The following is a 57,671-nucleotide window of genomic DNA, read 5'->3' on the forward strand; positions in this document are numbered from 1 at the left end:
TTTTATAGTTTCGAGAATGGAACCCATAATTTAAAAAGTAGTCGTTTTGCCTTGAAAAAAATTAAAATAAAGATATTTATTGAGAAACGAAATGTGATTCACATTATAAAAGAACTTCTATGGCTTTATCAACAACAGATGTATCCAATTCCTTCAAATAGGCCTGGGTTATGGCCATATTTTGATGGCCCAATGATTCGCTGATCACATCTGTCGCAACACCTTTTTGCTTAAGGCAATTGGCAAAGCTGTGACGTGCCACATAACTTGTCACCGATTTTTCGATTTCAGCTAATTGGGCGATGGTTCTCAAGTCTATGTTATAATTTTTTAGCACTTTGGTCTTGCGGTTTTCTATCTGGTTTGGGGTAAGCTCATTATGGAGCAAAATCGGAAAGACATATTTCGTGCCCAATGAATTTTTACGATAATGATCCAAGATTTTCTGAACCGGGGGCAGGATTTTAATAGTAAAGTTTCCCTTGGTCTTGGACCGGGTATAGTAAATGTTTCCCCCTATGATATCCTTCCATTTCAATTTCATCATATCGGCAAAGTTCATTCCTCGGGTGTAGAAGCTGAAAACAAAATAGTTCTTGCTGTTCAAAAGCTCAGGATTTTCAGAAAGGTCAACGTTGATAATTTGCTTTACCTCTTCAAAGGTAAGTGCCCTTTTGGCTCCCCTTCCTTTTAATCTGGACACTTTGTATGTCCGAAAGGGATATAGGGATTCTTTTACGATATTCCTTCTGATGGCCTGGTTGTAGAGAGCCCTTATGGATCGCATCCTTACACCAATACCTCCATCTGTTCCACCACGTGAGCGCAGATAGGCCTCATACTTTTCAAGAAAGGCAGGGGTAATGTCCGTAAAGGAAAGGTCTTTGTCAAATTTTAAATATCTCTGGACGGATTTACTGGTATCGTTGTGAAAACGGGCATTGCCCATTCTGCCAGCGAGCTTCAATTCCTCAATTATTTCATCCCAAAAGTCAAAAACGTTTCTTCTGATCGGATTGAAAGCTAGTCTAAAATTATGTTCGAATTCCCTCAAAGAGAAATCGTCTTTCTCCATTTCCAACTCTGCAATCACTTTTAAAGCCCTGTCCCTAAACTTTAATAACAACCGGTTGTCCTGAATAAAATTGCTATGGTTTTTATTAAAGGAGCCAGTACGTTCATCCCACTCCTTTGGAAATGCATTGTAAATGGTCTTGAAGTATTTAGATCGCCTATCTTTGGTTACACGAAGGCACACCGGATAACTTCCATCGGAAAGCTGTTTTTTTCTTAAAACCGTTCGTACATTGATCATTTTCAGCGGTGTTTTGGGTACAACATAGGTACAACAAATGGTCATTTAAAGGTAGTATTGATGCTTCTAAATGAAAAATAAAATTTCATAAAACATTGATAATCAACACAAAAGAAGCCAAATGAAAATTTATGACAACTAAAAAAAGCTGCTCATAATCAGGTGGTCCCTGGTTCGAGCCCAGGTGGGACCACAGAAAACCCTTTCAAGTCACAAATTTGGAAGGGTTTTGAATTTTAACATAAAACATTATAAGTGTTGGAACAACCCTTATATCCCTTCAAATCCCTACTCCCAACAAGGCTTTCATAAATTCTTTTCACCCCTCCCCATTTAATTTTTACGGATAAAGGTTTGTTATTCAGCGAAACATCGCTCAAGCATTAATTATTTATTGGTAAATTGAGCCAACTAAGAATATACTAAATGAGCAAATTTTATTTCAACGAGGAACAGGAATCCTATGATGCTATCGTGGTGGGCACGGGCATCAGTGGCGGTTGGGCAGCCAAGGAACTCTGCGAGAAAGGTCTCAAGACCTTGGTCTTGGAACGTGGCCCTATGAAAAAACACCGCGAGGATTACCCAACAGCCAATTTGGATCCTTGGGACCTTCCACATCGCGGACAATTGACCAGGGAACAAAAAGCCAGACAAGAAAAACAATTACGAACTGGCTATTTGGGCAACTCAGCCCATAACTTCTGGTTCGTGGACGATGTGGACCACCCCTACAACGAAACCAAGCGTTTCGATTGGCAGCGGGGTTATCACGTAGGAGGCCGTTCCATCATGTGGGGCCGCCAAAGCTATCGCTGGAGCGACATCGATTTCAGTGCCAACAAAAATGATGGGATTGCAGTGGACTGGCCCGTGCGTTATAAAGATATTGCCCCTTGGTATGATAAGGTGGAAAGCTATATCGGCGTTTCCGGTGAAGCCTTGGGACTTCCCCAGTTGCCGGATGGTATTTTTGAGCCCATGATGGAGCTCAATTGCGTGGAGCAACATTTCCGCGAAAAAGTGGCCGAAAATTTTGATGGCCGTGTGGTCACCGCAGGACGTACGGCACACATCAACAGTGATAAAAAATTTGAGGGTGATGGCCGTGTGCGTTGCCAATATAGGAACCGTTGTATCCGAGGGTGTCCTTTCGGGGCCTACTTTAGCAGTTTGTCATCTACCTTGCCCGCAGCGGAGAAAACAGGAAACCTTACCCTAAGACCGGACAGTATCGTACACGAGGTCATCTACGACCCCAACACCCAAAAGGCAACGGGTGTAAAGGTGATCGACAGGGAAACCAAAGAGGAGTTCGAGTTCAAGGCCAAGGTCATCTTCCTTTGTGCCTCGGCGATAGCTTCGACCTCCATCTTGATGCAGTCCAGATCCGATAGGTTCCCCAACGGTCTTGGAAACGATTCGGACCAATTGGGAAGAAACATCATGGACCATCACCTTGGTGTTGGGGCCAGTGGCAAGTTCGACGGCTACGAGGACAAATACTACAAGGGAAGAAAGCCCAATGGTATTTATATCCCAAGGTTCAGGAATTTGGGCGATGGTTCCAATTCCGACAAGTTCATCCGTGGTTATGGATACCAAGGAGGTGCCGGAAGAGGCAACTGGGAACAGACTGTAGCGGAACTTTCACATGGAAAGGAATATAAGGACGCCATGCTGAATGCTGGTGGTTGGACTTTTGGAATGGGAGGTTTTGGCGAGGTTCTTCCTTATGAGGACAACCGAATGACCCTTGATTATGACAAAAAAGACCAATGGGGACTTCCCACCGTCACTTTCGATGCCGAATTCAGGGACAACGAATGGAAGATGAGGGAAGATATGAAGGAACAGGCCGTTCAAATGCTTACCAAAGCAGGGTTGAGGGATGTTCAGCCGTTTGACAATCCAGGGGCACTCGGCTTGGGGATCCACGAGATGGGTACGGCGCGGATGGGCCTAGACCCGAAAACCTCCGTGGTCAACGGAAACAACCAAGTTCACACCTGCAAGAACGTGTATGTGACCGATGGCGCCTTTATGGCCTCAGCCAGTTGTGTAAACCCCTCGCTCACCTACATGGCATTCACCGCAAGGGCTGCCGACCATGCTGCCCAAGAACTTAAAAAAGGAAACATATAATGGAAAGAAGATCAGCACTCAAGAACATGGGGATGGCCTTCGGCTATGCCGTGGCGACCCCTACACTGTTAAGTCTGCTCCAAAGCTGTAAGGACAAGCCATCCTATGCCGAATGGGTCCCCAGCTTTCTTAGCAAGGAACAAGGTCAGGCCTTGGCCCTGACCTTGGACGTAATCCTTCCCAAGACCGATACACCATCGGCTACAGAGGTAAACGTGCACACCTTTATCGATTCCTACATGGATGAGGTGATGCCCTTGGAACAAAGGGAATTCACCATGATGAAGATGGAGAAGTTCTACGACAAGATACTGGAGAGCTCTGGCAAGGAGAACCTAGCAGACCTGGAAGTGGAGGACATCGACCCCGTACTGACGACGTATCTTAGGAAGCGCACCGACGAAGAAGAGGATGCGCACAGGGAAGCCGTGATGAACTATTTTCAGACCATACAGCAAGGTGGCGAGGCCACTCTGGATTCGGAAGTGGCTTGCTATACTTTTGCCAACGAACTTAGGGATTTGGCCATATGGGCCTACAAGTCATCCGAGATGGTCGGTGAAGAAGTGCTGGCCTATCTGCCCATCCCCGGGGAATTTGTTCCCTGTGGTGATCTGCAGGAACTCACAGGCGGAAAGGCTTGGTCCGAATAGACCTGGCCAGATAACAATAAAAGGGCCTCCTGTTCGGGAGGCTCTTTGCATTTAACCCATCAAAAAAAGCGAGGGTATGGGGAATTCAAACTACAATCGTTCAATTTCCTCCCTACAAATCCTTAATTTTCAACAAAATTCAAACTAATTCAAAAAATGATATCAAAAAGCAAGATGCCAAAAGCACTGTTGGCCGCAGTACTTTTTCTAGCCTGCGCTTCTTTGGCCATGGCGCAGAAAGTCCCATCCCCCAAAGATGTGTATGGATTTAGGGTGGGAGACGATTACAAACTGGCGGATTATGCCCAGATAGAAGATTACCTGACCCAATTGGACAATACCTCCAACCGTGTCAAAAAAATCGAAATAGGGGAAACTGTTCTGGGGCGAAAAATGTACCTGTTGTTCATTTCCTCCGAGAAAAACCTTGCCCAATTGGACAAGTGGAAGGACATCAGCACCAAATTGGCCAGGGCATCGGTGAGCGACCAAGAGGCCGCAAGACTCTCGCAAGAAGGAAAAGCCATTGTTTGGATCGATGGAGGAATGCACTCCACCGAACTCGCACATGGACAGATGACCTCCGAACTGGCCTATACTTTGGCCACTTCAGAAACTGCGGAAATGAAGAACATCCGTGAAAATGTGATCACATTACTTATGCCCGTGATGAATCCCGATGGTTTGGACATTGTGGTGGACTGGTACCGAAAGAACATGGGCACACCCTATGAAACCTCCCGCCCCCCGGTACTGTACCATTACTATATGGGGCACGACAACAATAGGGACTGGTTCATGAACAATATGCCGGAAACCTACAATGTCACCAAAATCCTCTACAACGAATGGTACCCACAGATTGTGTACAACCATCACCAATCTTCCCCAGCTTGGACGAAGATTTCCCTTCCGCCCTATGCAGACCCGGTAAACCCCAAGATACACCCGGCGGTCACTGCTGCAGTAAGCGAGGTGGGTTCGGCGATGACCAAGCGTTTTTCATTGGAAAACATGCCAGGGGCCATTGCGGACAATGTGTACACCATGTTCTGGAATGGGGGTGGACGCACCGTTCCCTATTACCACAACATGATCGGAATCCTCACCGAAACCGGACACACCACTCCCACACCAAGGTTTTACGACCCAGAAAAATTGCCCAAGACCGTTGCCGGAGGCACCCCCACGGACGGTACGGACATTATGTACCCAGACCCATGGAAGGGCGGTGAGTCGCACTTCAGGGATGCCGTGGACTATATGTTGACAGCCACTTGGGCCACGTTGGACCTGGCTGCGGACCGAAAAGAGAATTACCTGCACAACATCTATAAAATGGGCAAATCCGCTATTGAGAAAAGCAAGACGGAGGGCCCCTTTGCCTATATCATCGACAAGAACCAATGGGACTCCTTTGAGGCCGTAAATTTGGTGAACGTGTTGTTGCGTGGGGGTATCGAAATCGAAAAGGCCACCAAAGATTTCACGGTAAATGGCAAAAAATATGAAAAAGGCACCTATGTGATCTATGCAGGCCAAGCCTTCAGACCTTATCTTTTGGATCTGATGGAAAAGCAGGACTACCCAACACGCTTCCAATATCCTGGAGGGCCTCCGGACACCCCTTATGATTTGGCCGGATGGACCTTGCCCATGCAGATGGGGGTCGATGTGGACAAGATCAAGGAAGCCTTCGAGGCCCCGACAGAAAAGATTTCTACCCCACAAGTCGACCACTATGAAGGAAGTATTTCAAAGAGCGGCTCCTTCGGATATGCCCTTAGCGTGAACACCAACGCCTCAGTGGCCGCTACCAATAAAATACTGAAAGCAGGGGGAACGGCCTTCAAGGCCATGACCGAGTTCAAGGCTGGGAAATTGACATTCCCGGCAGGGTCTTTTGTCGTTTCTGGGGATGATGTGCTAGTGGAGTCCCTTGCCAAAGAATATGGTCTGGAGTTTACCGGATTGGCTGCCAGACCAGAGGTCCAGTTGACCAAGATCCATCTGCCCAAAGTAGGGCTCTACAAATCTTGGGTGTCCAATATGGATGAAGGGTGGACCCGCTTTGTCATGGATGAATACGCCTTTGACATGGACACCTTGCATGATGTTGATATCAAGACCGTAGATCTGTCCAAATATGACGCCATCATTTTACCGTCCCAACGACCTAAATCCATGCTCCATGGGAACAGTGTTTTGGACATGCCCGAAAAATTTACGGGAGGAATGGGCTTGGATGGCTCCATGGCCCTGAGCAATTATGTGAAGGACGGGGGCACCCTGATCGCTTTTGACGAGGCCAGTGATTTTGTCATCGAGCAGTTTGGACTGCCCTTGCGGGATGCCACGGAAGGTGCAGATAGCAAGGATTTCTTTATTCCGGGATCGCTCATCAAAACGGGGATAGACACGTCGCATCCCATTGCTTTTGGCATGAAGGACACTGTTGCCGTTTCTTTTAATAGGAGTAGGGCATTTACCATAGACAAGCAAAGCAAGACCGGTGAAGGAGGAAAAGAGGACATCAAGGATGCCCCGGCCCCCGAAGTCGAGGTGATCGCCACCTATGCCGCCAAGGACCTGCTCATGAGCGGATGGGCCTTGGGAGAACAAAGGTACATTGCGAAAAAGCCAGCCTTGGTGAAGACCAAATATGGCAAGGGCTCTTGTGTGCTGTTTGCCTTCAGGCCGCAGTTTAGGGCACAACCCCGTGGTACGTACAAGCTCATTTTCAATGCGATTTACGAAGCTGCTTCGGAATAAGGAAAAGAAACCCAAAAGGTAAAGGCTGTCCAAAAAGTGATCGAATTGTCATTTTGAGCTGTTACCCTGAGCGAAGTCGAAGGGCCAGTCGAAAATCTTAATTGATGAATGTCGAATAGCTAAAAGATTCTTCATTACATTCAGAATGACATTTTGGACAGCCTTTTTTATAATTGAAGATTACCTAAAAAGAATTGCTATGGCACCAATTGCCGTCACCACCAAAATAAATCGCTTGTAATTTTTTTCGTTGATTTTTTTCACCAGGAAAACACCTAGAAAAAGCCCAACAAAAATGGCGGGGAGCAATTTTAGGTTGATCAATAGGCTTTCCGCGGAAATGGTGTTCCAGACGAAAATGTGAAAGGGCAGCTTAAATAGGTTGGTGATGAAAAACAGCCAGGCCGCAGTGCCCACAAATTCGTTCTTGGGCAGGCGCATTGCCAAAAAGAAAATATTGGTAAAGGCCCCTGCGAGATTTCCGATCATGGTGCAAATACCCGCCATAACCCCCATGGAGCCTGCAAACACCCAGTGGGAAGGTACGCTTTCAGACTTTCGCCTGTCCCACCACAACAACAGGCCCAAACTGAGGAAAATGACCACCACCATGCCCCATTTGAATTCCCTTTCGGGCAAATCCTTTCCGATAAGCACCCCGATGAGGATGCCCGCGATCATCCAGGGAATGAATTTAAGGATGTATTTCCATTGCGTGTGCCGGTTGTAATAGACCACGGCAAACATATCGCCCACAATGAGCAAAGGAATAAAAAGACCTGTAGATGCCCTAGATCCAAAAGCAAGGGCCATTAGTGTCACATTGAAGATGGACATGCCCTTGAGCCCTGCTTTGGAAATACCCATCAGGAAAACGGCTGTGGCGGCCATGACCCAAGCGGCCACGGAAATTTCGGTGAAAGCGGAAAGAAACATGCAGATTTTTTGATCGTTCACAAAAGTAACCCAAAAAAACAAGTCGTGATTCCATCTACATTTTGAAGACTTCTTGGGTCAAAACCGTCAGTTCGAGTGAAATTCCAGACAGTCGGCCGAGGGAATGATAGGTGATGGGATTGGGAAAAGAGCCCCGATCAATTTCGAAGTTCCAGAAGCCTCGCCACATATTTGCCCACCACATCAAACTCCAGGTTCACGGTGGTACCTACTTTATAGGTATGGAACCGGGTGTGTTCATATGTATAAGGAATGATGGCCACACTGAAATGGTCTTTCTCGGAATCCACCACGGTAAGGCTCACGCCATCCACGGTTATGGATCCTTTTTCAATGGTGACGTTGTTCAATTTGGGGTCATATTGAAAGGTGAATACCCAGCTGCCGTCCTTCTGATCGATAGAAGTGCACACAGCGGTCTGGTCCACATGGCCCTGGACGATATGGCCGTCCAAACGGGCGCCGAGCACCATGGCGCGTTCCAAGTTCACCTCATTTTCCAAGGTAAGTTCCTCAAGATTGGTCTTGTTCAGGGTCTCCTCTATGGCCGTCACCGTATATTGGTCGTTGTTAAGGGAAACCACGGTCAAGCACACCCCGTTATGGGACACGCTCTGGTCTATTTTCAGTTCCGATGTAATATCCGAAGAAATGGTGAGGTGCAAATTGCCCCCTTCTTTTTCAAGCTTTTCAACTTTCCCCAAAGTCTCTATGATCCCTGTGAACATGTGTCTTATTAATTGACTAGTTTTGTAATGCAAAAATAGCCATAACGGCAATGATTTTATGGAAGAAAGTCAAAAAATAAGATTGGGGATCTCCATTGGGGACATCAACGGAATTGGATGCGAAGTGGTGTTGAAAACCTTTGAGGATGCAAGGATGTTGGATTTTTGCACCCCGATCATATTCGCGTCGAACAAGACCATAACCCAGCAAAAGAACGATTTGGGGATAGACCTTACCTTCAACGGGGTAAGGGATGCCTCGCAGGCCGTAGAGGGAAAGATCAACATTGTGAACGTGTGGAAGGAAATCCCCCAGATCGAATATGGCCAGGCCACCAAAGAAGGGGGCGCCTACGCCATACAATCGCTGAGGGCCGCTGTGCAGGCGCTGAAAGAGGACGCCATAGATGTTTTGGTGACGGCCCCTATCAACAAGAACAACATCCAGGCCGAGGACTTCAAGTTTCCCGGCCATACCGATTTTTTGGCCCAAGAGCTCAAAGGCGAGAGTCTGATGTTCATGGTGGCCGATTCGCTGCGCGTAGGATTGTTGACGGACCATATAGCAGTGAAGGATGTGGCGCAGGCCATAACCCCAAAATTGATCCGCAATAAAGTGGTGACCATGGAAAAATCCCTAAAGATGGATTTTGGCATCCGAAGACCCAAGATTGCACTATTGGGCATCAACCCACATAGTGGCGACAATGGCACCATTGGGGAAGAGGACGACAAGATCCTGAAACCGGCCATCCAAGAACTGTTCAACAAGGGTACGCTGGTCTATGGGCCCTATTCCGCGGACAGTTTCTTTGGCTCCAACACCCATAGGAACTTTGATGCGATCTTGGCCGCGTACCACGATCAAGGGTTGATCCCGTTCAAGACCCTTTCCTTTGGAAAAGGGGTCAATTACACGGCAGGACTTGACAAGGTACGCACATCGCCCGACCACGGGACCGCCTATGAAATTGCAGGAAAGGGACAGGCCGACGAGAGTTCGTTCAAGGAAGCCGTGTTCACCGCGATACAGGTATTCAGGAACAGGACCGAATATCTGGAATTGACCAAAAACCCATTGCAAAAGCAAAAGACAAGACGGGCAAGCTAAAAAGTTGGCCCTGAAGTGATATTTGTTTGCTATGGAATTGCAGTTTTGCAAATAAGTAGTATCTTTGCACCCGCCTTTAGAGGCTGGTACACAAACCTTAAGTGTAGAAATGATGAAGCTGAAAGAGTTTAATATCCCTTTTTCAGGTCTGAAGCTGGGAAAACATGAATTTGTGTACGAGATTGAAAATGCGTTCTTTGAATCTTTTGACTACCAAGAGTTTAACGGAGCTTCAATCCAGGTAAAAGCCATCTTGGAAAAGATGAGCACCATGATGGAGCTCAAGATCAAGGCCAAGGGAACGGTGAATGTGGATTGCGACCTGACGGGAGAGCCCTATGACCAGCCCATCAGCTCAGATTTGCACCTCGTTGTCAAGTTTGGGGAAGAATATAATGATGAGGACGATGAAATCCTGATCATACCCCATGGAGAATACCAGATCAATGTTGCACAGTATATCTATGAAATGTTGGTTTTGGCCGTTCCACAGAAACGGGTACATCCCGGTATTGTGGATGGAACGTTGAAGTCTGACATCTTGGAAAAGCTCGAAGAGCTGCAGCCAAAAGAGAAAAAAGAACCAACGGACAAAACAGATCCCAGATGGGACGATTTAAAAAAGTTACTAACGGACAAATAGGTTTATAATGGCACATCCTAAAAGAAAAACATCGAAGACCAGAAGGGACAAGAGAAGAACCCACTACAAAGCAGTGGCACCGACCATCGCCAAAGATTCTGTAACAGGTGAAATGCACTTGTACCACAGAGCCCACTGGCATGAGGGCAAATTGTACTACAGAGGTCAGGTATTGATTGACAAAACGGAGGAAGAAACTGCGGCCTAATCGCAAACTCCACCAAATAAACCAACTCCCGTTTCAAGACAGCGGGAGTTTTTTTATGGTCCATTATTAACACCAAAAACGGGGCATTTTTGACGGGAAAGTCATATAAAATGACTAATTTTCACCGCTTTTGGGTCAAATACCATTGTTTTTGACAAAAAAAGAGAGGCTACAATGAAAAAAACAACAGCAGCAATTACAGCTGTAGGAGGATATGTTCCAGAATTCGTTCTTTCCAATAAAGTGTTGGAAACCATGGTAGATACCAACGATGAATGGATCACTACGAGAACAGGGATCAAAGAGAGGAGAATCTTAAAAGAGGAGAATGCAGGCACATCGTACATGGCCATCAAGGCCGCGGAAGATCTGCTCCAAAAAAGGGGGATAGATGCGTCCGAGATTGATTTTGTACTGGTGGCAACGGCAACTCCCGATCTTCCGGTCGCGTCCACGGCAGCATATGTGGCCTCGGAGATAGGAGCGGTAAACGCTTTCGCCTACGACCTGCAAGCGGCCTGCTCCAGTTTTTTGTACGGAATGTCAACAGCGGCCAGTTATATCGAGTCCGGCAGGTATAAAAAAGTATTGGTGATAGGGGCGGACAAAATGTCCTCCATTATTGATTATACGGACCGTACCACCTGTATCATTTTTGGGGACGGTGCGGGCGCAGCACTTTTTGAACCCAATGAAGAAGGTTTGGGCCTTCAGGACGAATACCTTCGTTCGGACGGGATAGGACGACAGTTTTTGAAGATAGATGCAGGCGGTTCCATATTGCCAGCTTCCGAAGAGACCGTGAAGAACAAACAACATTATGTGTACCAGGACGGAAAGTCCGTTTTCAAGTTTGCCGTTTCCAACATGGCCGATGTTTCCGCATTGATCATGGAGCGCAACAACTTAACCCACGAAGATGTGCAATGGTTGGTGCCGCACCAGGCCAATAAGAGGATCATAGATGCCACGGCCAATAGGATGGGTGTTGAGCCCAAAAAGGTCATGATCAACATTGACCGTTATGGAAACACGACATCGGCCACCCTGCCCTTGTTGCTGTATGATTACGAAAAGCAATTAAAAAAAGGGGACAACCTTATATTTGCCGCCTTTGGAGGAGGATTCACTTGGGGATCCATTTATTTGAAATGGGCCTATAATTCATAAATCACGCAACTAACAAATTCATATTCGATGGACATTAAGGAAATTCAGAATTTAATCAAGTTTGTGGCCAAATCGGGTGCCAGTGAGGTAAAGTTGGAAATGGAAGATTTTAAGATCACCATCCGCACCGGAGGAGACTCAAATTATCCCGAAACCACCATTGTACAGCAAATTCCAATGGCACAGGCCCCAGCAGCAGCTCCAATGGCCGCAGCCCCTGCGGCAAGTACTCCAGCCCCCGCTTCGGAAGCCGCACCCAAGTCAGATGATTCAAAATACATTACCATAAAATCCCCCATCATAGGGACCTTCTATAGAAAACCATCCCCTGATAAACCTGCTTTCGTTGAGGTAGGTACATCCATTAAAAAGGGAGATGTGCTTTGTGTCATCGAGGCCATGAAACTCTTCAATGATATTGAATCCGAGGTTTCAGGTAAGATTGTCAAAATATTGGTTGATGATTCTTCCCCAGTGGAGTTTGACCAACCATTGTTCCTAGTGGACCCATCATAGATAATTTTAAATGCTAAATTTTAAGTGACTAATTGTTAGTTATTTAAAACCATTTAAAATTTAGAATCCAGAATTTAAAATTGTATTCTATGTTCAAGAAAATATTGATTGCAAACAGGGGGGAAATAGCACTACGGATCATACGTACCTGCAAGGAAATGGGCATCAAGACCGTGGCGGTATATTCCAAGGCCGATGAGGAGAGCCTTCATGTGCGCTTTGCGGATGAGGCCGTATGCATCGGTCCCGCGCCAAGTAGCGAGTCCTATTTGAAGATCCCCAACATTATAGCTGCAGCGGAAATCACCAATGCCGATGCCATCCACCCGGGATATGGCTTCCTTTCCGAAAACTCCAAGTTCTCCAAGATCTGTGCCGAGCACGATATCAAGTTCATCGGGGCATCTGGAGAGCAGATAGACAAAATGGGCGACAAGGCCACGGCCAAGGAAACCATGAAAAAAGCCGGTGTACCCACCGTACCAGGCTCCCAAGGACTGCTGAAAGATGTGGACCATGCCAAGAAAGAGGCCAAAAAAATGGGATACCCCGTAATGATCAAGGCCACTGCCGGCGGTGGAGGAAAAGGAATGCGTGCCATTTGGTCTGAGGACGAAATGGAGAAAAACTTCGAGAGTGCCGTAAAAGAAGCCACTGCTGCCTTTGGCAATGGGGGCATGTACATGGAAAAACTCATCGAAGAACCCAGACACATCGAGATTCAAGTGGTGGGAGACCAGTACGGAAAAGCATGTCATTTGTCCGAAAGGGACTGTTCCGTACAGCGTAGGCACCAAAAATTGACCGAGGAGACCCCTTCACCCTTTATGACCGATTCCCTAAGGGAAGAAATGGGAAAAGCAGCAGTAAAGGCCGCGGAATACATCAAATATGAAGGTGCGGGAACCATTGAGTTCTTGGTGGACAAACATCGGAACTTCTACTTTATGGAGATGAACACCCGTATCCAAGTAGAGCACCCGATCACAGAGCAAGTTGTGGACTATGATTTGATCCGGGAGCAGATCTTGGTAGCGGGAGGTGTGCCGATTTCAGGAAAAAATTACTATCCAAAATTGCATTCCATCGAGTGTAGGATCAATGCGGAGGATCCCTATAACGACTTTAGGCCATCCCCGGGAAAAATCACGACCCTACACACTCCAGGTGGGCATGGGGTACGTTTGGACACCCACGTATATAGCGGTTATATGATTCCGCCCAACTACGATTCCATGATCGCCAAGTTGATTACCACGGCCCAAACTAGGGAAGAGGCCATCAACAAGATGCGCAGGGCCCTGGACGAGTTTGTGATAGAAGGGATAAAGACCACGATTCCGTTCCATCGCCAGTTGATGGACCACCCGGATTATTTGGCGGGTAATTACACCACCAAATTCATGGAAGGGTTCAAGATGGATCCAAAATATCAAGACAATCATTAATAATACAAGCCCCGATCTGATCGGGGTTTTTACTTTATGGAACTGAGCTATTGGGAATATAAGACCTGGTTCTCCAATGTGGATTTCACCATCATTGGTAGTGGCATCGTCGGCCTGAGCTGTGCCCTTCAACTCAAGGAAAAATACCCCAAGAGCAAGATTTTGGTGTTGGAAAAGGGCAGTTTGCCCCAAGGGGCAAGTACCAAAAATGCAGGGTTTGCCTGTTTCGGGAGCATTTCCGAAGTATTGTCCGACCTGAGGTCACATTCCAAGGAAGAGGTGGTGAACCTCGTACAGAAACGCTGGGAGGGCATTCATAACCTTCGGCAACTTTTGGGAGATAAGACCATCGGTTTCGAGCAAAGGGGAGGGCATGAACTTTTTGCGGAAAACAATCCTGAACTCTACGAAAACTGTTTGGAACAAATGGAGCATTTGAACCGACTGCTCCAACCCGTTTTTGGGAAAAACCCGTTTGTGGTCACTGGGAATATCTTTGGATTTGGGCATATTCGCGAAAAATATATCACCCATCAGTTTGAGGGACAATTGGATACGGGCAAGATGATGCATGCACTCATCCAAAAGTGCCTTTCCAAAGGGATTCCCATTTTAAATGGGATACAAGTGGAGGAGTTGTTGGAACAGGGCAATGGAGCCACTCTTGTAACCCCCGATTTTCAGTTCACGACCAGAAAGGTTTTTGTGGCCACCAATGGTTTTGCTTCCAAATTGTTGAAGACCGAAACCGTAAGGCCGGCACGTGCCCAAGTTTTGATCACGGAACCGATCAAAGATCTAAAGATCAAGGGTACGTTCCATTTTGACGAAGGGTACTACTACTTTAGGAACATTGATGACCGGGTTCTCTTTGGTGGGGGCCGCAACCTCGATTTCAAAACGGAAGAAACCATGGAATTTGGACAGACCCAGACCATTCAGGCCAAACTGGAGGAACTGCTCCACAACATGATTTTGCCCCATCAGCCGGTAAAAATAGACCGCAGATGGAGCGGCATCATGGGAGTTGGGGGCCACAAGACCCCAATAGTCAAGCAAATTTCCAATTCCGTTTTCTGCGGGGTGCGTCTTGGCGGCATGGGAGTGGCCCTGGGTAGCCTTGTGGGCAAGGAACTGGCTGATTTGGCTCGGTAAGTTCAAGTCCAAAAATCAATGCCCTTTTTTGAACTTGAACTTTTTTAATCAAATCATCCTTCCATCCAAAAGATTGATGACCCTGCTGCCATATTCCGCATTTTTCTCCGAGTGGGTCACTTGGATTATGGTCACCCCGTCATCGTTCAATTGCTTGAAGATGTCCATGATCTCCTCACCCTGTTTGGAGTTAAGGTTTCCGGTTGGTTCATCGGCTAAAATCAACTTTGGATTGGAAATGAGCGCCCGTGCAATGCCCACCAATTGCTGCTGGCCACCGCTCAGTTGGGAGGGGAAAAGGTCTTTTTTGCCCACAATGCTGAAACGGTCCAGCATATCGGCCACCATGGCCTTTCGCTCCGAACCCTTGAAATTTTTGTAGATCAAGGGCATTTCTAGGTTTTCCTTTACCGTAAGCTCATCCAACAGATGATAGGACTGGAACACAAAACCAATGTATTCCTTGTACAGGTTGGCCCTATGCTTTTCCTTCAGCGTGTGGACGGATTCATCCAGAAAGTGGTATTCGCCCTCATCAAAGGCATCCAACATCCCGATGACGTTGAGCAAAGTGGATTTCCCGGAACCCGAAGGGCCCATGATGGAAATGAACTCTCCTTCCTCCACTTCGAGGTTGATGTCCTTCAATAAAAAAATACGTTGGCCACCGGAGTTGACCCATTTGAACAAGTTGTTGAGTTGTAAAAGCATAGTATGTTGTATTTATTCATCTTTTAATGATTCTACCGGATTGGCGATAGCAGCTTTAAAGCTTTGCCAGCTTACGGTCAGAAAAGTGATCAGAAGCGCAGTCGTTCCCGCTAAGGCGAATATCCACCAACTGAAATTTGTTCTATAGGTAAATCCTTCCAACCATTGGTTCATCACATATAATGAGCATGGTATGGCAATAAGGAAGGCCAACCCCAACAATTTCGCAAAATCCTTGTTCAATAAGGTTAGTACTTGTGTTATTGTGGCACCATTCACCTTTCTTATGCCTATTTCCTTTTTTCGCAGAACAACGGTATAGGCCGTAAGACCAAAAAGACCCAATGATGCTATGAGAATGGAAAGTATGGTGAAAATCTGAAAGGCTTTCCCAAATGCCTTGTCCTGCTCATATTGAGCCTCAAACTTTTCGTCCAAGAAGGTATAGTCGAATGTGCTTTGGGGAAAAACTTCATGCCATTTGTTTTCAACTTGGTCCAACGCAGATTCCAGACCGGCAATCGATGTCGCGGACTTATCAAGTTTTATCAATAGGTTGCTCATGTTGTCCTGATATCTGATGATCATTGGCAATATCGGGCTTTTCAACCCGAAGTGATAATAGTCCTTGATAATCCCCACAACTTTCCATTCATTGTTCCCCCAGAACCTGACTGTTTTGTTCAATACTTCCTCTGGGGATGAAATTCCCATGGTTTTTAAAAATGTCTCGTTTACTACAATCTGATTTCCCTCGAAACTGGAATTCCGGACAAAGGTCCCCCCCGCCAAAAACTCAATGTCCATCAAGTCAAAATAATCCGGTTGGGCATGATAGGTGTAGAAAATATTTGCTCTGTCATTTTTTCCGTCTGGCAAAAAAACTCCACGGGTCGAGGACAGATTGTCAAAACTGTCCCCAGGATACGTTTCGGAAATGGCCGTCTTCTCAATAAAAGGAAAACCCTCCAATTGCTCTTTCAAAACCCTAAAATCATTGTTGACCAAAGAATCCGACTTGGTCGAAACCACTGTGCCGTGCAGGGCTATGACTTGGCCAACATCGGCACCAATGGGTTGATTGTCCAAAAAATTGATTTGTTTGGTGATAATGAATGTCCCTGTCAACAGGACGATGGTAGCAAAAAACTGTGTAACGATAAGTCCTTTCCGCAACCCAATGCCCTCTGTCGAAGCCTTCACCTTCCCTTTCAATGCTTTGGCCGGCGAATATCTACTGAGCAAGAAGGCAGGGTAAAGTCCAGCCAGGATTATGCCGCACAAAATAAAAATAAAATAGGGGGCAAATTTCAGAAGAGCTTCCCAATCAAGGTTGAGCTCATTTCCGGTAATGCTGTTATATAGGGGCAGTGTACCAAAAACCAATGATAGGGCAATGGTCATGGCAAAAAAGTTGAGGAGTATGGATTCCATTAAAGATTGGACGATGAGCTGCGACCTTTTTGCACCGGCAACTTTTCTAATGCCCGCTTCCTTTGCCCTTTCCATAGACTTTGTCGTCGAAAGATTGACATAGTTCAACCAAGAAAGGACAAGGATTATAAATGCGATGGCCGTTAAGAACTTTATTCTAAGAATGCTACCGTTGACAGCGACTTCATAGGGCTTATCGGAATACAAGTGAATATCTTGGATCGGTTCTATATTATGCCTTTCGGTTTCACTTTTTTCAATATCACTGTCAATTATTTTCTGACGTAGCACATCAATATTGGTATTGGGGGCCAACTTCAGATACGTATAATAGTTGTTCATGTTCCAATTCAGCTCATGGGCTGTTGGTCCAAAATCTGTCAACGTTTTTTCGGTCTCAAAGGAAATGAGGAACGAATTTCTATAATGCGTGGCCTCGAGAACATCTTCCATGACACCAGTCACCATAAGCTGTGTCTCTTTGCCATCCTCAAAGACAGAAACTGTTCTTCTCAAGGGGTTTTCATCCCCAAAAAGTTTTTGGGCAAATGGTTTTGAAAGCACAATGGAATTGGGCTCTGCTAAAGCTGTTTTAGTATTTCCCTTTAACAACGGATAATTAAATATCTCGAAATAGGAAGGGTCCACCAAAGAGCCCAATGGCTGCTCCAATATTTTTTCCCCTACTTTAAAAGTCAATTTTTCAAAATAGTAAAACCGTACATAGTTCTCTACTTCAGGAAACATTTCCTTTAAAGCGGGACCGGATGCATTATAAGTTGCTGCATCACCCGGCACATACGTGTTACCTTCAAGGTAATCCATATATGTCCTATACACATTTTCAGAACCTTCAAATGTATCATAGCTCTTTTCATAATTCACATAGAGCATTATAAGAACAAATGAAGCTATACCCACGGCCAGACCGAAGATGTTGATAATAGAATACAGTTTGTTCTTAAGAAGATACCTTACAGCAATTTTCAGATAGTTCTTAAGCATGGTTTTCTTTTTTTGATTTGTTGGTATATCTCTTCAATTCAGTTTGACCTATTCGGTCCGTAAACTTTTTACGGGATTGGCCGACGCGGCCTTTACAGTTCGGGTACCCACAGTGATGAATGCAATGAGGGTTGCCAAAAAACCAGCGCCCATAAAGAACAAGGGACTCAATGTAACATGGAAAGCATAGTTCTGTAACCATTCATTCAAAAAGTACCAGGCAATGGGGGTGGCGATCACAAAGGCAATGCCCACCAACTTTAAAAAATCTTTGGTGAGCAATAGGGCCACGGAGGAAACACTGGCTCCTACCACTTTGCGTACCCCAATTTCCTTGGTACGCTGTGCCACCACCAACATGGAAATGGCAAAGAGGCCGATGCAACTCAATAAAATGCCAAGGACACTTCCACTGGAGACAATGGTTGCCATGGTTTTTTCACGCCTGAAGGTACGGTCCACGTTCTCATCAAGGAAAGACCCTAGAAATTCGGCCTGGGGTTCAATTTTCCCCCAAGCGGTTTTTATGGCATCAAAGGATTTGGCCACATTTTTAGGGGCTACTTTCACATAGGCATAGTATAGGTCCCAATCTTTGTTCATGAACAAGGTCAAGGGTTCTATCTGCTTGCTGATATCTTGAAAATGATAATCCTTGATGACCCCGATCACCGAATAGGTTACCGCACCATCATCCATGGGAATGCGAATGGAAAGCGGGTCCTCGTCCCCAAGTTGTTTTGCCATGGTTTCGTTGATGACCAAACTGAGGCTGTCCGTGGCAAAATCCCTATCGAACGCACGCCCGGAAACCAGTTGTAGGTCCAAGGTCTTTGTATAGTCATAGTCCACGGTCAGGGCATTTGTGATCACTCCCCTTCCCTTGTAATCAAAACCCATCATGCTACTGGATTGGCTCCCGTCACGTCCACGCCCCAAGTTGTTATCGGCGCCGGAAACGCCCAGGATATCTGGATTGCCCTTGAGCTCGTCGCGAAGGAGGTTGACCACACTGTAACTGTTCTTTTTTCCGTTCAGAGGGATGGAGACCACCTGTTCCTTGTTATAACCCAGATCCTTATTGCGCATGAACTCAATCTGGCTATGTAGCACCAAGGTCCCACTGATGAGGATGATGGCTATGACAAATTGAAGAACGATCAAACTGTTGCGCAGACGGTTCTTACCCACCTCCAATTTTCCCTTAAGGGCCTTTAATGTGCCCAATTTGCTCATCAAAAGGGCGGGATACCCTCCTGCAATGAACGTGATGATGAAGAGCGCTAGCATGAAAAGCAGAATCACACTGGGTTGGGTAACATCTGAAAATGAAGCCTTGGTGTTAAAAAGGGTCTTGAATGGATTCAAGAGCAGATTGCTCGCCACCAATCCCAATACCACGGATACGACAAAGACCAAGACACTTTCCATCCAAAACTGGAAGAAGAGTTGTTTTTTTATGGCGCCCAAGGTCTTGCGCATCCCGATTTCCTTCAATCGTTTTTCGCTGAGGGCAATGCTCATGTTGATGAAATTGGCACTTACAATGAAAATGATCACGAAGGCTATCCCCAAGATCATATAAGGGAAAATGCGGTCCACTTTGGCGACCCCGGTCATGTACGAGGCAAAATGCCTGTCGGTAATGGGCATCAGATGGAATTGTTTATACCTTCCTTCGGCATCCGGAACGGCACCATCGCGGATTTCACTTTCTATACTTCCCTTATAGTGAAGGGCCGTGAAGGGAATCGTATTTTTTTCAAATTGCGCCACAGAGACCCCTTTTTCCAGTTGGAGGTATATCGGATGGAACTGGGAGTCCCACACGTCTTTGTTGGACAGGTAATCGGGATGGCTCTCGAACGGCACCACAATTTCAAAGTCAACGCTGCTGTTCTTTGGGGTCTCGGCCAGTATCGAGGCAATGGTAAAGGGCTGTTCGTCCCTTCCCATTTTAAGGGAAATGATCTTGCCGATCACATTGTCGGTGGTTCCAAATATTTTTTGGGCCGTTTCCTCTGAAATTCCGACAGTGTTCTTTTCCGGCAACGGGTTCTTGGCGTTTCCAAAAAGGGTCGGATAGGTAAAGATCTCAAAGTATGCAGGATCCACATATTCGGCATCCAGGCTCAGTTCCTTGGCATTGTAGGTCACCAGTACATCCTCGCTCACGGCCCGTGCAATATGCTTGATGCCCGATACCTCTTCTAAAAGGGCCGGGGCCAAGGGAACCGGGTTTGAAACACTGATCTCGGGGCCTCTTGGGGTTTGATTGGAAAGGTATAGCTGATACGCAGAATCCTTGTTTTCGTGAAATTGATCAAAGGAAAGCTCAAAAAGGGCAGTCATGGTCAAGAGAATGGCCACGGCAAAGGCGCAGCTAAGGCCTAGGATATTGGCGAGGGAAAAGATCCTGTTCTTAATGAGGTTTCGCCAAGCAATTTTAAAATAGTTCTTTAACATGATTTCCGTTTTTTTACTTTATCTATTTTTGAACAATTTACTGTGTTTTCAATGAGTCCGATGGATTGGCCACAGCGGCCCTGATGGACTGAAAGCTGATGGTGGACAACGCTATGAGAATGACCAATAGGGAGGCAATGGCGAACACCTGCCAGCCCAGTTGGATCCGATAAGGGTAGTTTTCCAGCCATTTATTGGCGATGGTCCATGCGACAGGTATGGATATCAAAAGGGCGACCAACACTAATTTTATAAAATCCTTGGAAAGGATGGCGACCACATTGTTTATGGAAGCACCCAAAACTTTTCGGATCCCGATTTCCCTGGTCCGCTTTTCGGCGGAGAGCACAGATAGACCGAACAGGCCAATGCAGGAAATAAAGATGGTGAGAATGGCACTGAACAGCATGATCTGTTTCCATTTCGCTTCGGCCTCATAGCTTTGATAGTTCTGGTCTTCCAGAAAATGGTAGCTGTACGGATCAAAAGGGAACATGTCCTTGAACACTTTTTCAATGTCCGCTATGGATGATGTGGCACTTCCCGGGGCAATTTTTATGTACAGCATCCCCAGGTCATAGGATGGTTTCATGGTAAAGAGCTGTGGCCGGATGGTCTGGCCGAGCGACTCGTAATGATAATCCTTTACCACACCGATCACGGTATATTTTTCATCATTGTACCAGAAATCCACTGTTTGGCCGATGGGATCGCTCCACCCAGCTTCCTTCACAAAGGCCTCGTTCACCAAAACGGATTGTGTGGCATCCGAGGGATGGTCCTCGGAAAAGTTCCTGCCTTCCTTTAGTTGTATGCCCAAAGTGGGGATGTAGGACTGGTTTACCGTTTCATTGGCAAAATCTATCTGTTTGTCCGTTCCCACTTTGGCAACCGTAAACCAATAACCGGCATTTTTACCTGCAACGTCCAATATGTTTCCATGGGAGGCAAGACGGGCTTTGAAAGTGTCAAATTCATCAGGTGTCAAATTATTTTTTTGCAACAACACCAGATCAGTATCATCATAACCCAGTTCTTGGGTGGTCAAAAAGTTGAACTGTTCATAAATCACAAAAGTGCATATGATCAACAAAGAGGCCAAGGTAAACTGAAGCACCACCAAGGATTTTTGAAGGTAGTTTTTTCCGGAGAGGATAAAACGGCTGTACAAGGTATCCACAGGACTATACCTTGAAAGGACAAGGGCAGGGTAGAACCCGGCCAATACGCCTGTAATCACAAACAGTGCTACATATCCCAGTACCAATTTGACATCGAACAAAAAGGAGAGCGATAATTGTTTGTTGGCCAAACCATTAAAAATGGGCAAGGCCAGTTGCACCAAAAGAATGGCCATTGTAAAAGCAAAAAAGCACAGCAAGAAGGATTCTCCCAAGAACTGGAACACGAGTTGTTTTCTTTTCCCTCCAACCACTTTTCGGATACCGATTTCTTGTGACCGTCTTACGGAACGGGCCACGGTCAGGTTCACAAAATTGATGCAGGCAATCAACAGAATGAACAGTGCAATGCCCGATAAAATATAGGAAAAAGTGGGATTGCTGGCATCCGTCAACCCATTTTGGGCAGGGAGCTCCTTGTTGAGGTGCATGTCCGTAAAAGGCTGTAGGAAGTGTTTCGGGGGCAATCTGTTGTTCCCATATTGCTCTTTGATGATTTTTGCCGATTTGGCAGAGTGCGCCAAATATAAGTCCTGCATTTTGTCATTGACCAAGCTCACATTGGCCCCGGGCCTCAAGGAAACAAAGGTGTTCAAGAAAGAATTGAACCAATTGAAATTGTTGGCAAGGTCCTTTTCGCTAACCTGCAATGGCAGGAGCATGTCAAATTTTATGGAGGAGTTTTGTGGACTTTTTTGGGATACGGCCGTCACGGTATAGGGAACAAAATCCTCATTGTCGCGGAACATCATGGTCTTGCCCACCACATTGGTAGTGCCGAATTGGGTAAGGGCAAGCTCTTCCGAAATGACCACGGAAAAGGGCTCGGCCAAGCAGGTCTTGGGATTTCCTGAGATTACCGGGAAAGTGAACATGGAAAAGAAATTGGGATCAACATAATGCAGATCTCGGGAAACGACCTCCGCCCCAATCTTTACATCCCTTCTGGCACTTTGTATCCTCACATATTCCTTGATGTCCGGAATGTCCTCTGCAAACCTTGGCCCTTGTAGAAAGCCGGTACTGGAGTTCATACCATCCGGGACACCACTTTCATTAAAGTTTTGGCTTACAATCCGATAAATATGTTCTCCATCCTTATGGAACCTGTCATAACTCACCTCATCTTTGACATAGAGAATGATCAACATCGCACAGGCCAGGCCCAAACTCAGCCCCGAAATATTGATGAAGGAATACACCTTGTTCTTCACAAGGTTTCGCCAAGCGATCTTAAAATAGTTCTTCAACATGATTTTTCCATTTTTTAGATTGATGTTTTCTTTATTCGCTTCTCAATGATTCCACTGGATTGGCACTGGCCGCCCTCCAACTTTGCCAACTCACGGTAAGCAAGGCCACAAATAAGGTCAGCATTCCCGCAAAGAGAAATATCCACCAGTCCATATTGGTCTGATAGGCAAAGCTCTCCAACCATCTGTTCATGGCGTACCAAGAGAGCGGCACGGAGATCACGAAGGCCAATGCCACCCACTTCACAAAATCTTTGTTCAGGAGTACCATCACCTTGCCAATGGTGGCCCCGTTCACTTTACGCACCCCGATTTCCTTTTTCCGCTGCTGCATATAGAAAGTGGCCATGGCCAAAATGCCCATGGAAGAGATGACGACTGCCAAAAAGGTAAAGTAGCTGATAATTTTTCCGGTGCGCTCCTCTTTTTTGTACCACTGGTCTATGGTCTCGTCCACAAATCGGACATCAAATTCCACATCGCCCACAATCCCGGCATAAGTGGACTTGATCTGGTCGATGGTGCTTACAATTCCTTTTCCGTCAATCTTCAAGAAGATGTTGTCAACAAAGCGCTCTGGAGATTGTTGGTGCATCATCAGGGGGCCAATATTGCTGCGCAATTGCTTAAAATTGAAATCCTTGACCACCCCCAAAATGGGAATGTCCCTTTCTTCCATTTTAAAGGAAACAGGCTTGTCCGTGAGCCCCAACTCTTTTAGGGCGGCTTCGTTGAGGACGACCCCATTGGGAGCGTAGGCCACATCGGTGGGCATCACTTCGATGTTGAAGACATCATAGAACGCGGAATCCACTGCAAATTCCTGAAAGCTGACAGATTTCCCTTCGTAATCGAACGTTTGGTTGCTGCCCCCGCTCAAAGGACTTTGCCAGGTCAAGGAAGCCCCCTTTACACCAGGAATTTTTAGGAGCTCGTCCGCAATGGCCTTTTTTTGGGTGGTACCGCCCAAATATTCCAGATGGACGATATTGTCCTTGTTAAACCCTAAATCCTTGCTTCTGAGATAATCGGTCTGTTTTAGAATGATCCAGCTACAGGCCAAAAGGGAAATGGCCACGGTATATTGGAAGGTGATGAAGGCTTTGGCATAAACACTTTTGGCCTTGGTCCGCAATTCACCCTTGACCACTTCAATGGGTTTGAAGCTCGAAATTTTCAAAGCAGGGACAATACCCGAGATAAAACCGATCAAAAGCAGCATGCCCAGGGCCATAAGCACATTGGAAATGGTTAGGGCCTGGTTGAGGTCCAAATGGGTCTCCAAAAGGGAATTCAAGGCAGGCTCCAACAATTTGGCGAGCAAAAGGGCGAGCAAAACAGCAACAAAACACAAGGCGAAGGATTCCGCCACTAGCTGGCGGATCAGTTTTTTCTTGGACCCTCCCAACAGTTTTTTCACGGCCACTTCCTTCCCCCTAAAGGTAGCCTGGGCGATGGTGAGGTTGATATAGTTGCCAATCGCCAACAACAAAATGATCAATACAATGGCCGATAGAATGATGATCATGGTCTTGCTGTTGCTCTTTGTTGCATTGCCGGCCTTGTTGCTAAAATACAGTTCTTTCAGAGGGGTGAACTCCACCGTGCTTGCCCAGCCCTCTTTGTAGAGCCAAAAATCTTTTTTGAAATTTTTCAGTATCTGTGGGGCTTTTGCGGGAAGATTGGCATTGGGTTGGGCCATGAAATAAATACTGATAGAGCACCAACCATATTCCTCCATGATGTTCTCAAAGCCCCAAATGGTTTTTAATGCCTTTAGGTTGACCAGCGCATCTTGCTCAATGAAATGGGTATTCTCCGTAAAGTTTTCCATGACACCCGTGACCGTGAACTTATGCTGCGTATTGATGAAAACCGATTGGCCAATGACATCGATGGAGCCGAACAGTCGTAGGGCGGTCGATCGGGACAGGACAATACCGTCCTCGGTCTGGAGTACATTATCAGCTTCACCCTTGATCAAGGGAAAGGAGAACATCTTGAAGAAGCCCGGATCAACAGCCAGATAATCAAACTTTACTTTTTGGCCATCGGTTTGGGAGATTCGTCCAGAGACATTACATACCCTTGTAAAATCCTCGATTTCAGCATAACTGTTCTTAAGATCCGTGGCAATGGGGGGTGAAAAGTCCACCGTTTCATTTTCCAGGCGATAGATCCTATCCCTATTTTCATGAAAATTGTCAACGGACAGTTCATTTTGGATATAAACACCAAGGAGCAATACAAAGGTGAGCGACAGGGCGAACCCCAAAACGGTAACCGCCGTGTACATTTTGTTCCTGGAGAGGTGTCGGAGATATGTTTTTAGACCCAACATTTTTATATCGTTTAGTTTTTGATGAATGTCATTCTGTTCTTAGGCTTTCCACAGGATTGATATTGGCCGCTCTATAGGTCCTTGTGCCAATGACGGCCAGGGCCACTACCACCATTCCCAGTCCGCTGGAAAGGAATACCCACCAACTGATGGAGGTCTTATAGGCAAAACTTTGCATCCAATCCTGGATGAGGTACCACGAAATGGGCACGGAAATAACGAAGGCGATACCGACCAAGAGCAAGAATTCCTTGCACAACAATAGGTTCAGTTGGGCCAAATTGGCACCCAGGACCTTGCGTACCCCGATTTCCTTTACCCTTCGTTCCGTGGTATAGACAGCCAATCCCAAAAGTCCGAGACAACTGATGATAATGGCGAGGCCCGTGGCCCATTTTAGCAATTGCATGGTGCTGCGTTCCCTTCTGTAAAAACCTTCCACGGTCTCATCCATAAATTCAATTTCCACCTCTTCATCGGGAAACACAGAGGCCCATGTTTTTTCAATCTCCCCAATGGATTTTGCCCACTGTCCCGTATCCTTGCCCAGATCAAAATGGATGCTTCGGAAATTCGAGTATCCGCCATTGCCCCAATCACCCGTAAGCGCCATAGGTTTGATAGTGGACCGTAGGGAGCGTTGGTTAAAATCCCTCATCAAGCCCACAATGGGAATGCTCATGGTGTCCAATTTAACAGTGGCCCCTACCACTTCTGGAGCATTTTGAAACCCCAAGGCCTTTGCAAAGGCTTCGTTCACCACATACTCCATTATAGTGTCATTTAAGCGGTCCCTTCCCGCCAATAATGGAATTTGGTATGTTTTTAAATAGGAAAGATCACCCCACAAGAATTCAGTTTCTTGATGCATTTCCGCCCCATCCTTGTAATAGGTAAGTATCGAAGAGGAAATATTATTGGAAGTAGGCGGGTTGTTGCCCCAGCTTACATTGGAAACGCCCTTGATGTCTTTAATTTGATGGAACAAGCGTTCTTTTTTTACATCAGAATTATTGCTCCAAGGCAGGTACACGTAGGCCACTGCATCGGTTTTGATGCCCATGTCCTTGTTCATTACAAAGTAAAGCTGTTTGCCGACCAATACGGTGGCAATGACAAAGACCTGTGCCACGACAAATTGGAAAATGGTCAGTGTCTTTCTAAGGCGAACCCCTTTGTCTCCCTTACTGAACTGCCCTTTCAAGACCAAAACCGGCCTGAACTTGGACATTACAAAGGCTGGATAAAAACCAGAAAGAAGACTCACCACGACAATCAGCGCCAATATGCCCACAGCACCCTTTGTGCTATAGAGTACCGAGAGATCGATACCTTCGGGCAGGAAGTCCATGAACTGTCGCAATAGCATGGGTGCCAAGACCAGGGAGAGCACCGCGGCCAACAACGTCAGGATGAATGTCTCCACCAAGAACTGCCGTACCACTTGCTTCTTTGAACTCCCCAAAGTTTTGCGGATACCAATTTCCTTGGCCCTGGTCAATGCTTGGGCGGAGGTCAAATTGATGAAGTTGGCACAACCCAGCAACAGCAGGAAGAGGGCCACGAAGGCAAGGCTCTTCAGAACGGTCATGCTGGCCACATGATCTGAATTGTTGAAAGGATAATCACCATGTTTTCCACCAAAGTGGATATCGGCCAAGGGCTGGAGAACGAACAACCGTTCATCATTGACGGCCCAGGGCTCCGTGTTTTTGTGTTCCAACGCCAAAGCATCCAATCTGGATTGGATTGCCGGGAGACTGGCCCCATTGGTTACCTTAATAAAGAGCTGGTCTCCAGAGCTTGTGCTGTTCCAAGCATCATTGGTGGCCACGTCTTTTCTATCGAACATCTTGGCAGAGGCTAGGGACATGAACTCAGTGAACGTCAAGTCACTTTTCTTTTCGAAGTCGGCTACCACCCCGGTCACTTTTACGGGAATGGAATCATTATAGATCAGTGTGCGCCCGATAATGTTCGCCATTTGGGTGTGCGGAAAATATCTTTGGGCCTTTTCTTGGGAGAGGACCACTTGACCCGGTTCAGACAGGGCGGATTTACTTTCCCCTGCCAGCCATTCGTATTGGAACAACTCAAAATAGGCATCATCGGCAAGAATGGCGTTTTCGGGGTTCCTAAAACTCAGGTCGGCCTCCCTGTTCTCAACCTTGTAAAATGAAGTATTGAAGAAGGGGGCGGTCAGTTCTACCCCAGGCACACCTTCTTGAAAGGTACGCATCAGGGGAACGGCCACCCCACGGTTGGAAAACTCCGCATCATTGGATTTGAACAAGGAGGTGATCCTATAGATCCGATCACTGTCGGGATGGAACCGATCAAATGAAAAATCATAGTACACAATGGACCCAATGACCATGGCGGCGCAAAGTCCAATGGAAAGCCCTATCACATTGATGGTCGAGAACAGTTTGTTCTTGAGAATGCATCTCCAGGCGAGTTTTAGGTTGTTCTTGAACATATGTCTTCTTTTTTATTCCGTACGCAGACTTTTAACGGGGTTGGACCTTGCGGCTTTTATGGCTTGAAAACTCACGGTAATGACTGTGACGAGCATGGCCCCGAGCATGGCAAGACCAAAGATCCACCACTTCAAGATGACACGATAGGGATACTCCTGTAACCATCCGTTCATAATGTAATAGGCTATGGGGACGGCGATGAAACAGGAGATGATCACCAGTTTCAAAAAGTCTTTGGAAAGCATGTTCCAGACATTGAAAACAGAGGCTCCCAATACTTTTCGGACACCGATTTCCTTGGTGCGTTGTTCGGCCACAAAGGAAGTAAGCCCAAAAAGGCCCAGACAACTGATCAATATGGCAAGGGCCGTGAAGATGCCGGAAAGGGTGCCGATGCGCACCTCGGAAGCAAATTTCTCCCCATATTCCTCGTCCACAAAATCATATTGAAAGGGGATGTTGGGAAAATGCTCCTTGAACACGCGCTCAATGATGGCAATGTTTTGACTGGCGCTTTGGTTGGGGTTCAAACGGAGGTTATAAAAGGATCCATTGTTGTACTTGTCGAAAACGTACATGCCCTGCTTTATGGGCTCGTAGGGCGATTGGGCAATCATGTCCTGTACTACCCCAATGATTTTCAAGGGAGGTCTGGGATCTTCCTCATCATCATCTTTGATGAATTGGCCCACAGGATTTTTCAGCCCCATATATTTGACCGCGGTCTCATTGATCAATACGGCATTGGAGTCAGATGGGAACTCCCTGGAGAAATCCCTTCCCTGAACAATCTTCAAGTTAAGGCTTTTGGCATATTCAGGGGAGACCTCGGTCCACGCAAGGTCCTCTTGGAAACCCTCCGGTTTGCCTTCCCAGACAAAGCCACTTCGGTTGGACCAAATATTGGTGGTCGGGGCACTGGACGTGGACATTTCCATGACCGCACCCGAAGCGATGAACTCATCCCGCATCAGTTCAAATTTGCCTGTGAAATCTTGGCTCATGGTCGGAATCTGGATCAGGCCTTCCTTATCATATCCAATGGGTCTGTTCTTGGCGTAATTGATCTGTTGCATCACGATTACGGTGCCGATGATAAAGGCCACCGATACCGTAAATTGGACTACCACTAGGATCTTTCTGGGCAATCCGGAATGTTTCCCGGCCTTGAAGGTGCCTTTCAGCACGTCCACGGGCCTGAAGGACGACAGATAAAGGGCGGGATAACTGCCTGCAAGCATGGCCGTGAACAAGATGAAGACCAAGGATATTCCCCAAAAACCTGCGGAGCTCCAAGGGAACGTCATTTCTTTCTTGGCGAGGTTGTTGAATCCGTTCAAGGACAGGATAACAATGAGCACGGCGATGCCAAAAGCGAAAAGCACCACCAAAAAGGATTCGCCCAAGAACTGGTTGATCAATTGACGGCGCTGGGAACCAATGGATTTTCGGATGCCCACTTCCTTCGCCCTTTTTTCGGAACGGGCCGTGCTGAGGTTCATAAAGTTGATGCAGGCCAATAAGAGTACAAAAGCACCGATGATGGCAAAAAGCCAAACATATTTGATGCGGCCACCAACCTGTTTCCCGTTTTCAAAATTGCTGCGGAGGTACCAATCCTTCATGGGGAAGAGAAACAATTGTGGGTTGAATTCCTCCGTATTTTTGTTGAGCGTCTTCTTTACATCTTTTATGGTGGACGTTACCCGCTCCATGGTGGTGTTGTCGGCAATCTGTACGAACATTTGGAAGGAGTTGTTCCCCCATTGGTCCTCGGCATTTTTTATCCATTCGTTCACCGAGACATATTTATCCCAGGGCATGATGAATTGAGCATCGTTAAAAGAGTTGTTGAAGGGAATGTCCTCATACACGGCAGTCACCATCATATCATATTGGCTATTGACCTCTATGGTTTTTCCAATGGGGTCTTCATCACCGAACAGGGCATTGGCAGTGGATTCGTCCAACATGATGGAATTGATTTCCCTCACCCCGTCCTTTTCCCCTTTCAGGATTTTCAGGTCGAGCATTTCTGGGGCATCACGCTGCATAAAATTGCCATCCCGGGAAATACTGGTTTCCTTATATTTTAAATATTGGGAGGTGTTCCAGGAGGACATCACCAGATGCTTGAAATTGTCCATATACCCATCCCTGAAAGCTTTTTCCAGCGGTCGGGGAATGGCAGGCCCGGTCCCGGTCTGTCCATTAAAGGTTTGCGACTGGAAAATTTGCGCGATCTGGTCCTTGTGGGAAAAATAGTTGTTGTGGCTCAGCTCGTCCCTCACCCACAGACCGATGATGAGGGTCACGGCCATGCCCAGTGCAAGCCCCCCTACATTGATGACGGTATAGGCCTTGTTCTTGGTAAGGTTCCTCCACGCAATTTTTAGATAGTTCTTAAACATGATTTTTCGTTTTTTGATTGATGGCTTATTCGGTTCTTAGGCTTTTTATGGGATTGGCCACAGCCGCTTTTATACTTTGGTAGCTGACCGTCAAGAGGGCAACGCCCACGGCCATGAGTGCCGACAGGGCAAAGATCCACCATGGGATGTTGATGCGGTAGGAAAAATCCTGTAGCCAGCGGTCCATGGCATACCATCCCAAAGGTAGGGCGATGATGACCGACAGCCCCACAAGCTTTAGGAAATCCATGGAAAGTCGGTAAACGATTTGTCCTACACCTGCACCCAATACTTTCCGCACCCCGATTTCCTTCACCCTTTTTTGTGCATTGAAGGCCGCAAGGCCAAGAAGTCCCAAACAGGCAATGATGATGGAAAGCACCGTAAAAATCATGAAGATCTGGCCCAAACGTTGCTCCGCGTCATAACTGGTGTTGAAGGAGTCATCCATAAAATAATGCTCAAAAGGCTGAGCAGGGGCCAAGTCGTTCCAAATCCTCTCTATTTCCGAAAGGGTCCGGGAAACATCCCCACCATTCAGCTTTATGGCCAAATTGCTGGCAAAATCTGTACCGTAGAATAGGCCAAGGGCACTTACTTCGTCCCTGAGGCTCTCGAAATGGAAATCCTTCACGACACCTATGACAGTACCGATGGAGCCATTGTCAAAATCATCGACAAACTGTGAGCCCAGCACTTCTTCGGGGGTTTTCCCCAAAGTGGCAACGGCCTTTTCATTGAGCAAGATGGCAGAGGAATCGGTGGCAAAATGGTCAATGTCAAAATTTCTTCCGGCAACCATGTCCAGTCCAATAGTGGTCAAATAATCCTCATCCACGCGCCATTGCTGCATGTTCAGGGCTTTTTCCATGCTTTGGTCCTCTGCACGCAAAAAAGTTCCGCTGCTCCTTGACGAAGGGGTTGGCAAATAGCTGCTCAAAGTGGCTGTGTTGACTTGACTGAGTTGGGAGACTGCATTTTTGAAAGCTTGCTTTTTTCCTTCAAGGGCATTGACACCTTGAACGATCAGCACTTGATTTTTGGCATACCCCAGGTCCTTTCCTTGAATATATCGCAATTGTTGGAAAACCGTGAGGGTCCCCATAATCAAAAATACCGAAATGGAAAACTGCAGGATTACGAGCACATTTCGCACGCGCCCCCCACCCACAGATTGGTCTCCCTGCCCCTTGAGCACCTTTGCGGCCACAAACCGGGACATGAAAAGAGCTGGATAGCTTCCGGACAGGAATCCCAATGCCAAGGCCGCCAATAAGAGAATCAACCAAAACAAGGGGTTTGATATGGGTAGGGACAGCTCTTTGCCGCTCAGGTCATTGTACAAGGGCAGAACAGCCCAGGCAATGATCACTGCGACCACCAGGGACCCTAGGGCAATCAATGCCGATTCTGTTAAAAATTGCCCGACCAAACTCTTCCGTTGGGACCCCAAGGTTTTTCGGATTCCCACTTCCTTTGCCCTTTTAAGGGAATGTGCCGTGGAAAGGTTCATAAAGTTGACGCTTGCCAGAACCAATAGGATAAGGGCAATGGCCCCGAGGATGTAAACGTTCTTGATGTCGCTTACGGCACTGAACTCCGGACTTCTTCTGGAATACAAATGGATGTCCTCCAATGGGATCGTGGAGTAGCGCATGTAATTCCCCGAATCTATGAACTGCTGTTCCGTGATGCCTGGGAAAAATGCCTGGGCGTAGGGGATTACATATTTGCCCACCATTTCCTGCAATCGATCATGGATATCTTCGGCCTTGGTCCCTGGCAGCATTTTGATAAGGGTGTAATAGTTGTGACTTCCCCATTCGGCCAATTGGGCATCCTCATATCCGGCCATGGAAAGAAAAAGGCCCCGATCTTTGAGAAATGAATTCTTTGGGAGGTCTTCCAGAACACCTGTTACCCTATAGGTTTCATTATCGTTCAACACCACGGTTTTTCCTATGGCCTGTTCGATTGGAAAGTGTTTTTCGGCAGCGGTCCTTGTCATCACCAAGGTGTTGGGCTCCGTCAAAGCGGTCCTTTCATCACCATGCAACAATTCCAGCCCCAGCATCTTAAAAAAAGTAGAGTCGGCATAGGTCACCGAGGCTTCACGCACATTGCTGAGCGCTTCTTGCGTACGTATGAATATGCTCCCTACACCCCTGAACCGGGTAGTGAGTTCCACTTCAGGGATGTCGTTCAGTATAGCTTGGGCCATAGGAGCGGAAACTTCGGCAAGTGTTTCTTCCTTGCCGCCAAATTTCATATCGGCATTGAGTCGATAGATGCGCTCCGAATCGGAAAACATGCTATCATGGCTAAGTTCGTCGTGGATATAAAGCCCCAGCAAAAGTCCACCGGCCATTCCTATGGCCAGCCCAAATGTGTTCAGGAAAGTGAAGAAAGGTTGTTTCTTCAGGCTTCTCCAGGCTATTTTTAGATTGTTCTTGAACATGGTTCTCGTTTTTTTTGATTGCTGTTTATTCCGCCTTCAATGTTTTGACGGGGTTGGTCAATGCGGCACGTATGGATTGAAAGCTTACCGTCAATAATGCTATCAACAGGGACAAAAGCCCGGCCAATAGAAAAGTTCCCCATGAGATATGGATCCTGTAAGCAAAATCCTCCAACCATCGATCCATCATGTACCAACCTATGGGGATGGCAATGATGATCGACAGCATGATCAATTTCATGAAATCCATGGTGAGCAGTTGGTAAATGCTTTTGAACGGGGCCCCAAGGACCAAGCGGATGCTGATTTCCTTTTTCCGTTGCTCCACCAAGAATGCGGACAGGGCAAAGAGCCCCAGACAGGCCACAAAAATGGCAAACAGCGCAAAACTGTTGAATATCTTGCCCATTCGTTGTACATCGTCGTGCATGTGGGCAAATTCCTGGTCCAGAAAGGTGTACTCAAAAGCCTGTTGTGGCACATATTGTTGCCAGATGGTTTGTATGTCACGGATGGCGTTTTTGGCTTCGCTACTGCTCAGTTTGACGGATACCATGCTGGGGCTGTTGCCAATGACCAGGGAAACAGGGGCAATATCCTCTTTAAGGTTCTTGAAATGAAAATCCTCGAGCACCCCGATGATGGTCCAGTCTTCACCATTGTTGATCCGTTTTCCTATGGGGTCGTCGAACCCTAGTTCCTTGGCCATGGTGGAATTGATCACAATGGCGGATGAATCGCTGGCAAAATCCTTCGAAAAGCCACGGCCCTCCTTCAATTGCAGCCCAAGGGTATTGATGTAATCGTGGTCCACACGCCATATTTGCGCGGGAACGGAAATTTCCTGCCTTCCGTTGGCGATGGCCCCGAAAGTGTTCCCGTTTCGCTTGGTGCCTTCAATGGGGAGGTAATCGCTTATGGAAACTGCCTTTACATCGGACAGTCCAAGAAGCCTTTCTTTGAAGGACTGCGAGTTGTCCTTTAGAAGATTGGTCCCTTTTATGACCAGCACTTGATCTTTATTGAAGCCCAGTTTCTTGTCCAGAATGAAATTCATTTGGTTATAGATGATTAGGGTGCCAATGATCAATACCACAGAGGTGGTGAATTGGACAACGACCAGACCACTACGGAGTTTGCCACTTTTGCTGCCGGTACTCAGGGTGCCCTTGAGCACGTTCACTGGTTTGAAGGCAGAGAGATAAAAGGCAGGGTAAAGACCGGCCATGATTCCAACGAGCAGGGCCGCCACCGCAATGGTGGGCAGGAACCACCAGGCCGACCACGGCATGACGATGTTTTTGGCTGCAATGACATTGAAAGTAGGAAGCAACAGCCAAGCCAGAAAAACTCCGATAACAAAGGAAATGAGGCTATAGATGACAGACTCGGTCAGGAACTGGCTTACCAAATGGCTCCTAAAGGCACCAACAGTTTTTTTCAATCCTACCTCTTTGGCCCTATTGGCGGATTTGGCTGTGGATAGATTGATGAAATTGATGACCGCCAACAATAGAACAAACCCGGCAATGGCAGCAAACAGCCAAACAAACCGGATGTCGCCATGTTTCAAACCATCGCCCATTTTTGCATCGGACCTTAGGTGGATGTCCCCAACAGGCTGTAGTTTGTATTCCAACGTTTTTAAAACTTCCATGAATTCCTCCCCCCTCATTCGTTCCCTATAAGCAGGGATGACGTATTGCTCGAGAATGGAACCCATTTTCTTTTCCAGGGCTGCAACTTCCGCTTTGTCATCGAGCAGCAAATAGGTGAAGTAATTGCTGTTGGACCAGCTCATGTTGGTGTCCTCGATGGCCAGAAGAAAATCGAAATCGAGGTGGGATTTCTTTGAAAGATCTTCCTGTATGACTCCGGTCACCGTGTAGGGCCTGTTGGAATTGTCGTCCAAATAGACCGTTTTTCCCACGGCATTGCCCTCTGGGAAATACTTGGCCGCTTTTTGGGCCGTCATCACAATGCTCCCTGGATTGGTCAAGAGGTTCTCCGGAGTGCCCTCCACCAGCTCAAGTTCCAAAATGTCAAAAACCTGTTGGTCCGCATAGATGAAGCCGTCCTCAAAATTGTTTTGGGAGGTTCCTGCGGCCCGCAATGGTCTTCTTCCCGCACCAAAAAGTTCGCTGGTATTTATTTTGCCTGCTTTCAGCACTTGGGGAAAGGTAGCTTCCAAGGTCTCAGCGAACGGGAGTTGAAAATGGACGCTCTTCAACTGCTCGCCCCCCATAGTGCCCTGCATCACCACACGGTAAATCCGGTTTTTGTTCTGGTAATGGGTGTCATAGCTCAGCTCATTCCCAATAAAAAGGGCAATCAAAAGGCAAGCGGCTATACCAACGGCAAAACCACCAATTTTAATGGTGGTAAACAGCTTATCTTTTTTGATGTTGCGCCAAGCGATTCGTAAATGGTTTTTAAACATGATGTTTTTCTTTGATTGATGATGACAGTGTTATTTCATTCCGTGCGCAAACTTTTAATAGGGTTGGCACTGGCTGCTTTAATGGCCTGAAAACTTACGGTTGCCAATGCAATGAGAATGGTCAATATGCCGGCAATCACGAATACGGCCCATCCAATGTTTGTTCTATAGGCAAACTGTTGGAGCCAGCCACTCATAAGGTACCATGCAATGGGGGATGCGATCAATATGGCAATTAAAACAAGTTTTAGAAAATCGAGGAAAAGTAATTCGAGTATTGCATAGGTGGAGGAACCCAATACCTTTCGCACACCAATCTCTTTGATCCGCATTTCATTGTTGAAAGCTGCCAATCCGAACAAGCCAAGGCACGAAATGAAAACGGCTAGAACGGCAAAGTACTTGGAAAGCGATAATATACGCTCTTCCGAAGAATATTGTGCGTTGAACATTTGATCCTGAAATGTGAAATTAAAATTGTAACCAGGATTGTAATCTGTATACAATCGTTTTAGGTTTTCAATGGTCTTCATTTCCGATCCAGAATGGATCCGCACCATTGCCAAGGCCAAATTGTTCGGGGAATATTTAAAAACCAAAGGTGAAATGGGTTGCATGACCGAGGCAGTATGAAAATCCTTCATGACCCCAAGAATGGTCTTGTCCTCTCCCCAAAGGTTTATCTTTTTTCCAACGGGATTCTCCAACCCCATTATCCGTATGGCCTCCTCATTAAACAATACGTAAGATTCGGGAGAACCAAGTTTTTCGTTAAAAGATTCCCCCTCCACCATTTCTATATTAAGGGTCTGTGTCAGGTTTTCATCCACATCGCGAACAATAAAATCTACCTCAAGATCCGCTGGCTTACCGGCCCAGTCAATGCCATAGGTGGAAGACCCGCCGTCTTCCCGCACAATACTTTGGCCAAGTCCACCAACACGTTCCACTCCCTCTATTTTTTCAATCTCGTCGAAGAAAAACGGGATGTTGTCATAGGCCTTGCCTTCAAGATCGATCTGGATTATGTTATCTTTTTGGTAACCAATGGGTTTTGTGAGCGCAAAGTTGAGTTGGTTGTTTATGATCAATACCGATATGATCAAAACTAGGGACGCCATAAATTGAAAGACGACCAGGCCCTTTCGGGTAAAAAGTTCTCCACCATGGCTCTTAAAGGTGCCTTTTAATGTTGCCAAGGGGCTGAATCCGGACAAATAAAAGGCAGGATAACTTCCGGAGATCAATCCGGTAAGCAATGTGGCCAAAATCAATACAGGGGCATTTTGGGAAATAAGTTGAAGATCCAGCTCCTTGCCCGAAACATAATTGAACACAGGAATCAACAAAAAGACCAATAACAGGGCCAATATCAAGGAAAGGCATGTTAGGAAAACCGACTCGGTCAAAAATTGGACCACCAATGTTTTTTTGGTACTCCCTACCGTTTTCTTGATGCCGATTTCCTTAAACCTCCTGCTAACGCGGGCCGTGGAAAGATTCATGAAATTGATACAGGCAATGAGCAGGACCAAAATGGCAATGAAAGAAAAGAGCCTAACGTAGGTAATTCTGCCACCACTTTGAATACCATCCACATAATTGCCCTTTAAGTATGCATCTGAATATTTTCTCGTGAAAAGACTGAACATGTTGCCATCAAGATACTTGTCTACAAACCGGTCGATTTTTTTATTAAAGGCAGCCTGGTCCGTGTTGGGCTTAAGGACAAGGTATGTTTGTGGGCCAGTATTGTACCATTCTTTTCCGTTTGTCCAAATGTCTTCAAGCAATTTCTTTTTGGTCCCTACGAAACTGAACTTCATGGTAGAGTTTGAAGGAACATCTTCAAAAACACCTGTAATCTTTCCGGTCTGTTCTTTGCCAAAGAAGCTATATTTTATTTGGTGGTTTAGGGCTTTGTCAACAGAACCGAACAGTTTTAAGGCAAAGTTTTCGGAGATAACAATGGCATCCTTATCCTGAAGCACTTGATCTATGGAGCCTCGTATCAGGGGAAAGGAAAACACATTGAAAAAGTTTTTACTGGCAAAGAGCCCTTCTGTTTTAAAAGTATTCTCCTCATTAGAGAAAGTGATTGCCATTCCCTCTCTCTCAAGGTTCATAACACTAACCGCGTCTTCAACCTCGGGCAAATCTTTTTCCAAGGCTTCTGCAAGGGGGCCTTGTGTACCTTCATGAACTCTGATCGTTCCATTTTCCTCGCTCTTCATCAATATTTGATAAAGGTTTGGGTCATTTTCATGAAACGTATCGACCGTCATTTCATCCGTCACCCAAAAAAATATGAGAAAAGCACTGGCCAGTCCTGTGGAAAGCCCTAAAATGTTTATCAGTGAAAACAAAGGATTTCTCCTAAGGTTTCGCCAGGCTATTTTAAGATGTGTCTTGATCATGATGGTTTGTTTTTATGATGATGTTTTTTATGTCATTCGGCGCGTAAACTTTTAGTGGGATTGGTCAGGGCGGCCCTGATGGATTGGAAACTTACCGTTAATAGTGCAATGCCCAGTGCAATGGTGCCAGACAGTGCAAAAACCCACCATTGGATATCAATCCTGTAGGCAAAACCTTCGAGCCAGTTTTCCATGGAAAAGTAGGCCACTGGAAAACCGATGAGCAAGGCGATAAGGACCAACCGGGCAAAATCCATGGAAAGCATTTGGCTGATCTTGCCTACGGAAGCCCCCAATACTTTTCGAATGCCGATTTCCTTTCTGCGTTGTTCCGCGGTATATGCAGCCAGACCAAAAAGGCCCAATGCAGCCACAAAAATGGCCAGCATACAGAACACAATGCTGATCTGTCCAGCCCGTTTTTCACGAGCATACATCCGTGCAATATTTTGATCTAAGAAGGAATAGTTGAAATCTAGATTGGGAACAATTCTGGTGAACGTACTTTTAAGATCGGCAACCGTATTGGTCAAATTCCCAGTTTTAAAACGCACCAACATGAACGATTTGCCTTCACTGGTGCTATTATGGAACGCATAGGCACCAATAGGTTGGTGCAACGATTCGTAGTTGAAATCATCCACCACCCCAACAATGGTATTGGGAACCCCGATATAAACTTCCTTGCCGATGGCCTCCTCTGGGGTGAACCCCAAATAATCGATGGCCTTTTTGTTCAATACGACTTCCACCAATGTATCCTTTTCACTTTTGAACTTGGGCAAACTACTGCCCGCCAAAAGATGTAGCTTAAGGGCATCCACGATACCAGCATCGGTCACATTGGTCTGAATGTTCAGACCTTGTTCTTCCGAGTCTTTTCTCCGAAGGGTTCGTCCGCTTACATCCATGCCGGGATACCCCTGTGCCATGGATACTGCGGTTACTTCCGAGAGGTTTTTGAACTCCTGCTCCAGGGCATTACGATTTTCGTCACCACGCAGTCCACCTATGGAAATGGCCATGACATTATCCGCAGCAAAACCAAGATTTTTGTTTTGGATGTATTGGGTTTGTTGGTAGATGACCATTACCCCAACAATCAGTGCAGTCGACGCGGCAAACTGCATTACTACTAAACCCTTACGGATGGCCACATTCCCTTTTCCCCTTTTTAAGGAGGGGGATAGAATTTCCTTCGGTAGAAATCTGGACAGGTACATGGAAGGGTACAATCCAGAGAACAAAGTTGTTACAAGCCAAACCCCCAGCGCGGCCATTACAAAGGTTGGGTTAAGCAACAGGTCCATGGTCAGTTGCTGATCGGTCAAATTGTTAAAACTGGGTAACAGTAACAGGGTCAACGCAACTCCTAGGATAATGGAAATAGCGGTGATCAATCCGGTTTCCACATAAAACCGGCCCACCAAAGACTGCGAAGAGGCGCCCAAGGTTTTACTGATGCCCACTTCCTTGGAACGCTTTTGGGAACGTGCCGTGGTAAGGTTCATATAGTTGACACAGGCGATCAAAAGGATCAAAATAGCCAAATAGGTCAGGTTGCGTACTTCATTGATGTCTCCAATCCGTGATGCATAGGAATTTCCGTAAGAAGCGGAATACAGGTGTACCTTGCTCAATGGCTGTAAACCGAAGGAGTACCATTGGTTTTCTTTTTGGAGGTTTGCATCGAGCATTTGGTCTATCTGTGTTTGGGTGGCATCCACAGAAACGTTTTCCTTTAATAAGCAATAGGTTTCAAAACTGGCATTACTCCAAGATTTTCGATCATAAAACCAGTACCCGTTGCTTGATGCCATGATTTCTGCATCAAGTGTGCTGTTTTCAGGAAAATCCTTGTACACCCCTGTCACCTCAAGTTCACGATCGTTATCCACCAAAATGGTTTGGCCGATTGGGTTTGCTTGGTTGAAATAGGTTTTGGCTGCAGTTTCGGAAAGAATGACCGTGCCCGGCCTGTCCAAAGCCGTGGCCGCCTCCCCCTTTACCAGTTCAATATCGAAAATGGTCAACAACTCCTTATCCACCCAATAAAAAAGGTCCTCGGTAAAGTTTTGGTTGTTGATGCGTAAGGATGCGGGTCTGCCAAAATTATGTTTTAACAACCTTGCCGCACTTTCCACATTGGTCACTTCTTCCTTCATGGCCAAAGCGGTTACCGGGGGTACCGTGGCCCAGGTTTCAAAACCAAAGTCACCATTGGTTTTCAAGAGAACCCGTTGGATCCGGTCTCTTTTGGGAAACATGGAGTCAAAACTCCTCTCATGGGAAATGAACAGAAAAAGGAGCATGACGATGGTCAGCCCCATGGAAAGCCCAATGATGTTGATTCCTGAAAACAATTTGTTCGATTTCAGGTTTCTCCAGGCGACTTTTAGGTTGTTTTTGAACATAACGGGTTTTTGATTTTTTTGATTGATGAATAAACCCCTAGACCATGGCTTTCATAGGTTTGTTTTGGCTCTCGGTCACAATTTGCCCATCGAACAGGTTGATGACCCTGTGGGCATAGTGCGAATCGCGATCGGAGTGGGTTACCATTACAATGGTGGTACCTTCTTGATTGAGTTCTGTAAGCAGGTTCATTACCTCGATCCCGTTTTTGGAATCCAGGTTACCCGTGGGCTCATCCGCCAAGATCAGTTTGGGGTTGGTCACAACGGCACGGGCTATGGCCACCCTTTGTTGCTGACCTCCGGAAAGCTGTTGCGGAAAGTGTTTTTCCCTGTGGGCGATCTTCATGCGCTCCAACACTTTCTGGACTTTTTCCTTTCGTTCCGCCTTGCTCATTTTAAGGTAGATCAACGGAAGTTCCACATTTTCAAAAACGGTAAGCTCATCAATAAGGTTAAAGCTCTGGAAAACGAACCCGAGGTTCCCCTTTCTCAATTGGGTACGTTGGCTTTCTTTCAGTCCACCTACTTCATGACCGGCAAATTTGTAGCTACCGTCAGTAGGGTTGTCCAACATGCCGATAATATTCAACAAAGTTGATTTTCCGCATCCGGAAGGACCCATGATGGCCACAAATTCCCCCTCGGCCACTTTTAGGTTGACCCCGTTCAGGGCCAAGGTTTCCACTTCTTCTGTTCTGAAGCTCTTTTTAAGGTTCTGTATCTGTATCATTTTTAGATGGTTGTTTTTTAAAGACTGATATAATTTGATCGGTGTTACACTTTGCGTTTATTTTAAAACAATCCGTTCAGCATCGCCAAAACTGTCATAGTTGCTGGTAATGACCTGCTCCCCGGGCTGAAGCCCTTCAAGGACCTCATAGTATCTTGAATTTTGTTTGCCCAACCGAACGTTCCGCCTAATGGCTTCCTCTCCATTGGGGGATACCACAAACACCCATTGTCCACCGGTACTCTGGAAAAATCCGCCCTTGGGCAGTAGCAGGGCATCGTTTGATTCGCCCAATTGCAATCGGATGTTATAGCTCTGTCCGGCACGGATGGTTTCGGGTTTTTCTCCGGTGAACACTAGGTCCACACGGAACCTTCCATTTCTTACTTCGGGATACACCTTACGCAATCGGAGACCATATTCATTCCCGTTGCGTTCCAGTATTGCGGAAAGGTCTCGCTTCACACGGTCGATGTAATGCTCGTCGATGTCGGCCTCGATCTTAAAATCGGTGAGGACATTGATCTGTCCGATCCGTTGCCCCTGTGCAATGTTTTGGCCGATCTCTGCGTCCAGAAAGCCCAATTGTCCATCTGCAGGTGCGCGCACGTTGAGGTGGTCCAATCGTTCATATACCATGGAAAGGGTCTTGTGCATGCGGGAAAGGTCCGTATCCAATCCTTTTAGGGAAGTCTCACGCATTTGGTCGTCCTGCTCTGTTTGCAACTTTACGATCTCAAACTGTTTTTGGGCAAGCTCATAGTCCGCCTTGGAGAGGAGGTATGTTTCCTTGGAGATCAATTCATCATCAAACAGGGCCTTGTTCTGCTCATAATTACGTTTGAGCCGTTCGAGGTCATATTCTGCATTGGCGAGGGATTTTTTGCCCTCGACCTGTCTGGAATCGAAAGTAAGTTTGGTGGAGCGGAGATCGTTCTGCTTTAGGGCCAGGTTACTTTCGCTGGCCAAGATCTGCTCATAAAGGTTCATGTTCTCCAATTTGAGGATGATATCCCCCTTTTTCACCATGGATCCTTCCTCGATCAACTTTTCGGAGACCCGACCGCCTTCGTAGGCATCCATATAGATGGTAGCAATGGGGGCCACGCTCCCGTTGATGGTAATGTAATCATCGAACTTGCCCGCGGTAACGGCTGAAACGGAAAGACGTTCCTTTTCGGTTCTGAAGGTGGACATGGAACTGGCAAAGATCAATTTCCAGCCCACGAACAATAGGAGTACGCCCAAGGCAATGTATCCGTAATGTTTTGGTTTGAGTCCCTTCTTTTTTTCTAATTGTATATCCATGGTTCGTTTTAGTTGATGTTAAAAATGGGCAGTCCGCTGTAGAAGTCTATGGTACTTTGGTTGACCTTCAATTTCAGCCCCACCTGTAGGTTTTCATTTTGTGCAACGGCAAAAAGGTTTTTGGCCTGGAAGAGATCCAAGGCATTGATCAATCCCTTCTCGTACCTTTTTTGCGCAATGTCAAAGGCCAGTTGTTGTGCTTTCACCTTTTGGTTGCTCTGTTCATATTCGACAGTGAACGAAAGGTTGTCCTGAACAAGCTGTTGCAACAATCTGAACAGTTCCTGCTCCTGGATCTCAAGGTTGTTCTTTTCCTGGAGATAGGCAATTTTTTGCTGCTTTACCCTTGAATGGGCAGACCATCCATTGCTGATGGGAATGTTCAACTGGGCGCCCATGTACTTTGAGGCATTGTCGTTGAACTGGGTCTTGAAAGGGATGATGTTGCCGTTCTCATCCACATTGGTCTCAAAATAACTGGTTCCATACCCGGCGGTCAGCGAAAGCGAAGGATAGAGGAAGCCCCGAGAAGCCTGCAATTGTTTCTTGGCGGCACTGACCCGATATTCCTGTGATTTTACAAGTGGGACAAAGCTCCTGGCCGTTTGGTAAAGTGTGTCAAGGGAGATACTGTCTTGGCTCTCTTCGGCAATGGGGTCCAAGGTCTCTTGGAGCGCAATGTCGTTTTGATCGATAAGGTTCATTTCCTGCAACAAGACCAGTTTGGCATTGGCCAAATTGTTCCTGTTCTGGGTCACCAACAGTTTGTCGGCCAATAGGCCAGACTCCGCCTCATATAGGTCGGCTCCGGCCATCATTCCCAGATCCACCTGTTTTTTGACAAGGTCGTAGTTGGCCTGCGATATTTTCAACTGCTCCAGGCTATTGGCCACAAGGCCCTCGTTGAACTTGATATCATAAAAGGCGTTCATTACCCTAAAGGCCAAAAGGAACTTTTGCTGTAGGACATCCTCTTGGGTAGCCTTGTAGATAAATTTGGAGGCCCTGATGGTGTTCATTTTTTGAAAGCCTTGGAACAGATCCAGACTGGCACCCAAGGAATAGTTGTTGCTAAAAAACTCCGTGTTCACATAATCGTTGGTGTTGGGATCCGCAGACCTACCATAATTGATGGTATAGTTGGTGGATCCGCTTACCGATGGGAGAAGGTCCCTAATGGATTGACGATAGCTTTCTTTGCTCGAGTCTTTGTCATAATTGGTGTTCTTCACCTGGAGATTGTGCTCAATGGCATAGGCCACGCATTCATCCAAGGTCCAGGTTTCTTGTGAAAACCCGACCAAGTAGGCCAAGAAGAACAGACTGACAATGTATGTTTTAAGGTTCATAGTTTTATCCTGTGCCAAAATTAGAGACCATTCTCGTGCCAAATATTTAATGTACTGAAAATCAACAATATAAATGTATCAAAAAATATTTCCCCATGAATTGGTGTAAAAAAATTGTACAAAAAACGTCCAAATATTTTACACTCCGTCGGAGTGTATGGTTCCAATTTGTAGCTTTGGATGCTATAAAAGAATCCAAATGGTTGATGCCAAGATCTTGGTCATAGACGACAATAGGAGCGTGTTGAGCGCTTTGGAGATTTTGTTACAGTTCGAGTACAAAAGTGTCCAGACACTTTTCAACCCAAACCAGATTTCATCTTTCCCAAATATGGAAGAGATCGATATTGTGCTTTTGGACATGAATTTTTCGGCAGGGGTGAACACGGGCAACGAAGGGCTGTTTTGGCTGAACGAAATCAAAAAGAAATCACAGAACACATCCGTAATCATGATGACTGCCTACGGAGCAGTGGACCTCGCCGTGACAGCGATAAAGCAAGGGGCCTCTGACTTTGTGTTGAAGCCGTGGAACAACGAAAGGTTGATGACCACGGTAAGATCGGCCTACGAACTTAGGAAGTCGAAGCAGGAAATCCACAGCCTCAAAAAGAAGGAGAGCAGCCTGAAGCAGGTGATCAATGAGGGAAAGAATCTCATTATAGGGCAATCCAAGGCCCTGAGCTCCGTGTTGGATCTGGCGGCCAAAGTGGCCAAAACGGACGTCAACGTATTGATCACAGGGGAAAACGGTACCGGAAAGGAACTCATCGCCCGCGAACTGCACCGTTTGTCCGCCAGAAAGGACGAGGTCTTCATTGGGGTGGACATGGGCTCCATTGCGGAAAACCTTTTTGAAAGTGAGTTGTTCGGGCATACCAAGGGATCGTTCACCGATGCCAAGGAAGACCGTTCGGGCAAGTTTGAGGCAGCGCACCAGGGCACCCTTTTTCTGGACGAGATAGGTAACCTTTCCTTGCAGATGCAGGCAAAGCTTTTGTCTTCCATACAGAACCGATCGGTGGTCAGGGTGGGTTCCAACAAACCCGTTAATGTGGACATCAGATTGATATGCGCCACGAACTGCAATTTGGAACAAATGGTGGTGGACGGACTTTTCAGGGAAGACCTGCTCTACAGGATCAACACCATCCACATAGAGGTCCCTCCCTTAAGGGAGCGGGGCGAGGACATTTTGGTGCTGGCCGAATTTTTCCTCAAAAAGTTTGCCCACAAATACGATAAACCTGGGTTGAAGATCAACAACCTGGCACAGGAAAAGTTGATGGAATACCTTTGGCCGGGCAACGTCCGCGAACTGCAGCACACCATGGAACGGGCCGTGATCTTGTCCGATGGCAATGTGCTCAAACCTACGGATTTTCTATTGCATGCCAAACCCGCACAGTCTTTTGACGGGCAACTATTGACCTTGAACGAGATGGAACAGCAGATGATCTCCAGGGCATTGGACCAGAACGAGGGAAACTATAGTGCAGCTGCCGAGCAATTGGGCATTTCGCGACAGACCCTCTACAACAAGTTGAAGAAAAAGAACCTCTAATGGCCAGCCGCAATTTTTATTTCCAGCTTATCATAAGGGTCGCCCTGATTGCGCTGACCGCATTGGGATTGGCTTTTTCGGTGGCATGGCAAAAATATCTCGCCCTATCGTTTTGCGCCATCCTTTTCGGGGCGCAGGTCTATGCATTGATAACTTTTATCAACAGCACCAACAGGAAGATCGCGTATTTTTTTGACGCCATCAGAAATGAGGATTTCACACTCCGTTTTCCGGAGAGGGTAGCCATAAAGTCTTTCAAAGAGCTCAACCAGAGTCTGAACCGGGTGAACGGGCTCATCCAAGAAGTGCACCTTCAGCTACAGATCAGGGAACAGTATTATCAAGAGATCTTGAAGCAGGCCAGCATAGGGATCATGACCTATAATGAAAAGGGGCACATCCTTTTCTCCAACCCCACGCTGGAAAGACTATTGGACCATTCGCCATTGAACCACATCAAACAATTGATGCAGGTAGACGAAAAACTGTATCAGGTTTTCAAGGATTTCCAACCTTTTGAACGGAAACTGTTCCAACTTTCCAATGAACGGGAACAGACCCAACTGGCACTGAAATCGACACCATTGACATTGGACGGAAAGTCGCTGTTGTTGGTAGTGGTGCAGGACATCCATAAGGAATTGGACGAAAAGGAAACGGAATCCTGGGTGCGGCTGATCCGTGTGCTTACCCACGAAATCATGAACACCATAACACCCATTGCCTCCATTTCGGATTCCATCATCAGGTATTATCGCAACCATGGTAGGATAACCCCATTGGAAGAACTCGAGGAAAGCCAGATCAAGAACACCCTCAAAGGATTGGAGGTGATCAAGGAACAAGGGGGCAATCTCATGGATTTTGTGCAATCGTACCGAAGCCTGCTGCATGTGCCGGAACCCAACAAGACCATTGTGAAGGGCAAGGAACTTTTGGACAAGATAGATGTGCTCATGTCCGCAAGGCTCCACGATACCGATGTGGATTTCGAAGTGGACTGCCATCCGGAGGACCTGGAGTTCTTCATCGACGAAAAGCAGATTGCCCAAGTGCTGATCAACCTCGCCAAGAACGCCCTCCAATCCGTGGAAGGCATCCAAAAAGGAAAGGTGCGCATCGTGGCAGGACAGGATGGCAACGGCACCAAGTATATTGAGGTACAGGACAATGGCCCGGGCATCCCGCCAGAGGTGATGGATGAGATCTTCGTGCCTTTTTTTACCACCAAAAGCGAGGGAACCGGTATTGGGTTGAGCCTCTCCAAAAGGGTGGTGCAATTGCATGGAGGGGGCATCCAAGTACGTTCCATACCTGACCAAGAAACTATTTTTAGATTGACATTTGTGTGATCATATTTGCAGATTGTGATAAAAGAACAACTTTTGAAATTCTGTTGGGACTACGTTGGTGAAAAGACCCAAAGATTAAAGAGCAGCAATGCAGACCTTCAGGAATCCCTGGACTCTGAGACCAAGAACTCCACAGGGGACAAGCACGAGACGGGCAGGGCCATGGTGCAGTTGGAACAGGAAAAACTGGCCCAGCAGTTTATGGAACTGGAAAAGACCAAGAATATTCTGCAACGAGTGGATGTGCGTAAAAAATCGGAAACTATTGGCCTAGGTAGTTTGGCAAGGACCAGTACGGCCGATTATTTCATTGCCATATCAGCGGGGGCTTTCAAGCAAGAGGGGAAGCCCATTTACTGCATTTCCCAGGAAGCTCCCATTGCACAACTGTTGATGGGCAAGAAAAAGGGCGAAACCTTTGTGTTCAATAGCAATTCCCTTACCGTTTTGGAGGTGGGGTGAGGTTTTTAATGTCCGAAACCCTTTCTTTTTGCCTTGGGTCCAGCTCAATATGAATCCGCTATTTTAAAATAATCGAAGTCGGCGTGGCCGCCTATTTTCTTGGTTGCATAATTGAAGAGTCCAAAGCGATATCCCATAAAATGGGGCAAGGTGTAGGACATTTTTAATTGGCTTCCCAGTTGGATCCACTTTTTCCCATCTAAACTGTAGTAAAAATGGGCCGTATCCTTGAGTTCGGTGAAATCACAATCTGCCCTTAAGTAAACCACATTTTGCTGTAAGGGCAGGCTTTCCATTTCTTTGGGTTGGTCGTTCTCAGCACTCACCATCACCAATTTTTTTGCGCCATTTTCAATTTTCACCCCAATCTGTCCGTATTTCTTTTGAAGCAATGCCAATCCGGCAAAATCACCCTCTTTCATGTTTGATACATCCAAAGCGGTGGTTCCTGAACAGACCGGGCCAATGGTTCTTTGGGTCAACGTGTTTCTTGCTTGCACAAGATCTTCATCGATGCGCCCTGTGGTCAACCTTAGATATCCTTTCCTATCGGTCAAGGACCACAGACTGTCCACAGGGTTATGGTTCCATTGCCAGACCAAGGGCAATTTGGGATTTTTTTCAGTTCTGTTGAATTCATCACTGGCCACAATATAGGGAATGGGGCCCTTACCCGCCGGGAGATCCAAAGTATCGGGAACTTTGCCTTCAACCCCTAAGATAGGCCAACCATTTTCCCATGTCACCGGAGCGAGATAAGGTATTCTTCCCACAGAGCCATAATCCCTGAAAAGATAGGCGAACCATTCACCATCGGAGGTGTCAATCAACCCACCCTGGGCAATTCCCCTATGCTGTAGTGCCACCTTGCCTTCATACGGGCCGGTAATGGCATTGGCCCTATGGGTCAAAACGGTGCGCATGCCGTTGCGGGGCCAGGTGATGTTGAACAGGTAATATTTACCATTGACCTTGAACAATTGTGAACCTTCCGCACCCAACATGATATCGTCACCTGCCGGGGCACTGGCGTTTTCGATGAGTATCCTTTCCGTGCCCTCCTTTACTCCTGATAGATCGGGTTTTAGCTCGGCCATCATCAGCTTTCCATTGCCCCAGATCATATAAACCCTGCCATCATCATCAAAATGTACTGTAAGATCATGGTAAGAGGGTTCAAAGGATTTTACCTCCCACGGACCCTTTTCGATGTTCTTTGTAGAATACACGTAGGTTTTTCCTGTGGTTGCAGCAAAGGTGAACACGTAAAAAGTGCCCTTGTGATACCGGATACAACTGGCCCAAGCCCCTCTTCCATACGCATTTTTTCCATTCTCCAAAGTAAGGGCATCCACATCGGCCAAGGTATTGTAGGCATAGTTCACCAATTGCCAATTGACCAAATCCGTGGATTTCATAATGGGAACCCCGGGGCTCATGTGCATGGTGGTACTGCTCATATAGTAGTTGTTCCCGACACGGACCATGGACATATCGGGTACATCAGCGAAAATGATGGGATTGTGCACCTTCTTGTTTTGCGCGCTTCCACAACAAAGGATGGAAAGCATTAAAAAAATGGACATCACCCCTTTTTTGGGAGCTGTTTGAAGAAGGGAACCCATCCAATTCCAGAGAAATAACGCTAGGGACATGATTTGAAACATTAGGCCAAAATGTATTTCTTCAACATCTTTGGACAACCAATATAAGTGTTTATTCAACACGTGGATGCTCAATATAGAATAAATAGGATGACTTTTGCCCGGCCAGTCTTTTTAAACAGTGTACCCAAGTTCCTGAATTCCGAGTGGATTGGGATACTTCGCCAATATCAACTCTCTTATTGAAATCATATAACAACTACCCCAAATCAGGGGGTTTTCGGCCCTCCTTTTTCTCTGAGGCCTTCTTTTTGGACTGCAGCCGCTTTTCAATGGAAGATTTGCTGGGCTTGGTGGGTTTCCGCTTTTTGGGCACCTCCAAGGCTTTTTTCAGCACATCGAAAAAACGCTTTACCACCAGTTCCTTGTTCTTGTGTTGGCTCCGTGCCTCGTCACATTGCAGCAATAGCGTGCCATCATTGGTCAATCGGGAGGAAAGTTTTAGCATCAAGCGTTCCTTTTCGCCATCGGAGAGTCCTTCGGAGGAAGGGACATTAAAGGTAAGCTCCACTTTGGAGGAAACCTTGTTCACGTGCTGTCCGCCAGATCCGCCGCTCCGAACCGCCTTGAATGCCAGTTCGCTATGTACTTGCTGTTTGTTCAACGTGAAGGCGCTTATTGATGGTATTCAAAGATACGTTAAGGAAAACAGACTGTCCCTTAGTTTGCTTTTTGGGCGTGTTGAAGTAGAGAAGGGTCCCATCTTCTGCCCTTCCTTCATTGAGGTAATGCTCCCCCTTAAAAAAGGAATGTTTCACCTCTACCCGTACCCCACTCGTATTTGAAACCTTGAACTCGTGGGGATAGACCAGCACCGACCGTTCTATTTTGGCATAGGACTTCAAAAGTTGGATGGGCACCTCGCTCACTTCGCCAAAGAGGGACGCCACATAATGGTTGGGAGGGGTTTTGTATAGTTTTCTGGTCTTTTGATTCGCGATTACCTCTCCTTTTTCCAGAACGATGGTCCGTTCCGCATAGGGAAGCACATCGTCGAGGTCATGGCTGGCCGTGAGCACCGTGATCCCTTTTTCCTTCAGGTAGGGGAAAAGTTTCCTGCGTAGTGCGTTTCGCTTGAAATTGTCGATATGGCCAAAGGGTTCGTCCAATAATAGAATTTCGGGTTCTTGTGCCAATACACGGGCGAGGGCTACCCGCTGCTGTTGTCCGCCACTGAGCTGTTGCACCTTGGTCTTGGCAAAAGCCTCCATTTCGATGAGGGCCAAAAGTGCATCGATACGTTGTCGGTGTGTCTCCCTTTCAAAAACGGACAGGAACTGCCCAATGTTCTCCTCCACGGTAATGTAGGGCATCAGGTCAAAATCCTGGGCCAGGTATTTCATGTAAGGCTCGCCAGGAACCAGATTGAAGTTGGGCCCAAGCGCTTGTTGGTCTCCCCAAAAAATGGAACCGTCCTCCACGTGCAGCATTCCATAGATAACCTTCAGCAAGGTGCTCTTGCCCGAGCCGCTTTCGCCCATCAATGCCACATGCTCGCCTTTGGCGACTTCAAAGGAAATATTTTTTAATATGCCCCGGTTGTTATAACCAAAGGACCCGATATGGACTTTCAACATACATTTAAATGAAGGCTTTCCAACATTTTTTGGTCAGGTCGGGCGCAATCGAAAACCGGATATTCCCATTAAAAGTTCTCGACTGCGCTCGAACGGACAATTTTGTCCAAATACTTATTGGACAGCCTTTTAATCAATTCTCTAATCCTTAAATTCTTTGAGCACCGCTTGGTTGGGGAGCTCATCATACCCCATGTTAAAGAAAGTAAAGCCGTAAATATCGGCATACTGTTCAATGGTCTTGCTCACAGGGGTCCCTGCTCCATGCCCGGCATTGGTCTCAATGCGGATCAAGGTCGGGTTGGTCCCTGCTTGTTTTTCCTGGAGTTCAGCAGCAAATTTGAAGCTGTGCGCGGGTACTACCCTGTCATCATGATCGCCCGTGGTGACCAAAGTAGCGGGATATTCTGTTCCTTCCTTCACATTGTGCACTGGGGAGTAGCCTTTCAAATAGTTGAACATTTCGGCATTGTCCTCGGAGGTGCCATAATCGTAGGCCCAACCTGCACCGGCTGTAAAGGTGTGGTAGCGGAGCATGTCCATTACGCCCACAGCGGGCAGTGCCACCTGCATCAAATCGGGACGCTGGGTCATCGTGGCGCCCACCAACAGACCTCCGTTGGATCCACCACGGATGGCGAGGTATTCCTTGGAGGTATAGTTGTTCGCGATCAAATATTCGGCAGCGGCGATAAAATCGTCAAAAACGTTCTGTTTTTGGAGCTTGGTCCCCGCTATGTGCCATTCCTTGCCATATTCGCCCCCACCTCTTAGATTGGGAACGGCATATACACCGCCCTGTTCCATCCAAACGGCATTCACGATGCTGAAAGATGGGGTAAGGCTAATGTTGAACCCGCCATAACCATAAAGCATGGTGGGATTTTTACCGTTGAGCTCCAACCCTTTCTTATAAGTGATGATCATGGGCACTTTGGTGCCGTCCTTAGAGTTGTAGAACACTTGCTTGGACTCATAATCGTCTGGGTTGAAATCGATTTGGGGCTTCCAATATAGTTCGTATTCACCTGTCTCCACATTGTATTTGTAGAGGGAACCGGGCGTATTGTAATTGGTGAAGGAGAAGTAGAATTCCTTGTCCTCTTTTTTGCCGCCAAAGCCACCGGCACTTCCCACACCGGGAAGTTGTACTTCGCGGACCAGTTTTCCGTCATAATCGTACTGCATGACCTTGGAAATGGCATCCACCATGTATTCGGTGAAGAAATAACCTCCGCCGGTGCCTGGGGTGAGCACGTTCTCGGTCTCGGGAATCAAGTCCTCCCATTGGTCAGGGGTTGGGTTGGCGGCATCCACCAATACCACTTTTCTATTGGGGGCATCCCTATCGGTGACCAGATATAGTTTTGAGCCCACATTGTCGATGACGTAGGTATCGGAATCCGTATCATCCAGAATGGTGACCAGTTTGGCATTGGGGTCGGTCAGGTCCAATAGGAACAATTTATTGCCCGAAGTGGACACAGAGGCCGAAATGAACAGGTATTTTTCATCCTCGGAAACAGAACCACCCACATAGCGGTGCTTTTCTTCTGGAGTACCGCCAAAGATGATTTTGTCCTCGGATTGTGGGGTGCCCAATTGGTGATAGTACAGCTTGTGCTGGTCCGTTTTGGCAGAAAGTTCACTGCCTTCGGGCTTGTCGTAGCTCGAATAGAAGAACCCTTCGTTGCCTTTCCAGGAAATACCGCTGAACTTGATATCGACCAAGGTGTCTTCCACAATTTCCTTTGTTTCGGCATTGATCACGATTCCTTTCCTCCAATCACTTCCCCCTTCGGAGATGAGATAGGCAGCCAGGGAACCGTCCTTGGTGAAGCTGAGTCCCATCAACGAAGTGGTACCATCTTCGGAGAAGGTATTGGGGTCCAAAAAGACCTCTTCCTTACCCTCGCCCTTTTTCCGATAGACCACATATTGGTTCTGCAGTCCGTCGTTCTTGTAGTAATAGGTATAGTCACCTTCCTTGAACGGGGAACCCACTTTTTCGTAGTTCCAGAGTTTTTCCAAACGGTTTTTGAGATCTTCCCGAAATGGAATTTGATCAAAATACCCAAAAGTGGCGGCATTTTGTTGTTTCACCCAAGCCTCGGTCTCGGCACTTCGGTCATCTTCCAGCCAACGGTAAGGGTCTGGTACATCGGTACCGAAGTAGTTGGTCACGGTATCGACTTTCTTGGTAGTGGGATAGTTCACCACAATAGGTTCTCTTTTTGGTGTTTCTTGACAGGCTGCAAACAAAATGGCAACAGCCAAAAGACTTACGTTTTTCATTTTTTTCAGATTGATTCTGATAAAAATACCATAAAAACCGACAATCTCTTGTCTGGGGCCTAAGCTTTAACGTATTTTATGAAACGACCTTGGAGGCGTTGGAAACCAGATGGTTCTCCACCAAATACTCCGCAATCTGCACGGCATTGGTAGCCGCCCCTTTCCGTAGGTTGTCCGCAACGATCCACATGTTCAAGGTGTTGGGTTGGGTCTCGTCCCTTCGGATGCGTCCCACGAACACTTCATCCTTGCCATTGGCGAACATGGGCATGGGGTAAGTGTTGGTTTCAGGATTGTCCTGCACCACTACGCCAGGAGTTTCACTCAGGAGTTTACGTACCTCAGCAAGGTCAAAATCGTTGTGGAACTCCACGTTCACGGATTCCGAGTGTCCGCCCGCAGTTGGGATACGCACCGCGGTGGCGGTAACGGAAAACGTACGGTCGTCCAATATTTTTTGTGGCTCACGGGCCAATTTCATCTCTTCCTTGGTGTAGCCGTTGTCCAAGAACACATCGCAATGGGGCAGTGCGTTACGGTTGATGGGGTATGGATAGGCCATTTCACCCTCAATGCCGGCAGCCTCGTTCTCCATTTGCTGTACGGCCTTCACACCGGTACCCGAAACGGATTGGTAGGTGGAGACGATCACCCTCCTCATTTGGTATTTTTTGTGCAATGGGTTCAGTGCCATCACCAATTGGATGGTGGAACAGTTGGGGTTGGCAATGATCTTGTCCTCCGGGGTCAAAGTGTCCGCATTGATTTCGGGGACCACTAATTTTTTGGTGGGGTCCATGCGCCAAGCGGATGAATTGTCGATCACAGTGGTACCGACCTCCGCAAATTTTGGGGCCCATTCCAAAGAAGTGTCCCCTCCAGCTGAAAATATGGCAATATCCGGTTGGGCGGCCACGGCATCGGCCAAGCCAATTATGGTGTGTTCCTCGTTCTTATAGTTAAGCTTTTTGCCCACGGAACGCTCCGAGGCGACCAACAACAATTCGGTGATGGGGAAGTTGCGTTCCTCCAACACGTTCAACATGACCTCGCCTACCATTCCGGTGGCTCCAACTACTGCTACTTTCATTTTTAAAAAAATTTCTTGGGGCAAAGGTACTCCAGTCAAGGAGTTATGCAAGCATTTTCATCGTCAATAATTAAAAAATAACAAAATGTTATAAATAAAACAACCATCAACTTGTCAGCGAAAACAGATTGATGGTTTTTAGGATTATTGTGGTGTAGCGGCAGTGCCTAATGTTGGCACCAACGATTATTGTTTCTTCAACAGGTCGCGGATCTCTGCCAATAACTCCTCCTGGGTCGGACCTTTTGGAGCTTCTGGGGCAGGTTCCTCTTTTTTCTTCATACGGTTCACTCCTTTTACAATCATGAACATCACAAAGGCAACGATCAAAAAGTCGATGACATTGGTGAGGAATTCTCCGTACATCACTGTGATTTCCCCGACTGTTTCCCCTGCATCGTTCACGGTACCTTCCTTGATGGTATATTTAAGATCGTTGAAATCCGATTGGAACAAAAGTCCCACCAAAGGGGAAACGATTCCCCCGGTAAATGAGGAGACCACTTTGTTGAAAGCAGCACCCATAACGAAACCTACGGCGATATCCACCAGGTTTCCCTTCATTGCAAAATCCTTAAATTCTTTTATAAATCCCATTTTTATAGTGTAGTATTGGTTAATCGGAAACAAATTAAGTAAAAAAGGGCTGTGTTCCATCAAAAAGGAGAAAAATCAGCGGTCTATAACGACCCTTTTTACCCGCTGCGATATGGCGGTCAGGATTTCGTAGGAAATGGTGCCCGCACCTGAGGCAAAGTTTTCGGCCGATCGTTGGGGTCCAAAAACAAGGACCTCGTCCCCTTCCTTGCAATCCACTCCGGTCACATCTACCATGATCATATCCATACAGACATTGCCAATGAGGGGGGCTTCTTTTCCATTGATGAGGACAGAGGCCTTTCCCCTACCGTATTGCCTGCCTATGCCATCGGCATGGCCAATGGGCAATGTTGCCGTCTTTGTTGTACTGCCGGATGTGAAGGTCCTATTATATCCAACGGTTTCCCCATCGCCTATCTCATGGATTTGGGAGATGATGGTCTTTAGTGTGGCCACAGGCCTTAGATTTGGGTCAATCAGGGCATCGTTTCCATATCCATAAAGTCCGATACCGCTCCGGACCATTTCAAACTGGGCCTCACTGGCATAATTAATGATGCCGGACGTGTTCAGCATGTGCCTCATGGGAGCATGTCCCAGTTTTTGGGCCAATGCGGAACTGCATTTTTTAAAAGTATCGATCTGGCCCAAACTGAACATGCGTTCATTGGGGTCTTCCGAGGCAGCCAAGTGGGAAAAGACCGAGATGACTTTTGCCTCATCGTGTGCCTTGAACTGCTCGGCGATGAACCCAATGTCGTGCTCCCTAAACCCAAGACGGTTGAGCCCTGTGTTGAATTTGATGTGGACCGGGTAGGCCACTTGTTTTTTGGCTCGGGCCGCATCAAGAAACTGGGTCAGGATGTTCTGGGAATATAGGCTGGGCTCCAAGCAACAATCGATCATTTCCTCAAAATTGGAAGCCAAGGGATGAAGGACGAGAATGGGGGTTTTTATTCCTGCATTGCGGAGGAGGGCCCCCTCGCTGACATAGGCCACGGCCAGGTAATCGACCCCAAGTGTCTCCAGTTTTTTGGCAATGGCGACCATATCACTTCCGTAGGCAAATGCCTTTACAACGCCCAAAAACTTGGTGTTGGGGGCTATTTTGGATCGTAAATAGCGGTAATTGTGCTCCATGGCGGATAGATCCAGCACCAGAGTGGTCTCACCTACCTTGTCCATTGGCATTTTTCTTTTTGGCATCCACTTCCTCGGACTCTACGTCCATCTGGTTGATTTTTTCCCGCAGCATGGCCTTGTAGAAAGCGGCCCTGCTCAACGGTTCGTATTCCTCGGTTTCGCCCAAGAGCACGAGCTTGTCGTTGCTGGATTTCCGAAAACTGTAATTGGCAAGGTTCCCGGTTCGGGTGCAGACGGCGTGTACTTTGGTGACATATTCCGCGGTGGCCATCAAGGCAGGCATGGGACCAAAGGGGTTGCCCTTGAAATCCATGTCCAGTCCGGCCACTACCACACGCACACCTCGGTTAGCGAGATCATTGCATACTGTAACAATCTCATCATCAAAGAATTGGGCTTCATCAATGCCCACTACATCACAGTCATCTGCCAAAAGGCGGATGTTCGCAGCGGCGGGAACAGGCGTGGAACGTATTTCGTTGGCATCGTGGGAGACCACCATTTCCTCATGGTAACGGGTGTCCACTATCGGTTTGAAGATCTCCACCTTCTGTTTGGCAAACTGCGCCCGTTTTAGCCTACGGATGAGCTCTTCTGTCTTTCCCGAAAACATGGAGCCGCAGATGACCTCTATCCATCCAAACTGTTCTTTAGGGTTGACCGTATTTTCGAGAAACATACCGTATTTTTGAACGAAACTTTGTGTTTTTCCGTTATATTGGGACGAGGCACAAAGCTACTAAAAAAATGTGCCCCCGACCTTGGGTCGAAATTTAACCTTTTGTAAGCAATAGAATTTACAAAATGGCCTTATTTTTATAGTAAAGAGTATAGCTATGATGAAGAAATTAAGAGAGGAACTGATAAAACTGTCTACAGAGATCATAACGGCGAAGGAAGATGTGGAGCTTGTGGAGCTGTACAACAAGGCCAGGATCATCTATGAGAAATTGGCCGTGCTGAAGTTCATAGAGGAAAAATTGAACGATGTCCAGGTGGATGTGTCGAAGAACGTAGTCGCATCACGGTTCGAAAAAGTGGCAAATGCCGTGTTGAGCGGTAATACATCGGTACCGGAGAGCAACCCGCATGAGGAAGATATCATGACCCCTGGAATGGACACCATCAAGGACATTGTGTCCGAAATGCCAACGGAAATGGCCTTGGACCAAATATTTGCTGAATTTGTGGCAAAGCCCGATCTCATGAAGAACGACAAGGAAAACCTCGCTCCATTGAAAGAAGACATCAAGCAGGGACAGGCCAACCTCCCAAAATCGTTGAACGATAAGTTGGGCAAGGACTTTCAGATAGGACTGAACGACAAACTGGCTTTTGTAAAGCATCTTTTCAACAACAGCATGGAAGATTATACCCGGGTTTTGTCGCAGCTCAATACCATTGACACCGAGGAACGCTCCATAGCTTTCATCAACAACATGGTAAAGCCAGAATACAACAATTGGGAGGGCAAGGAGGAGTATGAGACCCGTCTCATCACCTTGATTGAAAGAAGGTTCGCGTAAATCCCATTTTTCCAATTTCATTTTGACAGGAAGACCGTAACTTTGGTTTATGGGAAAGTTATATCTGGTACCGACACCAATAGGAAATCTTGAGGACATCACGCTCCGCGCCATAAAAGTACTGAAAGAGGTCGATGTGGTTTTGGCCGAGGACACTCGCACCAGTGGCAAACTCCTAAAACATTTTGATATTGCGACCCCCTTGCAGAGCCACCACATGCACAATGAGCACAAACAAGTCGATGCACTTGTGCAGAAGCTAAAAGGAGGGGCCGTTTATGCCCTCATTTCGGATGCGGGCACCCCGGCGATCTCAGACCCTGGTTTTTTGCTCACGCGCGCCTGCGTGGAAAGCGGCATCGAGGTGGAATGCCTTCCCGGGGCCACCGCTTTTGTACCTGCTTTGGTGAACAGTGGCCTGCCCAATGACCGTTTTGTGTTCGAAGGATTTCTCCCCATAAAAAAGGGTCGCCAGACCAAACTGCAAGAACTGGCCGAAGAAACCCGGACCATGGTCTTTTATGAATCTCCCCATAAGCTTTTGAAAACATTGGTGCAGTTTGTGGAGTATTTTGGGGGGGACAGGCCGGCTTCGGTATCGCGTGAACTCACCAAATTGTACGAGGAAACCGTTCGCGGTACTCTTTCCGAAGTTTTGGAGCATTTCAACCAAAAAGCCCCCAAAGGAGAATTTGTGGTCATCGTGGGCGGGAAGAAATAATCCTGTTAGTTGCCTCTTTATTTTTCGACCAAAAAACCATGGAACAATTGCTTTCCCAAATCCGAAGCTGTACACATTGCAAGGAACATTTGCCTTTGGGACCAAGGCCCATCGTAGCGGCCCATCCGGAATCCAAAATTGCCATTATTGGACAAGCCCCGGGCACCAAGGTACACCAAACGGGAATTCCTTGGGACGACCCCAGTGGAAGACAGCTCAGAAACTGGCTGGGCGTTTCGGACGGACAATTTTATGACGACCGTTTGTTTGCACTGGTGCCGATGGGATTCTGCTATCCAGGAAAGGGTAAATCGGGCGATCTGCCCCCAAGGCCCGAGTGCGCCCCACAATGGCATGCCCCGCTCATGGACCAAATGCCCAACCTCAAACTGACCATTCTGATCGGGCAGTATGCCCAAAAACATTACTTGGGAGATGGCATGAAAAACAACCTA

Annotated in this window: 41 protein-coding genes (1 of these 41 cut by a window edge); 16 read left to right on the forward strand and 25 right to left on the reverse strand. The window is 46.9% G+C overall.

Annotated features, from left to right (window positions below; genetic code table 11):
- Positions 1–103: 103 nt before the first annotated feature.
- Entirely contained in the window at positions 104–1,315 is a 1,212-nt protein-coding gene (locus tag D2V93_RS02950) for a site-specific integrase (protein WP_182849930.1), read from the reverse strand.
- Between the two features lie 426 nt (positions 1,316–1,741).
- Between D2V93_RS02950 and D2V93_RS02955 the strand changes: the two genes are divergently transcribed.
- The 3 genes from D2V93_RS02955 (at position 1,742) to D2V93_RS02965 (ending at position 6,885) form a co-directional block, all read left to right on the forward strand.
- Positions 1,742–3,460, forward strand: coding sequence for a GMC oxidoreductase (locus tag D2V93_RS02955; protein WP_119618326.1), 1,719 nt, complete (start codon positions 1,742–1,744; stop codon positions 3,458–3,460).
- A complete protein-coding gene (locus D2V93_RS02960) occupies positions 3,460–4,113 on the forward strand; it encodes a gluconate 2-dehydrogenase subunit 3 family protein (RefSeq protein WP_119618327.1) in 654 nt (217 codons plus the stop codon). The genes D2V93_RS02955 and D2V93_RS02960 overlap by 1 nt, the downstream gene beginning before the upstream one ends.
- A gap of 174 nt (positions 4,114–4,287) precedes the next feature.
- Positions 4,288–6,885 carry a M14 family metallopeptidase gene (locus D2V93_RS02965; RefSeq protein ID WP_245978075.1) on the forward strand — a complete coding sequence of 866 codons (2,598 nt, stop codon included), beginning with the start codon at positions 4,288–4,290 and terminating at the stop codon, positions 6,883–6,885.
- A 180-nt stretch (positions 6,886–7,065) separates the two neighbouring features.
- Here D2V93_RS02965 and D2V93_RS02970 read toward each other — a convergent pair whose 3' ends face one another.
- Both D2V93_RS02970 and D2V93_RS02975 read right to left on the reverse strand, forming a co-directional pair.
- Complete coding sequence (locus D2V93_RS02970) at positions 7,066–7,821, reverse strand: sulfite exporter TauE/SafE family protein (protein WP_119618329.1); 756 nt, start codon at positions 7,819–7,821, stop codon at positions 7,066–7,068.
- Positions 7,822–7,979: 158 nt separating this feature from the next.
- Complete coding sequence (locus tag D2V93_RS02975) at positions 7,980–8,570, reverse strand: riboflavin synthase (RefSeq protein WP_119618330.1); 591 nt, start codon at positions 8,568–8,570, stop codon at positions 7,980–7,982.
- A gap of 58 nt (positions 8,571–8,628) precedes the next feature.
- Between D2V93_RS02975 and pdxA the strand changes: the two genes are divergently transcribed.
- The 7 genes from pdxA (at position 8,629) to D2V93_RS03010 (ending at position 14,821) form a co-directional block, all read left to right on the forward strand.
- Entirely contained in the window at positions 8,629–9,681 is a 1,053-nt protein-coding gene (gene pdxA, locus D2V93_RS02980; protein WP_119618331.1) for a 4-hydroxythreonine-4-phosphate dehydrogenase PdxA, read from the forward strand.
- Between the two features lie 109 nt (positions 9,682–9,790).
- Positions 9,791–10,324 carry a YceD family protein gene (locus D2V93_RS02985; protein ID WP_119618332.1) on the forward strand — a complete coding sequence of 178 codons (534 nt, stop codon included), beginning with the start codon at positions 9,791–9,793 and terminating at the stop codon, positions 10,322–10,324.
- A gap of 7 nt (positions 10,325–10,331) precedes the next feature.
- Positions 10,332–10,532 carry a 50S ribosomal protein L32 gene (rpmF, locus tag D2V93_RS02990; protein WP_072876398.1) on the forward strand — a complete coding sequence of 67 codons (201 nt, stop codon included), beginning with the start codon at positions 10,332–10,334 and terminating at the stop codon, positions 10,530–10,532.
- A gap of 174 nt (positions 10,533–10,706) precedes the next feature.
- Entirely contained in the window at positions 10,707–11,702 is a 996-nt protein-coding gene (locus tag D2V93_RS02995; protein WP_119618333.1) for a beta-ketoacyl-ACP synthase III, read from the forward strand.
- Between the two features lie 27 nt (positions 11,703–11,729).
- Positions 11,730–12,218, forward strand: a complete 489-nt coding sequence (gene accB / locus D2V93_RS03000; protein WP_072876392.1) for an acetyl-CoA carboxylase biotin carboxyl carrier protein — start codon at positions 11,730–11,732, stop codon at positions 12,216–12,218.
- Positions 12,219–12,307: 89 nt separating this feature from the next.
- Positions 12,308–13,666, forward strand: a complete 1,359-nt coding sequence (gene accC / locus D2V93_RS03005; RefSeq protein ID WP_072876390.1) for an acetyl-CoA carboxylase biotin carboxylase subunit — start codon at positions 12,308–12,310, stop codon at positions 13,664–13,666.
- Between the two features lie 36 nt (positions 13,667–13,702).
- Positions 13,703–14,821, forward strand: coding sequence for an NAD(P)/FAD-dependent oxidoreductase (locus D2V93_RS03010; RefSeq protein ID WP_119618334.1), 1,119 nt, complete (start codon positions 13,703–13,705; stop codon positions 14,819–14,821).
- 48 nt (positions 14,822–14,869) lie between these two features.
- Here D2V93_RS03010 and D2V93_RS03015 read toward each other — a convergent pair whose 3' ends face one another.
- Genes D2V93_RS03015 through D2V93_RS03080 form a run of 14 tightly spaced genes read right to left on the reverse strand, consistent with a single transcriptional unit; the run spans position 14,870 to position 43,222 of the window.
- Complete coding sequence (locus D2V93_RS03015) at positions 14,870–15,532, reverse strand: ABC transporter ATP-binding protein (RefSeq protein WP_072876386.1); 663 nt, start codon at positions 15,530–15,532, stop codon at positions 14,870–14,872.
- A 12-nt stretch (positions 15,533–15,544) separates the two neighbouring features.
- On the reverse strand, positions 15,545–17,971 hold the full coding sequence (locus D2V93_RS03020; protein ID WP_119618335.1) for an ABC transporter permease: 2,427 nt from the start codon (positions 17,969–17,971) through the stop codon (positions 15,545–15,547).
- Between the two features lie 48 nt (positions 17,972–18,019).
- A complete protein-coding gene (locus D2V93_RS03025; RefSeq protein WP_119618336.1) occupies positions 18,020–20,437 on the reverse strand; it encodes an FtsX-like permease family protein in 2,418 nt (805 codons plus the stop codon).
- Between the two features lie 37 nt (positions 20,438–20,474).
- Positions 20,475–22,871 carry an ABC transporter permease gene (locus tag D2V93_RS03030; RefSeq protein ID WP_119618337.1) on the reverse strand — a complete coding sequence of 799 codons (2,397 nt, stop codon included), beginning with the start codon at positions 22,869–22,871 and terminating at the stop codon, positions 20,475–20,477.
- Between the two features lie 31 nt (positions 22,872–22,902).
- A complete protein-coding gene (locus D2V93_RS03035) occupies positions 22,903–25,212 on the reverse strand; it encodes an ABC transporter permease (RefSeq protein ID WP_119618338.1) in 2,310 nt (769 codons plus the stop codon).
- A gap of 28 nt (positions 25,213–25,240) precedes the next feature.
- Entirely contained in the window at positions 25,241–27,691 is a 2,451-nt protein-coding gene (locus D2V93_RS03040) for an FtsX-like permease family protein (RefSeq protein WP_119618339.1), read from the reverse strand.
- A gap of 12 nt (positions 27,692–27,703) precedes the next feature.
- A complete protein-coding gene (locus D2V93_RS03045) occupies positions 27,704–30,103 on the reverse strand; it encodes an ABC transporter permease (RefSeq protein WP_119618340.1) in 2,400 nt (799 codons plus the stop codon).
- Between the two features lie 25 nt (positions 30,104–30,128).
- Positions 30,129–32,561, reverse strand: a complete 2,433-nt coding sequence (locus D2V93_RS03050; RefSeq protein ID WP_119618341.1) for an ABC transporter permease — start codon at positions 32,559–32,561, stop codon at positions 30,129–30,131.
- A 25-nt stretch (positions 32,562–32,586) separates the two neighbouring features.
- Positions 32,587–35,001: an ABC transporter permease gene (locus D2V93_RS03055; RefSeq protein ID WP_119618342.1), complete on the reverse strand. Its 2,415-nt coding sequence runs from the start codon at positions 34,999–35,001 to the stop codon at positions 32,587–32,589.
- 35 nt (positions 35,002–35,036) lie between these two features.
- Complete coding sequence (locus tag D2V93_RS03060; protein WP_119618343.1) at positions 35,037–37,418, reverse strand: ABC transporter permease; 2,382 nt, start codon at positions 37,416–37,418, stop codon at positions 35,037–35,039.
- Positions 37,419–37,450: 32 nt separating this feature from the next.
- Positions 37,451–39,832, reverse strand: coding sequence for an ABC transporter permease (locus D2V93_RS03065; protein ID WP_119618344.1), 2,382 nt, complete (start codon positions 39,830–39,832; stop codon positions 37,451–37,453).
- A gap of 37 nt (positions 39,833–39,869) precedes the next feature.
- Positions 39,870–40,565 (reverse strand): ABC transporter ATP-binding protein, encoded by a 696-nt coding sequence (locus D2V93_RS03070; RefSeq protein WP_072876362.1) that lies wholly within the window; start codon positions 40,563–40,565, stop codon positions 39,870–39,872.
- Positions 40,566–40,622: 57 nt separating this feature from the next.
- A complete protein-coding gene (locus tag D2V93_RS03075) occupies positions 40,623–41,873 on the reverse strand; it encodes an efflux RND transporter periplasmic adaptor subunit (protein ID WP_072876360.1) in 1,251 nt (416 codons plus the stop codon).
- Positions 41,874–41,881: 8 nt separating this feature from the next.
- Entirely contained in the window at positions 41,882–43,222 is a 1,341-nt protein-coding gene (locus D2V93_RS03080; protein ID WP_119618345.1) for a TolC family protein, read from the reverse strand.
- 199 nt (positions 43,223–43,421) lie between these two features.
- On the opposite strand from D2V93_RS03080, the gene D2V93_RS03085 reads away from it, so the two are divergent.
- The 3 genes from D2V93_RS03085 to D2V93_RS03095 are packed head-to-tail and all read left to right on the forward strand — an operon-like array spanning position 43,422 to position 46,600.
- Entirely contained in the window at positions 43,422–44,786 is a 1,365-nt protein-coding gene (locus tag D2V93_RS03085) for a sigma-54-dependent transcriptional regulator (RefSeq protein WP_119618346.1), read from the forward strand.
- Positions 44,786–46,138 carry a sensor histidine kinase gene (locus D2V93_RS03090; protein WP_119618347.1) on the forward strand — a complete coding sequence of 451 codons (1,353 nt, stop codon included), beginning with the start codon at positions 44,786–44,788 and terminating at the stop codon, positions 46,136–46,138. The genes D2V93_RS03085 and D2V93_RS03090 overlap by 1 nt, the downstream gene beginning before the upstream one ends.
- Before the next feature lie 15 nt (positions 46,139–46,153).
- A complete protein-coding gene (locus D2V93_RS03095) occupies positions 46,154–46,600 on the forward strand; it encodes a GreA/GreB family elongation factor (RefSeq protein WP_245978076.1) in 447 nt (148 codons plus the stop codon).
- A gap of 44 nt (positions 46,601–46,644) precedes the next feature.
- Here D2V93_RS03095 and D2V93_RS03100 read toward each other — a convergent pair whose 3' ends face one another.
- The 8 genes from D2V93_RS03100 to D2V93_RS03135 form a co-directional block, all read right to left on the reverse strand.
- Entirely contained in the window at positions 46,645–48,255 is a 1,611-nt protein-coding gene (locus tag D2V93_RS03100) for a glycoside hydrolase family 43 protein (protein ID WP_245978077.1), read from the reverse strand.
- A 208-nt stretch (positions 48,256–48,463) separates the two neighbouring features.
- Positions 48,464–48,868, reverse strand: coding sequence for an alternative ribosome rescue aminoacyl-tRNA hydrolase ArfB (gene arfB / locus D2V93_RS03105; RefSeq protein WP_119618348.1), 405 nt, complete (start codon positions 48,866–48,868; stop codon positions 48,464–48,466).
- The gene (locus D2V93_RS03110) at positions 48,846–49,841 is read right to left on the reverse strand and encodes a sulfate/molybdate ABC transporter ATP-binding protein (protein ID WP_119618349.1); all 996 of its coding nucleotides are present in this window, start codon (positions 49,839–49,841) and stop codon (positions 48,846–48,848) included. Before D2V93_RS03110 ends, arfB begins: the two co-directional genes overlap by 23 nt.
- 141 nt (positions 49,842–49,982) lie before the next feature.
- Positions 49,983–52,136, reverse strand: coding sequence for a prolyl oligopeptidase family serine peptidase (locus D2V93_RS03115; RefSeq protein WP_119618350.1), 2,154 nt, complete (start codon positions 52,134–52,136; stop codon positions 49,983–49,985).
- A 76-nt stretch (positions 52,137–52,212) separates the two neighbouring features.
- Positions 52,213–53,226: an aspartate-semialdehyde dehydrogenase gene (locus tag D2V93_RS03120; protein ID WP_119618351.1), complete on the reverse strand. Its 1,014-nt coding sequence runs from the start codon at positions 53,224–53,226 to the stop codon at positions 52,213–52,215.
- Positions 53,227–53,412: 186 nt separating this feature from the next.
- The gene (gene mscL / locus D2V93_RS03125; protein ID WP_119618352.1) at positions 53,413–53,823 is read right to left on the reverse strand and encodes a large-conductance mechanosensitive channel protein MscL; all 411 of its coding nucleotides are present in this window, start codon (positions 53,821–53,823) and stop codon (positions 53,413–53,415) included.
- Positions 53,824–53,898: 75 nt separating this feature from the next.
- Positions 53,899–55,011 carry an alanine racemase gene (gene alr / locus D2V93_RS03130; RefSeq protein WP_119618353.1) on the reverse strand — a complete coding sequence of 371 codons (1,113 nt, stop codon included), beginning with the start codon at positions 55,009–55,011 and terminating at the stop codon, positions 53,899–53,901.
- On the reverse strand, positions 54,995–55,648 hold the full coding sequence (locus D2V93_RS03135; protein ID WP_072876337.1) for a thymidine kinase: 654 nt from the start codon (positions 55,646–55,648) through the stop codon (positions 54,995–54,997). The genes alr and D2V93_RS03135 overlap by 17 nt, the downstream gene beginning before the upstream one ends.
- 157 nt (positions 55,649–55,805) lie before the next feature.
- On the opposite strand from D2V93_RS03135, the gene D2V93_RS03140 reads away from it, so the two are divergent.
- The 3 genes in view from D2V93_RS03140 to D2V93_RS03150 are tightly spaced (at most 49 nt apart) and all read left to right on the forward strand, a layout consistent with a single transcriptional unit that may run on beyond the window.
- Positions 55,806–56,495: a hypothetical protein gene (locus D2V93_RS03140; RefSeq protein ID WP_119618354.1), complete on the forward strand. Its 690-nt coding sequence runs from the start codon at positions 55,806–55,808 to the stop codon at positions 56,493–56,495.
- 49 nt (positions 56,496–56,544) lie between these two features.
- Complete coding sequence (rsmI, locus tag D2V93_RS03145; RefSeq protein WP_119618355.1) at positions 56,545–57,216, forward strand: 16S rRNA (cytidine(1402)-2'-O)-methyltransferase; 672 nt, start codon at positions 56,545–56,547, stop codon at positions 57,214–57,216.
- 38 nt (positions 57,217–57,254) lie between these two features.
- Positions 57,255–57,671 carry the 5' portion of a uracil-DNA glycosylase family protein gene (locus tag D2V93_RS03150; protein WP_119618356.1) on the forward strand. It continues 159 nt past the right edge of the window, so the window shows 417 of its 576 coding nt (coding positions 1–417); its start codon is at positions 57,255–57,257; its stop codon lies beyond the right edge, outside the window.

The sequence above is a fragment of the Flagellimonas taeanensis genome (genome assembly GCF_003584105.1).
Taxonomy (GTDB): domain Bacteria; phylum Bacteroidota; class Bacteroidia; order Flavobacteriales; family Flavobacteriaceae; genus Flagellimonas; species Flagellimonas taeanensis.

Bases quoted from the DNA above. Each gene is read 5' to 3' on its own strand.
- D2V93_RS03100 (WP_245978077.1), bottom strand. From the start codon at position 48,255: ATGTCCCTAGCGTTATTTCTCTGGAATTGGATGGGTTCCCTTCTTCAA.
- D2V93_RS02975 (WP_119618330.1), bottom strand. From the start codon at position 8,570: ATGTTCACAGGGATCATAGAGACTTTGGGGAAAGTTGAAAAGCTTGAA.
- D2V93_RS03110 (WP_119618349.1), bottom strand. From the start codon at position 49,841: ATGTTGAAAGTCCATATCGGGTCCTTTGGTTATAACAACCGGGGCATA.
- D2V93_RS03115 (WP_119618350.1), bottom strand. From the start codon at position 52,136: ATGAAAAACGTAAGTCTTTTGGCTGTTGCCATTTTGTTTGCAGCCTGT.
- D2V93_RS02985 (WP_119618332.1), top strand. From the start codon at position 9,791: ATGATGAAGCTGAAAGAGTTTAATATCCCTTTTTCAGGTCTGAAGCTG.
- alr (WP_119618353.1), bottom strand. From the start codon at position 55,011: ATGGACAAGGTAGGTGAGACCACTCTGGTGCTGGATCTATCCGCCATG.
- D2V93_RS03015 (WP_072876386.1), bottom strand. From the start codon at position 15,532: ATGCTTTTACAACTCAACAACTTGTTCAAATGGGTCAACTCCGGTGGC.
- D2V93_RS03070 (WP_072876362.1), bottom strand. From the start codon at position 40,565: ATGATACAGATACAGAACCTTAAAAAGAGCTTCAGAACAGAAGAAGTG.
- mscL (WP_119618352.1), bottom strand. From the start codon at position 53,823: ATGGGATTTATAAAAGAATTTAAGGATTTTGCAATGAAGGGAAACCTG.
- D2V93_RS03030 (WP_119618337.1), bottom strand. From the start codon at position 22,871: ATGTTGAAGAACTATTTTAAGATCGCTTGGCGAAACCTTGTGAAGAAC.
- D2V93_RS03135 (WP_072876337.1), bottom strand. From the start codon at position 55,648: ATGTTTCTCGAAAATACGGTCAACCCTAAAGAACAGTTTGGATGGATA.
- D2V93_RS02995 (WP_119618333.1), top strand. From the start codon at position 10,707: ATGAAAAAAACAACAGCAGCAATTACAGCTGTAGGAGGATATGTTCCA.
- D2V93_RS03025 (WP_119618336.1), bottom strand. From the start codon at position 20,437: ATGTTAAAGAACTATTTTAAAATTGCTTGGCGAAACCTCATTAAGAAC.
- D2V93_RS03120 (WP_119618351.1), bottom strand. From the start codon at position 53,226: ATGAAAGTAGCAGTAGTTGGAGCCACCGGAATGGTAGGCGAGGTCATG.
- D2V93_RS03035 (WP_119618338.1), bottom strand. From the start codon at position 25,212: ATGTTGGGTCTAAAAACATATCTCCGACACCTCTCCAGGAACAAAATG.
- D2V93_RS02965 (WP_245978075.1), top strand. From the start codon at position 4,288: ATGCCAAAAGCACTGTTGGCCGCAGTACTTTTTCTAGCCTGCGCTTCT.
- D2V93_RS03060 (WP_119618343.1), bottom strand. From the start codon at position 37,418: ATGATCAAGACACATCTTAAAATAGCCTGGCGAAACCTTAGGAGAAAT.
- D2V93_RS03040 (WP_119618339.1), bottom strand. From the start codon at position 27,691: ATGTTCAAGAACAACCTAAAACTCGCCTGGAGATGCATTCTCAAGAAC.
- pdxA (WP_119618331.1), top strand. From the start codon at position 8,629: ATGGAAGAAAGTCAAAAAATAAGATTGGGGATCTCCATTGGGGACATC.
- D2V93_RS03020 (WP_119618335.1), bottom strand. From the start codon at position 17,971: ATGCTTAAGAACTATCTGAAAATTGCTGTAAGGTATCTTCTTAAGAAC.
- D2V93_RS03045 (WP_119618340.1), bottom strand. From the start codon at position 30,103: ATGTTTAAGAACTATCTAAAAATTGCGTGGAGGAACCTTACCAAGAAC.
- D2V93_RS03010 (WP_119618334.1), top strand. From the start codon at position 13,703: ATGGAACTGAGCTATTGGGAATATAAGACCTGGTTCTCCAATGTGGAT.
- D2V93_RS03065 (WP_119618344.1), bottom strand. From the start codon at position 39,832: ATGTTCAAAAACAACCTAAAAGTCGCCTGGAGAAACCTGAAATCGAAC.
- D2V93_RS03090 (WP_119618347.1), top strand. From the start codon at position 44,786: ATGGCCAGCCGCAATTTTTATTTCCAGCTTATCATAAGGGTCGCCCTG.
- D2V93_RS03080 (WP_119618345.1), bottom strand. From the start codon at position 43,222: ATGAACCTTAAAACATACATTGTCAGTCTGTTCTTCTTGGCCTACTTG.
- D2V93_RS03140 (WP_119618354.1), top strand. From the start codon at position 55,806: ATGATGAAGAAATTAAGAGAGGAACTGATAAAACTGTCTACAGAGATC.
- D2V93_RS03055 (WP_119618342.1), bottom strand. From the start codon at position 35,001: ATGTTTAAAAACCATTTACGAATCGCTTGGCGCAACATCAAAAAAGAT.
- D2V93_RS02950 (WP_182849930.1), bottom strand. From the start codon at position 1,315: ATGATCAATGTACGAACGGTTTTAAGAAAAAAACAGCTTTCCGATGGA.
- D2V93_RS03050 (WP_119618341.1), bottom strand. From the start codon at position 32,561: ATGTTCAAGAACAATCTAAAAATAGCCTGGAGAAGCCTGAAGAAACAA.
- accB (WP_072876392.1), top strand. From the start codon at position 11,730: ATGGACATTAAGGAAATTCAGAATTTAATCAAGTTTGTGGCCAAATCG.
- D2V93_RS03075 (WP_072876360.1), bottom strand. From the start codon at position 41,873: ATGGATATACAATTAGAAAAAAAGAAGGGACTCAAACCAAAACATTAC.
- D2V93_RS02970 (WP_119618329.1), bottom strand. From the start codon at position 7,821: ATGTTTCTTTCCGCTTTCACCGAAATTTCCGTGGCCGCTTGGGTCATG.
- accC (WP_072876390.1), top strand. From the start codon at position 12,308: ATGTTCAAGAAAATATTGATTGCAAACAGGGGGGAAATAGCACTACGG.
- D2V93_RS02960 (WP_119618327.1), top strand. From the start codon at position 3,460: ATGGAAAGAAGATCAGCACTCAAGAACATGGGGATGGCCTTCGGCTAT.
- rpmF (WP_072876398.1), top strand. From the start codon at position 10,332: ATGGCACATCCTAAAAGAAAAACATCGAAGACCAGAAGGGACAAGAGA.
- rsmI (WP_119618355.1), top strand. From the start codon at position 56,545: ATGGGAAAGTTATATCTGGTACCGACACCAATAGGAAATCTTGAGGAC.
- D2V93_RS02955 (WP_119618326.1), top strand. From the start codon at position 1,742: ATGAGCAAATTTTATTTCAACGAGGAACAGGAATCCTATGATGCTATC.
- D2V93_RS03085 (WP_119618346.1), top strand. From the start codon at position 43,422: ATGGTTGATGCCAAGATCTTGGTCATAGACGACAATAGGAGCGTGTTG.